This is a genomic window from Nocardia macrotermitis (genome assembly GCF_009604405.1).
GTDB classification, from domain to species: domain Bacteria; phylum Actinomycetota; class Actinomycetes; order Mycobacteriales; family Mycobacteriaceae; genus Nocardia; species Nocardia macrotermitis.
The window spans coordinates 460,357-518,027 of record NZ_WEGK01000005.1 but is presented as its reverse complement, the minus strand read 5'-3'; the positions used below and the strand labels follow the sequence as shown (position 1 = coordinate 518,027).

47 protein-coding genes (2 of these 47 only partly in view) are annotated in these 57,671 nt (G+C 68.9%); 22 read left to right on the top strand and 25 right to left on the bottom strand.

Annotated features, from left to right (window positions below; translation table 11 throughout):
* Window positions 1-491 carry the 5' portion of a response regulator gene (locus NRB20_RS15195; protein WP_153410701.1) on the bottom strand. The gene continues 202 nt to the left of window position 1, outside the view, so the window shows 491 of its 693 coding nt (coding positions 1-491); it begins with the start codon at window positions 489-491; the stop codon falls past the left edge of the window.
* A complete protein-coding gene (locus tag NRB20_RS15190) occupies window positions 488-2,014 on the bottom strand; it encodes a sensor histidine kinase (protein ID WP_153410850.1) in 1,527 nt (508 codons plus the stop codon). Before NRB20_RS15190 ends, NRB20_RS15195 begins: the two co-directional genes overlap by 4 nt.
* A gap of 168 nt (window positions 2,015-2,182) precedes the next feature.
* Here NRB20_RS15190 and NRB20_RS15185 point away from each other — a divergent pair, with 168 nt between their 5' ends.
* Window positions 2,183-3,562, top strand: coding sequence for a cation:dicarboxylate symporter family transporter (locus tag NRB20_RS15185; protein ID WP_153410700.1), 1,380 nt, complete (start codon window positions 2,183-2,185; stop codon window positions 3,560-3,562).
* Window positions 3,563-3,674: 112 nt separating this feature from the next.
* On the opposite strand, the gene NRB20_RS15180 is transcribed toward NRB20_RS15185, so the two are convergent.
* From NRB20_RS15180 to cofD, 3 genes are all read right to left on the bottom strand, one after another.
* Window positions 3,675-4,193: an NUDIX hydrolase gene (locus NRB20_RS15180; RefSeq protein ID WP_153410699.1), complete on the bottom strand. Its 519-nt coding sequence runs from the start codon at window positions 4,191-4,193 to the stop codon at window positions 3,675-3,677.
* A gap of 138 nt (window positions 4,194-4,331) precedes the next feature.
* Complete coding sequence (locus NRB20_RS15175) at window positions 4,332-5,684, bottom strand: coenzyme F420-0:L-glutamate ligase (RefSeq protein ID WP_319944965.1); 1,353 nt, start codon at window positions 5,682-5,684, stop codon at window positions 4,332-4,334.
* 26 nt (window positions 5,685-5,710) lie between these two features.
* Entirely contained in the window at window positions 5,711-6,724 is a 1,014-nt protein-coding gene (gene cofD / locus NRB20_RS15170; protein ID WP_319944940.1) for a 2-phospho-L-lactate transferase, read from the bottom strand.
* A 597-nt stretch (window positions 6,725-7,321) separates the two neighbouring features.
* Here cofD and NRB20_RS15165 point away from each other — a divergent pair.
* Window positions 7,322-7,555, top strand: coding sequence for a WhiB family transcriptional regulator (locus NRB20_RS15165; RefSeq protein WP_153410847.1), 234 nt, complete (start codon window positions 7,322-7,324; stop codon window positions 7,553-7,555).
* A gap of 191 nt (window positions 7,556-7,746) precedes the next feature.
* Here the strand turns inward: NRB20_RS15165 and NRB20_RS15160 are convergent, their stop codons facing one another.
* Window positions 7,747-8,223 (bottom strand): metallopeptidase family protein, encoded by a 477-nt coding sequence (locus NRB20_RS15160; protein WP_194289855.1) that lies wholly within the window; start codon window positions 8,221-8,223, stop codon window positions 7,747-7,749.
* A gap of 130 nt (window positions 8,224-8,353) precedes the next feature.
* On the opposite strand from NRB20_RS15160, the gene NRB20_RS15155 reads away from it, so the two are divergent.
* The 5 genes from NRB20_RS15155 to NRB20_RS15135 all read left to right on the top strand — a co-directional run bounded on the left by NRB20_RS15155 (window position 8,354) and on the right by NRB20_RS15135 (window position 13,709).
* Entirely contained in the window at window positions 8,354-8,746 is a 393-nt protein-coding gene (locus NRB20_RS15155; protein WP_153410845.1) for a DUF3499 domain-containing protein, read from the top strand.
* Between the two features lie 58 nt (window positions 8,747-8,804).
* Window positions 8,805-10,232, top strand: a complete 1,428-nt coding sequence (locus NRB20_RS15150) for a phosphomannomutase/phosphoglucomutase (RefSeq protein ID WP_153410698.1) — start codon at window positions 8,805-8,807, stop codon at window positions 10,230-10,232.
* 70 nt (window positions 10,233-10,302) lie between these two features.
* Window positions 10,303-11,481 carry a tobH protein gene (locus NRB20_RS15145; RefSeq protein WP_153410697.1) on the top strand — a complete coding sequence of 393 codons (1,179 nt, stop codon included), beginning with the start codon at window positions 10,303-10,305 and terminating at the stop codon, window positions 11,479-11,481.
* Window positions 11,481-12,695: a mannose-6-phosphate isomerase, class I gene (gene manA / locus NRB20_RS15140; protein WP_319944939.1), complete on the top strand. Its 1,215-nt coding sequence runs from the start codon at window positions 11,481-11,483 to the stop codon at window positions 12,693-12,695. Before NRB20_RS15145 ends, manA begins: the two co-directional genes overlap by 1 nt.
* 93 nt (window positions 12,696-12,788) lie before the next feature.
* Window positions 12,789-13,709 (top strand): cation diffusion facilitator family transporter, encoded by a 921-nt coding sequence (locus tag NRB20_RS15135; RefSeq protein WP_153410696.1) that lies wholly within the window; start codon window positions 12,789-12,791, stop codon window positions 13,707-13,709.
* A 355-nt stretch (window positions 13,710-14,064) separates the two neighbouring features.
* Here the strand turns inward: NRB20_RS15135 and NRB20_RS15130 are convergent, their stop codons facing one another.
* The 4 genes from NRB20_RS15130 to rfbD form a co-directional block, all read right to left on the bottom strand.
* Window positions 14,065-15,531, bottom strand: a complete 1,467-nt coding sequence (locus NRB20_RS15130) for a phytoene desaturase family protein (protein WP_227833498.1) — start codon at window positions 15,529-15,531, stop codon at window positions 14,065-14,067.
* 510 nt (window positions 15,532-16,041) lie between these two features.
* Window positions 16,042-17,154, bottom strand: a complete 1,113-nt coding sequence (locus NRB20_RS15125; RefSeq protein WP_153410694.1) for a mannose-1-phosphate guanylyltransferase — start codon at window positions 17,152-17,154, stop codon at window positions 16,042-16,044.
* 53 nt (window positions 17,155-17,207) lie between these two features.
* Window positions 17,208-18,125 carry a glycosyltransferase family 2 protein gene (locus NRB20_RS15120; RefSeq protein WP_319944938.1) on the bottom strand — a complete coding sequence of 306 codons (918 nt, stop codon included), beginning with the start codon at window positions 18,123-18,125 and terminating at the stop codon, window positions 17,208-17,210.
* 9 nt (window positions 18,126-18,134) lie between these two features.
* Window positions 18,135-19,001, bottom strand: a complete 867-nt coding sequence (rfbD, locus tag NRB20_RS15115; RefSeq protein ID WP_319944937.1) for a dTDP-4-dehydrorhamnose reductase — start codon at window positions 18,999-19,001, stop codon at window positions 18,135-18,137.
* 81 nt (window positions 19,002-19,082) lie between these two features.
* Here rfbD and NRB20_RS15110 point away from each other — a divergent pair, with 81 nt between their 5' ends.
* The 3 genes from NRB20_RS15110 (at window position 19,083) to NRB20_RS15100 (ending at window position 22,856) form a co-directional block, all read left to right on the top strand.
* Complete coding sequence (locus tag NRB20_RS15110; RefSeq protein WP_153410693.1) at window positions 19,083-20,594, top strand: LCP family protein; 1,512 nt, start codon at window positions 19,083-19,085, stop codon at window positions 20,592-20,594.
* Window positions 20,582-21,298 carry a TIGR03089 family protein gene (locus tag NRB20_RS15105; protein WP_153410692.1) on the top strand — a complete coding sequence of 239 codons (717 nt, stop codon included), beginning with the start codon at window positions 20,582-20,584 and terminating at the stop codon, window positions 21,296-21,298. Before NRB20_RS15110 ends, NRB20_RS15105 begins: the two co-directional genes overlap by 13 nt.
* Before the next feature lie 256 nt (window positions 21,299-21,554).
* Entirely contained in the window at window positions 21,555-22,856 is a 1,302-nt protein-coding gene (locus NRB20_RS15100; RefSeq protein WP_153410691.1) for a cytochrome P450, read from the top strand.
* Window positions 22,857-22,864: 8 nt separating this feature from the next.
* On the opposite strand, the gene NRB20_RS15095 is transcribed toward NRB20_RS15100, so the two are convergent.
* The 5 genes from NRB20_RS15095 to NRB20_RS15075 all read right to left on the bottom strand — a co-directional run bounded on the left by NRB20_RS15095 (window position 22,865) and on the right by NRB20_RS15075 (window position 28,523).
* Window positions 22,865-24,439 carry a carboxylesterase/lipase family protein gene (locus tag NRB20_RS15095; protein WP_153410690.1) on the bottom strand — a complete coding sequence of 525 codons (1,575 nt, stop codon included), beginning with the start codon at window positions 24,437-24,439 and terminating at the stop codon, window positions 22,865-22,867.
* Between the two features lie 148 nt (window positions 24,440-24,587).
* A complete protein-coding gene (locus NRB20_RS15090) occupies window positions 24,588-24,860 on the bottom strand; it encodes a SelT/SelW/SelH family protein (RefSeq protein WP_153410689.1) in 273 nt (90 codons plus the stop codon).
* A gap of 140 nt (window positions 24,861-25,000) precedes the next feature.
* Complete coding sequence (locus NRB20_RS15085; protein ID WP_153410688.1) at window positions 25,001-25,405, bottom strand: YchJ family protein; 405 nt, start codon at window positions 25,403-25,405, stop codon at window positions 25,001-25,003.
* Window positions 25,406-25,692: 287 nt separating this feature from the next.
* Entirely contained in the window at window positions 25,693-26,133 is a 441-nt protein-coding gene (locus NRB20_RS15080; protein WP_153410687.1) for a hypothetical protein, read from the bottom strand.
* Complete coding sequence (locus NRB20_RS15075; RefSeq protein WP_319944964.1) at window positions 26,118-28,523, bottom strand: AAA family ATPase; 2,406 nt, start codon at window positions 28,521-28,523, stop codon at window positions 26,118-26,120. Before NRB20_RS15075 ends, NRB20_RS15080 begins: the two co-directional genes overlap by 16 nt.
* Window positions 28,524-28,964: 441 nt before the next feature.
* On the opposite strand from NRB20_RS15075, the gene NRB20_RS15070 reads away from it, so the two are divergent.
* From NRB20_RS15070 to NRB20_RS15050, 5 genes are read left to right on the top strand one after another with little or no spacing between them, the layout of a single operon-like run.
* Window positions 28,965-31,811: an SWIM zinc finger family protein gene (locus tag NRB20_RS15070; RefSeq protein ID WP_153410686.1), complete on the top strand. Its 2,847-nt coding sequence runs from the start codon at window positions 28,965-28,967 to the stop codon at window positions 31,809-31,811.
* Complete coding sequence (locus NRB20_RS15065; protein ID WP_153410685.1) at window positions 31,808-32,920, top strand: ATP-binding protein; 1,113 nt, start codon at window positions 31,808-31,810, stop codon at window positions 32,918-32,920. The genes NRB20_RS15070 and NRB20_RS15065 overlap by 4 nt, the downstream gene beginning before the upstream one ends.
* Window positions 32,917-35,499, top strand: coding sequence for a DUF5682 family protein (locus tag NRB20_RS15060; protein ID WP_153410684.1), 2,583 nt, complete (start codon window positions 32,917-32,919; stop codon window positions 35,497-35,499). Before NRB20_RS15065 ends, NRB20_RS15060 begins: the two co-directional genes overlap by 4 nt.
* A gap of 50 nt (window positions 35,500-35,549) precedes the next feature.
* Entirely contained in the window at window positions 35,550-36,707 is a 1,158-nt protein-coding gene (locus NRB20_RS15055; protein WP_153410683.1) for a VWA domain-containing protein, read from the top strand.
* Window positions 36,708-36,754: 47 nt separating this feature from the next.
* Window positions 36,755-38,185 carry an ADP-ribosylglycohydrolase family protein gene (locus tag NRB20_RS15050; protein WP_153410682.1) on the top strand — a complete coding sequence of 477 codons (1,431 nt, stop codon included), beginning with the start codon at window positions 36,755-36,757 and terminating at the stop codon, window positions 38,183-38,185.
* Between the two features lie 46 nt (window positions 38,186-38,231).
* Here the strand turns inward: NRB20_RS15050 and NRB20_RS15045 are convergent, their stop codons facing one another.
* The 3 genes from NRB20_RS15045 to NRB20_RS15035 form a co-directional block, all read right to left on the bottom strand.
* Window positions 38,232-40,751, bottom strand: a complete 2,520-nt coding sequence (locus NRB20_RS15045) for an ABC transporter permease (protein ID WP_194289854.1) — start codon at window positions 40,749-40,751, stop codon at window positions 38,232-38,234.
* The gene (locus NRB20_RS15040) at window positions 40,751-41,518 is read right to left on the bottom strand and encodes an ABC transporter ATP-binding protein (protein ID WP_153410681.1); all 768 of its coding nucleotides are present in this window, start codon (window positions 41,516-41,518) and stop codon (window positions 40,751-40,753) included. Before NRB20_RS15040 ends, NRB20_RS15045 begins: the two co-directional genes overlap by 1 nt.
* Window positions 41,519-41,614: 96 nt before the next feature.
* On the bottom strand, window positions 41,615-42,877 hold the full coding sequence (locus NRB20_RS15035; RefSeq protein ID WP_153410680.1) for a serine/threonine-protein kinase: 1,263 nt from the start codon (window positions 42,875-42,877) through the stop codon (window positions 41,615-41,617).
* A gap of 221 nt (window positions 42,878-43,098) precedes the next feature.
* On the opposite strand from NRB20_RS15035, the gene NRB20_RS15030 reads away from it, so the two are divergent.
* The 3 genes from NRB20_RS15030 to NRB20_RS15020 all read left to right on the top strand — a co-directional run bounded on the left by NRB20_RS15030 (window position 43,099) and on the right by NRB20_RS15020 (window position 46,665).
* Entirely contained in the window at window positions 43,099-43,869 is a 771-nt protein-coding gene (locus NRB20_RS15030) for a deoxyribonuclease IV (RefSeq protein ID WP_153410679.1), read from the top strand.
* A gap of 147 nt (window positions 43,870-44,016) precedes the next feature.
* Entirely contained in the window at window positions 44,017-44,949 is a 933-nt protein-coding gene (locus tag NRB20_RS15025) for a TauD/TfdA dioxygenase family protein (RefSeq protein ID WP_153410678.1), read from the top strand.
* Between the two features lie 498 nt (window positions 44,950-45,447).
* Window positions 45,448-46,665, top strand: coding sequence for a CaiB/BaiF CoA transferase family protein (locus NRB20_RS15020; protein WP_153410677.1), 1,218 nt, complete (start codon window positions 45,448-45,450; stop codon window positions 46,663-46,665).
* Window positions 46,666-47,206: 541 nt separating this feature from the next.
* Here NRB20_RS15020 and NRB20_RS15015 read toward each other — a convergent pair.
* Entirely contained in the window at window positions 47,207-47,458 is a 252-nt protein-coding gene (locus NRB20_RS15015) for a hypothetical protein (protein WP_153410676.1), read from the bottom strand.
* A gap of 280 nt (window positions 47,459-47,738) precedes the next feature.
* On the opposite strand from NRB20_RS15015, the gene NRB20_RS15010 reads away from it, so the two are divergent.
* Window positions 47,739-48,263: a hypothetical protein gene (locus NRB20_RS15010; RefSeq protein WP_153410675.1), complete on the top strand. Its 525-nt coding sequence runs from the start codon at window positions 47,739-47,741 to the stop codon at window positions 48,261-48,263.
* A 28-nt stretch (window positions 48,264-48,291) separates the two neighbouring features.
* Here the strand turns inward: NRB20_RS15010 and NRB20_RS15005 are convergent, their stop codons facing one another.
* Window positions 48,292-49,413, bottom strand: coding sequence for an acyl-CoA dehydrogenase family protein (locus NRB20_RS15005; RefSeq protein WP_153410674.1), 1,122 nt, complete (start codon window positions 49,411-49,413; stop codon window positions 48,292-48,294).
* Between the two features lie 9 nt (window positions 49,414-49,422).
* Complete coding sequence (locus tag NRB20_RS15000) at window positions 49,423-50,595, bottom strand: acyl-CoA dehydrogenase family protein (RefSeq protein WP_153410673.1); 1,173 nt, start codon at window positions 50,593-50,595, stop codon at window positions 49,423-49,425.
* Window positions 50,596-50,817: 222 nt separating this feature from the next.
* On the opposite strand from NRB20_RS15000, the gene NRB20_RS14995 reads away from it, so the two are divergent.
* The gene (locus NRB20_RS14995) at window positions 50,818-51,549 is read left to right on the top strand and encodes a hypothetical protein (protein WP_319944936.1); all 732 of its coding nucleotides are present in this window, start codon (window positions 50,818-50,820) and stop codon (window positions 51,547-51,549) included.
* 460 nt (window positions 51,550-52,009) lie between these two features.
* On the opposite strand, the gene NRB20_RS14990 is transcribed toward NRB20_RS14995, so the two are convergent.
* On the bottom strand, window positions 52,010-53,797 hold the full coding sequence (locus NRB20_RS14990) for a DEAD/DEAH box helicase (protein ID WP_153410672.1): 1,788 nt from the start codon (window positions 53,795-53,797) through the stop codon (window positions 52,010-52,012).
* Between the two features lie 62 nt (window positions 53,798-53,859).
* Between NRB20_RS14990 and NRB20_RS14985 the strand changes: the two genes are divergently transcribed.
* Entirely contained in the window at window positions 53,860-54,759 is a 900-nt protein-coding gene (locus tag NRB20_RS14985; protein ID WP_153410671.1) for a carbon-nitrogen hydrolase family protein, read from the top strand.
* 8 nt (window positions 54,760-54,767) lie between these two features.
* Window positions 54,768-55,466: a phosphoribosyltransferase gene (locus NRB20_RS14980; RefSeq protein WP_153410670.1), complete on the top strand. Its 699-nt coding sequence runs from the start codon at window positions 54,768-54,770 to the stop codon at window positions 55,464-55,466.
* Here NRB20_RS14980 and NRB20_RS14975 read toward each other — a convergent pair.
* The 3 genes in view from NRB20_RS14975 to NRB20_RS14965 are tightly spaced (at most 42 nt apart) and all read right to left on the bottom strand, a layout consistent with a single transcriptional unit that may run on beyond the window.
* Window positions 55,410-56,168 (bottom strand): ESX secretion-associated protein EspG, encoded by a 759-nt coding sequence (locus NRB20_RS14975; protein ID WP_319944935.1) that lies wholly within the window; start codon window positions 56,166-56,168, stop codon window positions 55,410-55,412. The genes NRB20_RS14980 and NRB20_RS14975 overlap by 57 nt on opposite strands.
* 42 nt (window positions 56,169-56,210) lie before the next feature.
* Window positions 56,211-57,566: a WXG100 family type VII secretion target gene (locus tag NRB20_RS14970; RefSeq protein ID WP_153410669.1), complete on the bottom strand. Its 1,356-nt coding sequence runs from the start codon at window positions 57,564-57,566 to the stop codon at window positions 56,211-56,213.
* Window positions 57,559-57,671 carry the 3' end of a hypothetical protein gene (locus tag NRB20_RS14965; RefSeq protein ID WP_319944934.1) on the bottom strand. It continues 298 nt past the right edge of the window, so only the last 113 of its 411 coding nucleotides appear in the window; the start codon falls outside the window, past its right edge; it ends in the stop codon at window positions 57,559-57,561. The genes NRB20_RS14970 and NRB20_RS14965 overlap by 8 nt, the downstream gene beginning before the upstream one ends.

Genomic DNA, 57,671 nt, shown 5'->3' with positions numbered 1-57,671 from the left:
GGGGACATCCCCTTCGGCGCGGATGCCTTGGGATCCGTGGTGCGCAGCGCGCCGAACGCCCGATCGATATCGTGCTGGGTCAGCGCCGATTCCTGCGCGGGCAGCGCGGCCCGGAATTCCAGATAGCGCTCCAGCTTGTCCCGGAAGGCCGCGAACGGAAACGGTTTGAGCAGATACAGCGCCACCCCGTGCGCCACCGCGGCCCGCACCATCGCCAGATCGCGGGCCGAACTGATGGCGATGACGTCCGGGCGCGGATCCACCTCGGCCAGCGCGGCGGCCACCTCGAGCCCGCCGATATCGGGCAGACCGATGTCCAGCAGCACCAACTCGATCGGCTCGCCCGCCGAGATCGCGTGCGCCACCGCGCGAATCGCGTCCCCGCCGGTGTGCACGACACCGGCGGTCTCGAAACCGGACACCCGCTGCACATAGGAGCGGTGCGCCCGCGCGATCAGCGGATCGTCCTCGACGATCAACACCCGGATCATCGCGGAATCCGTACCACGACAGCCGATTCCGGCGTTCGCTCGGCGCGCAGTTCACCGTCGTGCCGGGCCACCAGCCGCCATACCAGCGCCAGCCCGAGCCCGTGGTGATCGGACTTGGTGGAATAGCCGCGCGCCATCGCGTCCGCGAACACCGCCTGCGACATGCCCGGACCACTGTCGGCGACCCGCACGTACAGTTCGGACTCCGCGGCGCGCACGGTGACTTCGACCCAGGCGTCGGCGTCGTGGGAGACCGCGTCCAGGGCGTTGTCGACGAGGTTGCCGACCAGGGTGATCATCTCCTGCGCACTCAGCGGCGCACTGGAATCAAGCGCGGTGTCCTGCGCGACGGTGAGTTCCACGCCGCGTTCGATCGCCTGATCCACCTTGCCCAGCAACAACGCGGCCAACGCGGGTTCGTGCACCGCCTCGGTCAGCCGATCGATGAGGGCCTGGGACAGCCGCAACTCGGTCGTCGCGAATTCCACGGCCTCCCCGACGTGCCCCAACTCCACCATCGTGATCACCGCGTGCAACCGGTTGGCGGCCTCGTGCGCCTGCGCGCGCAGCGACTCGGCCATGCCGCGCGCGGAATCCAATTCGCCCATGATGCCGCGTAATTCGGTGTGATCGCGGATGGTCAGCACGGTCCCCATCTGACGGCCGGACCAGGTCACCACGTCCTGATTCACCAGCAGCACCCGTTCGGCGGTCACATGCATCTCGTCGCGCACCTCGACGGTGTCCGCGCGCCGCAGCGATACCGGCAGATCCTCGCGACGCACCGGTCCGGGCGGCAGTTCGAGCAGCCGCCGGGCCTCGTCGTTCACCACCGCCGCCTCCTGCGCGTCCCGATCGAACACCACCAGGCCCTCGTGGATCGAATGCAGGACGGCGTCGTGATGCTCGTACAGGGTACGCAGTTCGGCCGGAGCCAGACCGTGGGTCTGACGCAGCAATCGACGACGCAGCGCCAGCGCGCCCAGCACCGCCAGCAGCAGACCCGCGCCCGCCGCGGCCAGGATCAGCGGCAACTGCGCGGTGACCTGATCGCCGATGCGGGACCGGGTCACCCCCGCCGAGACCAGGGCGATGACGCGGCCGTTCTCCTCGACCGGCGTCACCGAGCGGATGGACGGGCCCAGCGATCCGGTGTAGGTCTCGGTGAACGTCTCGCCGTTCAACGCGCGAGCTATGTTGCCGCTGAACGGTTTTCCGATCAGGGATACATCGGTGTGGGTGTACCGGGTGCGGTCCGGGGCCATCACGACGATGAAATCCACCCCGGTGCGCCGCCGGACGCGTTCGGTCATCGGTTGCAGCAGCACCTCCGGATCCGGGGTGTGCACCGCGTCCACCGTGGCGGGCGACTGCGCGATCGAGACGGCGATACCGATCACCCGCTGCCGGGTCGCGTCGTCCTGCTGACGCCGCACCTCCCACACCGCCAGCGCCGAACCGACCGCGATCACCACGACCAGTACCAGCAGTTGGACGACGAAGACCTGACCGGCCAGGGTCAGCCCCCGGCCACGCCACCACCCGGCCCGGTCCTTCGCCCGCACGACACCTCCTGTGAACCGCATCCGTGAACGAAATGTACGCAATGGTGACCGGCGTCACCACAGCCGCCAGGATTGGGCCACCAACGCGTGGGTGCTGCCCACGCCGGACCGGAGGCAATGATCGCCATGAACAACCCGACCGGGTCGCACCGTCGCGACCGAACCCACTGGCTCTACCTGGCCGTCATCGTGGCCGTGGTCGCCGGAATCCTGACCGGCTGGCTGGCGCCGGGATTCGGCAAATCGGTGGGTGAGTTGGGCACCATGTTCGTCAACCTGATCAAGATGATGATCTCGCCGGTCATCTTCTGCACGATCGTGCTGGGCATCGGCTCGGTGCGGGCGGCCGCGCGGGTCGGCCGGATCGGCGGCATGTCGATCGCCTACTTCCTGGTGACCTCGACGGTGGCCCTGGCGATCGGGCTCGGAGTCGGCAACCTGCTGCATCCCGGCACCGGGCTGAACATCCACGAACATGCCGCCGCGGCCGCGAAATACGCGCATCAGGCCGAGGGCGCCGGGGGCACCTGGCATTTCCTGGAGAGCATCATCCCGACCTCGCTGCTGTCCTCGCTCACCGCGGGCAGCGTGCTGCAAACCCTGTTCGTGGCGCTGCTGGTCGGCTTCGCGATCCAGGCGCTGGGCAGTTCGGGTGAGCCGATCCTGCGCGGGGTGTCGCTGATCCAGAAGCTGGTGTTCCGGATCCTGTCGATGATCCTGTGGCTGGCGCCGATCGGCGCGTTCGGCGCGATCGCCAACGTGGTCGCCGACACCGGGATCGGTGCGGTGAAACAGCTTGCGGCCCTGATGCTCGCGTTCTATCTGACCTGCCTGATCTTCGTGTTCGGCGTGCTGGGCGTGACGATGCGACTGGTCGCGGGGGTGTCGATCTTCCGGCTGGTGCGCTACCTGGCGCGGGAGTACCTGCTGATCTTCTCGACCTCGTCCTCGGAGTCCGCGCTGCCGCGGCTGATCGCGAAGATGGAACATCTGGGCGTCGAGCGGTCCACGGTGGGCATCGTGGTGCCGACCGGATATTCGTTCAACCTGGACGGCACGGCGATCTATCTGACCATGTCCTCGCTGTTCATCGCCGACGCGATGGGTAAGCCGATGTCGCTGGGCGCGCAGGTCGGCCTGCTGGCGTTCATGATCATCGCGTCCAAGGGCGCGGCGGGGGTGACCGGTGCGGGGCTGGCCACGCTGGCCGGCGGCTTGCAGAGCCATCGCCCGGATCTGATCAACGGGGTCGGGCTGATCGTGGGTATCGACCGGTTCATGTCCGAGGCCCGGGCGATCACCAACTTCTCCGGTAACGCCGTCGCCACGGTGCTGGTCGCCACCTGGACCCGCACCATCGATCCGGAGCGCGTCCGCGCGGTGCTGAACCGCGAGTTGCCCTTCGACGAATCGGCGCTCACCGACGACCACGGGACCGCGCCCGCCGCGACGTCGCCCGAGAATCCCCCGGAGATCCCGGAGAAGAAGGACCTGATCCCGGCCTGAGCGACCGGATCCCCGACCGGGATCAGCGCGCCGACGCACCCCTCTCACCCTGGGGAGTGCGTCGGCGCTTCCATCTGCGTTGCCGGGGAACAGGTTCCGCGCCGCTGCACGATCAGGGCAGCAGCAGATCCGATTCGGGCGGCAGGGCGTTCACCGGCCACCAGCGCAGATCGGTGGATTCCGAACTGCGCACCGGGACAGCGCCTTTCGGGGCCCGGATCTTGAACAGCAGATCCAGGTGCCGGGTGGGCCGCCCGAGCGAGCAGGTGATGGGGTGGGCCTGCGCACCGTAGAGACCGGGTTCGAGCACCAGATCCGGGATGCCCGATTCCTCCGTCGCCTCGCGCAGCGCCGCGCCCGCCACGGTGTCGTCGGATTCCTCACAGTGGCCGCCGAGCTGGATCCACAGGCCCACGCGCGGATGCAGCGTCAGCAGCACCTCGCGCTCGTCGTGCGAGAAGACCATCGCCGAGGCGGTGATGTGCCCGGCGGCATGCTCACGCAGACACCCGCGCGGAGCCGAGCCCAGGAACGCGAGCATGGCCTGTCGCAGCGACTGCTCCGAACCCGTTGCCGCAGGCCAATTTTCGAGCAACTCCGTAGCCGAATCGTGCAGCGAACCTGCGCTCATCACAACCTTTCTCGTACCGAGATTCGTCCCGCCCCGGGATATACCTCCGAACGGGACGATGCCGACGGCCATCCGCTCTGACGGGCGCGTTCACTCCCACTGTCGTCCGGCCGCCGGTCGTCGTCGGATCCACCTGTCTTACAGCTCGATCAGACCGAGGCCCGGATCGCGCGGTTCACGCGGGGCGAGTTCCTCGTCCGGATAGCCGATCGCGATCGCTCCCAACGGATTCCACTCGGTACTCAACCCGAGCACCTCGCGGGTGGTCTCCGGGGCGAAGATGGTCGAGCCGATCCAGCAGCTGCCGACACCCTCGGTGGCCAGCGCGACCAGCAGCCCCTGCACCGCCGCGCCGACGGCCACGGTGAACATGGTGGATTCGGCGGCCCGGCGACGTTCGTCCGGATAGTCGTGCGCACCGTCGGGCAGGCAGAACGGGATGATCACCTCGGGCGCGTCGAACAGGAGCTGCCCGCGCGCGACCCGCCGCTCCACACTCTCGGCACTGCGGCCGTCGCCGGTGAGATCCGCGCGCCACGCGTCGGCCATTGTCCCGAGCAGCCGCGCCCGCAACGCGCGATCACGCACCCAGACGAACCGCACCGGCCGGGTGTGGTGCGGCGCGGGCGCGGTCAACGCCACCGCGACCGCGGACCGGATCAACTCGGGATCGACCGGGGTGTCGGCGAATCGGCGCACCGAACGACGCAGCAGCAGCGCCTCGCGCCGTCCGCGCTCGATCGCCTCGGCGGTGCCGAGCCAGAACAGATCGTCCTCGCCGCCACGCAACAGATCCGCGGCGCGCGAACCGTCGTCGTGGGGCGTGAGCCCGCGCACCACCGCGACCGGGACGCCGCCAAGTTTGCCCTTGGCCAGATCGGCCGCGGCGGCCAGTTCGTCGGCGACCGCGACCTGGGTGACCTGGAGTTCGTTGCCCTGCCCGTCGACCGAACCCGCGTAGTCGTGCAGCACCCGCAGCCCGGCCGCGCCGATCGCCGCGTCGGTCTGGCCGTTGCGCCAGGCCCGGCCCATCGTGTCGGTGACGACCACCGCGACGTCCACGCCCAGCCGCTGCGCCAGCGCACCGCGCAACGCCGCCGCGCTGGCATCGGGATCGCTGGGCAGCAGCACCAATTCGCCCTGTTCGACATTCGAACCGTCCACACCGGACGCGGCCTGCACGATGCCGAGCTTGTTCTCGGTGATCAGCGTGCGGCCCTTCTGCGCCAGCACCCGCACCGCCTCCGAACGCACCAGCTCCCGGCGGACCGCGTCGCGTTCCTCGGGATCGGCTGGGGCGGCGACGATCCGGCCCTCCACCTTCGCGACGATCTTGCTGGTCACCACCAGCACATCGCCGTCGGCGAGCCAGGGAGCCTGTGCGGCAAGGTGTTCGGCGAGATCGTCGCCGGGACGGAACTCCGGCAGTCCGGGCACGGGGATGATCCGCAGCTCGCCGCCGGGCGCGTGATCACCGGTCTCGGAGAACACCGGCCCGCGCTGTGTCGATACGTCGCTCACGGCTTCACCCCAGCGATATCCAGTGCCTCGCGGGCCATTTCGGCGGTCGCGGCCGGATCGGTCATCAGCAGCGGCACACTGCGCACCTCGACCCCGGGCACCTCGGCGGTATCGGTGGAGTGCACCAGCCAGCCGTCCAGGATGCCGGTGTCCGAGCGCGCCCCGAAGTGCCTGCCGATGGCCTCGGCCGTGGTCTCCACACCCAGCACCGCGAGGCATTCGTCCGCCATGCCGCGCAACGGCTTTCCGTCGATCACCGGCGACAGGCCGACCACCTTGGCCGACGTGGTGCGCAGCGCACCGCGAATACCGGGAACCGCGAGGATGGCGCCGATGCTCACCACGGGGTTCGACGGCGCCAGCAACACCGCGTCGGCCCGCTCTATGATATCGGTCACACCCGGGGCAGGAGTGGCTTGATCCGCCCCGATTGTGACGAATCCATGGGTGTCGACGTTCGCGCGATAGCGTACCCACCACTCCTGGAAATGAATCGCGCGACGTTCGCCAGCGTTCTCCGGCTCACTGATGACGACATGGGTTTCACATCGGTCGTCGCTCGCGGGAAGAAGTTTCACACCGGGTTGCCATCGGTTGCACAGCGCCTCGGTCACCGCCGAGAGCGGGTATCCGGCACGCAACATTTCACTGCGAACCAGATGGGTCGCAATATCGCGATCGCCCAGTCCGAACCAATCGGGTTGCGCGTGATATTTCGCCAACTCCTCCTTGGCATGCCAGGTTTCCCCGACCCGGCCCCAGCCACGTTCGGTATCGATACCGCCACCGAGCGTATACATGCAGGTGTCCAGGTCCGGGCAGATGCGCAGACCGTGCATCCAGACGTCGTCGCCGACGTTCACGATCGCCGAGATATCGGCATCGGGCAGTAGTTCTCGCACGCCTTGTAGGAACCGCGCACCGCCGACTCCGCCGACCAGAACGGCAACACTGGTTCGGGGACCGGCTTGCTCGGCAGCGGGCGCGATATCCGCTTGTTCTCCAGTCACATCCGCACAGCCTATGCGTTGTCTCCGACAGGTCGTCGAGTAGCGTAATAGCTGGTCATTTGCTACTCGACGGTCACCGAAGCGCCTCGAACCCGGTCGCGGATAGTAACGGAATTGTGTCGGCAGCTTGACCATCGCGCCGTCCGGCGTGTCTAATCACAGGCATGTCATTCCGGGCATGCGCGAGAGTGCAAGGCGCAGACCACATTTCGAACGAATGTTCGAACAGGGATGACGAGCTCGGGGATGTCCGCGGGACAACATCGCGGAGTTGGGCCGTCGGTTTGCAGATCGGGTCCGACGGATAAATCTTTCTGCGCTAACACACAGTGAGGAGGCGGAGCGATGGCCGAGGAGCTGGCCCCGTCGGGCATTCCGGGTGGTGTATCGCAAACCGATTCCACGGCAGGCGCAGTTCCAGGCGTCTGCACCGACCGCTGGATCGACGAAGGAGAGGGGGGAAGCACGGTGACCGAATTCGATTCCGACGCACCGGCACAGCTCGACGGCTACACGCCGCAGGGCGGACAGTGGCCGCGGGCGCAACGCAAGCCGGAACCACCGCAGCTGAGCCTCATCGTCACCGACTTCGATGCGATGTTCGACACCATCGAGGAACAGTGGCAGGAACGGGCGTTGTGCGCCCAGACCGATCCGGAGGCGTTCTTCCCCGAGAAGGGCGGCTCGACGCGCGAGGCGAAGCGGATCTGCCTGGGCTGCGAGGTCCGGGACGAATGCCTGGAATACGCGCTCGCACACGATGAGCGTTTCGGCATCTGGGGCGGCCTGTCCGAACGCGAACGCCGTCGCCTCAAGCGCGGCATCGGTTAAACGGGGGTCGAGGACTCCCCCGCCTCTCCGCGACTTCAGCGTGTCGTGGGTGCCGAAAATTCGAGCTTCGGGCCGGCGGTTGGGAGCGTCTTCAGTTCTGGGCGTTCCCGGTGAGTTACCCATGTACGTACGAAATCAGTTGTTGCGTTTCACTCGCCGCGTGGTGACGCGGCGAGTTCAGCACCACAAGTTCAGTTCTCCGGGTCGATGACGTCGGGTTCCACGCCGAGATAGGTCGCGATCTGCTGGACCAGGACCTCCCGCAGGAGATCCACCAGGTCATCGGGGTCGTTGGCCCGCAATTCCAGGGGCTTGCGGAAGATCACCACGCGGGCGCGGGTCGGCTCACCGCGCGAATCCACTCCGGCCGGAATCAGCCGGGACAGCGGCACCGCGCCGTCGGCCACCACCTCGTCCGGCCAGGTCACCGAATCCGGGTGCAGCGCACGGATTTTCGGCACATCGTCGACCGCGATATCCAATTTGGTGAGGCGATCGTGCCAGCGACTGTCCAACGGCGCGAACGCTTCCAGCACGAGCCGGTCGAACTGCTGCCCGCGAGTGCGCCAGGCAGGCACCGTCGGCGGCAGCATCGGGCCGCGCACCCCCCGCCCGCGACGGATCACCGACCGTGCCGTCGGCGGCCGCCGCTTCCGTGAACGCGTCATAACCACGAGATTAGTCACCCCGCCCGGCACCGAGGGCGGGGAGGTGAACGCGACAAACTGGTACGGCGCATTCGCGCGTGTCTAGCGGCGCGCGGGCCCCGGGAGGGTTACTCTCCTTTGCGTGATCCCCATGCGTCGTTGCTGCCGACCAGGCTGTAAGAATCCGGCCGTCGCGACGCTGACCTACGTCTACTCGGACTCCACGGCCGTCGTCGGCCCGCTGGCCACCGTCGCCGAACCGCACTCCTGGGATCTGTGCGAGACCCACGCCTCCCGGATCACCGCCCCCAAGGGCTGGGACATGATGCGGCACGAGGGCGGCTTCTCCACGACCAGTCCCGACGACGACGATCTGACCGCGTTGGCCGAGGCCGTGCGCGAGGCCGGGATGCGCCGCCGCCCGAGCGAACCCGAACAGCGCGGCTACTCCGCCGACTACCAGCCCGCACCGCAGCGCCCGGCCCGTCCGGCGCGCACCGGTCGTCGCGGGCACCTCCGGGTGCTGCCCGACCCGCCGAACTGAGTAGGGCGTTCCGGGACGGAATATGTTCCCCGCGGTGGGCCCTACTAGGGTGTTGCGTATGTCAGCATCGCGAAGCGATTCGATCAGGGGCGGTGGTCGGGCGACGGGTGGGCCAGTCGTCCGGTCTGCCGATTCGGTTCAAGCAGTTGTCAAGGCTTACGACGTGCGGGGTGTTGTCGGGGAGCAGATCGATGAAGAATTCGTGCGTGATGTCGGCGCGGCCTTCGCTCGTCTGATGCGGGGGGAAGCGGCGACCCGGGTCGTCATCGGGCACGATATGCGCGACTCCTCCCCCACCCTGTCCGCCGCCTTCGCCGCCGGAGTCCTCGCGCAGGGCCTGGACGTGGTGCAGATCGGGCTGGCCTCCACCGACGAGTTGTATTTCGCCTCAGGACATCTGGGCTGCCCCGGCGCGATGTTCACCGCCAGCCACAACCCCGCCCGCTACAACGGCATCAAGCTGTGCCGCGCCAACGCGCTGCCCGTCGGGCAGGACACCGGCCTGGCGACGATCGCGAACGAACTGATCGAGGGCGTCCCGGCGCACGACGGCGCATCCGGCACCGCCGGCGAACGGCAGCTGCTCGACGCGTACGCCGAATTCCTGCGCGGGCTGGTCGATCTCGGCGGTATCCGCCCGCTGAAGGTCGCGGTCGACGCGGGCAACGGCATGGGTGGCTACACCGTGCCCGCGGTACTGGGCGCGGTCGACGCGCTGAACATCGTTCCGCTGTACTTCGAACTCGACGGCTCGTTCCCCAATCACGAAGCCAATCCACTGGATCCGAAGAATCTGGTCGATCTGCAACAGCTGGTCCGCGACTCGGGTGCGGATATCGGCCTGGCCTTCGACGGCGACGCCGACCGCTGCTTCGTGGTGGACGAGCGGGGCGAACCGGTGTCGCCGTCGGCGATCACCGCGCTGGTGGCCGAGCGCGAACTGGCCAAGGAGCCCGGCGCGACCGTCATCCACAATCTGATCACCTCGCAGTCGGTGCCGAAGCTGGTCACCGAACTCGGCGGCACCCCCGTACGCACCCGCGTCGGGCATTCGTTCATCAAGCAGCAGATGGCCGCGACCGGTGCGATCTTCGGTGGCGAGCACTCCGCGCACTACTACTTCCGCGACTTCTGGGGTGCGGATTCGGGTATGCTCGCCGCCCTGCACGTGCTGGCCGCCCTCGGCGGCGGGGACCGGCCGATGTCGGAGCTGGGCTCGTCCTACGCGACGTACGCGGCCTCGGGCGAGATCAATTCGACGGTGGCCGACGCGAAGGAGCGGACGATGGCGGTGCTCGCGGCATTCCAGGACCGGGCCGTCGCGGTGGACCGGCTGGACGGGGTGACCGTGCAGCTGCCCGAGGACGCGTGGTTCAACCTCCGCGCCTCCAATACCGAACCGCTGCTGCGCCTGAACGTCGAGGCCCGATCGACCGAGGAAGTAGACGCACTCGTAACCGAGATCCTGAGCATCGTGCGCGGCTGACTGGAATAGTGGAATCACAGGACAGGTTCTCCCGGCCTGGTGACTCGATGAGGGGAGGTGGCAACGTCCGATGATCGCAGGGACACCGGTTCTCGACCTCGATGACGTCGCCTCACTGGAGGCCGCCGATACCGGGGGGACATTGCGGTCGGCCGCGTCCGGCGGTGCGCAGGTGCGCGCCACCGCGGCGGCCGTCGCCGAAGGCGTGCTCACCCGGCTGCGGGATATGCGTCCGCGCAGTCTGGTCATCGTCACCGGGGCGGGGCGTGCCGCGCGCGCGGCCGCGATCCTGGTGGCCGCGCTGGGTGATCGGGCCGCGCTGCCGATCGTGGCGGTCACCGCGATCCCGCAGTGGGTCGGCCCGCTGGACGTGGTGCTCGTCGCCGGGGACGACGCGGGCGATCCGCGCGTGATCGGCGCGATCGATCGGGCGCTGCACCGCGGCGCGGAGGTCGTCGTCGCCGCACCCGAGGAGGGTCCGCTGCGCACCGCCGCCGCCGGACGCGCGGTGGTGCTGCCGCCCCGGGTGCCGGTGCTGGACCACAATCGCCTGCTGCGTTATCTGGCCATCGGCATCGCCGTGCTGCAGGCGGTCGATCCGGCCCATATCGAGCCGCTCACACCGGATCTGGACGTGCTGGCCGACGCCCTGGACGCCGAGGCCCTGCGCGACGGACCCACCAACGAGGTCTTCCACAATCCGGCCAAGACGCTGGCTGTGCGGATGCAGCAGCGCAGTGTCGTGCTGTCCGGGGACGCCCCCGCCGCCGCCCAGGTCGCCGGGCACATCGCCGAGGTGCTGCTGTCCGCGGCCGGACAGATCTGCGCGGCCGCCGAGCTGGCGCAGGTGGCCGCGGCGCACGGCCTGCTCTCCGCGACCGCGGGTGCGGCCGCACCGGGTTTCGATCCGCTGTTCCACGACGAGGAGCTCGACGGCCCAGCCCCGGTACGCCGGGTGGGCCTGTTCGTGCTGAGTGCCGACGCCGATCAGCTCGCCGCGCATCGTCGGCTGGGCATCTTCGCGGGTGGGTCCGGCCTGATCGATGCCGAGGTGGCGAACGTGGACACCGAACTGATCGCCGGGCAACCCGGTGCGCCGGGTCCGGGAACCTCGCGGCCGGCCAGCGAACTCGAACAGCTCGCGGTGCTCGCGCTGCGGTTCGAGACGGCCGCGGCCTATCTGCGTCTGCTCGGTGGTCCCGCGACACCGGCCGATCGTTCTGCCCACTACGACGGGGGCCATTTCTAGTGCACGAACTCGTTGGTGCGTTGCGTTCCTATGCCTGGGGTTCGCGCACCGTCCTGGCTCAGCTGTGCGGACGTCCGGTGCCGTCGGCGCATCCCGAGGCCGAACTGTGGTTCGGCGCGCATCCGGCCGACCCGGCGCGGGTGCGCATCGACGGCCACACCGAATCGCTGCTCGAACTCGTCGCGGCGGATCCGCAACGTCAATTGGGCGCGGTCGCACCGGAATTCGGCGGACGGCTGCCGTTCCTGCTGAAGATTCTCGCGGCCGAGGAGCCGCTCTCGTTGCAGGCGCATCCCAGCGCCGATCAGGCCCGTGCCGGATTCGAACGGGAGAATCTGCAACGGGTGCCGCTGGATTCGCCGATGCGCAACTACCGCGACGACAGCCACAAACCCGAATTGGTGGTGGCGCTCAACCGATTCGAGGCGTTGGCCGGATTCCGCGATCCGCACCGCACCGTCGCGCTGCTCACCGCGCTGGCCGTCCCGGAGCTGAAGCAGTACACCGAACTGCTTGCCGCGCAACCGGATTCCTCCGGTCTGCGGACGGTGTTCACCACCTGGATCACGCTGCCGCAGGCCATCCTGGACACGCTGCTGCCCAAGGTACTCGACGGCTGTGTGAGCTATCTGGCCGCGAGCTGCGAGGAGTTCGTCTCCGAGGTGCGCACGGTGCTCGAACTGGCCGAGGCGTATCCGGGCGATGCCGGGGTGCTGGCGGCGCTGCTGATCAACCGGATCACCCTCGAACCCGGACAGGGCCTGTTCCTGGCGGCCGGGAATCTGCACGCCTACCTCAACGGGGTCGGCGTGGAGATCATGGCCAACTCCGACAACGTGCTGCGCGGCGGGCTCACCCCCAAACACGTCGACGTGCCCGAACTGCTGCGGGTGCTGGACTTCGAACCGCTCGCGCTGCCCATCGTGACCCCCGAACCGGTCGACGAGCACTCGTTCCGATACCGCACGCCCGCACCGGAATTCGCGTTGCGGCGCTTCGAGCTCGCGGACGGAGCCGACCCGACGCCGATTCCCCGCACCGGCCCCGGCATCATGCTGTGTACGGCCGGGACGGTGCGGATGCTGCAAGGGGGCGACAGCCTGCTGATTCCGCAGGGCGGGGCGGCGTGGATCTCCGCGGCGGACACCGATATCCGCGCCCAGGCGGTCGACGGGGCGGCCCAGCTGTTCTGTGCCTGCGTGGGTGGCGAGTAGTGCTCCCCGACGGGATGTCGGAGGGTTCCGCTAGGGTTGCGGGCAAATCGGACATCGATCGAGCAGGGCGACGAAAGGGCAAGGGCGAGAAGTATGTCTGCGAGTGGCGGTAAGAAGGCGATCTTCGCGGCACTCAGTGCGAACGCGGGCATCGCAGTCGCCAAGTTCGTCGGTGCGCTGATCACCGGATCCGGATCGATGCTGGCCGAGGCCGTGCACTCGCTGGCCGACACCGGTAATCAGGGGCTGCTTCTGCTCGGCCAGAAACGCGCCCAGCAGGAGGCCGACGAGCTGCATCAGTTCGGCTACGGGCGCAACCGCTACTTCTACTCGTTCGTCGTGGCGCTGGTGCTGTTCACCCTCGGCTCGATGTACGCGATCTGGGAGGGGATCCACAAGATCCAGCATCCGGAGGAGTTGAGCTCGCCGATCGTCGCGGTCGTCATCCTGGTCATCGCCGCCATGCTGGAGGGCTACAGTTTCGCGACGGCCATGAAGGAGTCCGCCGCGCTGCGCGACGGTGTCGGCTGGTGGCGGTTCATCCGCAATTCCCGCAATCCGGAACTGCCGGTGGTGATCCTGGAGGACTCCGGGGCCCTGGTCGGCCTGCTGATCGCACTACTGGCCGTGGTGCTGACCATGCTCACCGACAACCCGGTCTGGGACGGTATCGGCACCCTCGGCATCGGCGTGCTGCTGGGCTTCATCGCGGTCGTGCTGATCGTGGAGATGAAGAGCCTGCTGATCGGCGAGGGCGCGACACCCGAGCAGATCCGCGCGATCGAGGCGAATCTCACCGACGGCACCCACATCGACCGCGTCATCCACCTGCGCACCGAATACCTCGGCCCCGAGGAACTCCTGATCGCCGCCAAGGTGGCCATCGTGCCCGGCCTGGAGATCGGCGACATCGCCACCGCCATCGACGCCGCCGAGGAACGCGTCCGCGCCGCGGTCCCCATCGCCCGCCTCATGTACATCGAACCCGACCTCTACCGCACCCAGCCCGCATAGGCCACGACAGACCGCACCCACAGGGCCGCTGCTCGAATCCCTTGTCGCTCGAATTCCCTCGTCGCACAGCACAGGTGGGTGCGCCGAATCCCCGCGCGCATCAGATCATCGGACTCGAATTCCCTCATCGCTCGAATTCCCTTGTCACACAGCACAGGTGGGTGCGCCGAATCCCCGCGCGCATCAGATTACCGGAAAGGCATCCCTTACAAGGTGCCGTCCACGGTGATCGACGTCGCGCCGGAGGCGGGGGCTTGTTCTCGCTGCTGCTGGGCGGACGAAACAGCGATTATGACTGGTTCTCGCATTCGTCGAGGCGATCGGATCGTGGTGCGGCCGAGTCGGTCGGTGGGGATCAGCTGCGGATCGCGGGGGTTCCGGCGGCGAGGGTGAGGGGGTTGGTGTGGATGTCGAAGCGGGTGCGCAGGGCGTGGGAGGCCGCGTGCAGGCCGGACATGCCGTGGACGCCGGGGCCGGGTGGGGTGGAGGCCGAGCAGAGATAGACGCCGGGGAGGGGGGTGGAGTACGGGTTCCAGCGGGGGGTGGGGCGTAAGAGGGTCTGGCGCAACGTCATTGCGCCGGCGGAGATGTCACCGCCGATGTAGTTCGCGTTGTAGGCGGGCATCTGTGCGGCGGTGCGGACGTGCCGGTCCAGGATCAGGTCGCGGAAGCCGGGAGCGAAACGTTCGACCTGGGCGATCACCTCGGCGCTGACGTCGCGGGTGGAGCCGTTGGGGACGTGGGCGTAGGTGTAGAGCGTGTGTTTGCCCTGCGGTGCGCGGGAATTGTCGACGACGCCGGGCTGGATGGCCAGGACGTACGGCTTGTCGGCATGACGTCCGGCGGCGACGTCACGTTCGACGGCGAGCGCCTCGGCGCGGGTACCGACCAGATGTAGCGTCCCGGCCAGCGCACAGTCGCGTGTCCGCCACGGCACCGGGCCCGACAAGGCGAAATCCACCTTGCAGGCCGCACCGCCGTAGCGCACCCGGGAGAGTTGCGCCGCGTACCGCGCGGGCAGGCGATCACCGCCCAATCGCAGCAGTTCCGCGGGCGCGGTGTCGAGCAGAACTGTTCGCGCACCGCGTAATTCGTCGAGGGAGTCGACGCGACGACCGGTCGTGATGCGCCCGCCCGCCGCTTCGAGTGCGCGAACCAGCGCCTCGATGATGGCACTGCTGCCGCCGCGCGGAATCGCCCAGCCGTCCACGTGCGCGAGGGTGCCGAGCAACAGTCCGACGCCCGCGGCCGAGAACGCGCGCGGCGGGACGATCGCGTGCGCGGACACCCCGGTGAACAGCGCGGCGGCGGCATCCTCGCGAAAACGCAGATTCCACAGCGGCGACGACTGTTCCAGCAGCCGCCTGCCGAACCGCACACCGGCGAACACGTCCAGCGGCGGATGGCGAGTGTCGGACATCGCCAGATCCACGAGTTCGCGCCAGTTCCGCACCAGCGGGCCGAACAACCTCCGCCACGCCGCACCGTCGCGCCCCAGCCCGGCCACCGTGCGATCCAGATCGCGCCAGGCCAGCCCGGCCGCGCCACCGTCGAGCGGGTGCGCGTAGGAGATCTCGGGGGTGAGCAGCTCGACCCCCTGCGCGGGCAGGTCGAACGCGCGGAAGAACGGAGATGCCACCGCCATCGGATGCGCGCCCGCGCACTCGTCGTGTCGGAAACCCGGCAGGGTGGTCTCGGCGGTACGGCAGCCGCCACCCGGAGTATCGGCCGCCTCGAACACCTGCACATCGAGCCCCGCGCGGGCGCAGATCACCGCCGCGGCAAGACCATTCGGCCCGGATCCGACAACGGCGACGTCCATGATCACCATGGTAGGTGCGAGCGGACCGGGCACACCACCGCCCGACTCGTCGACATGGTCACTCGAGCCGATCGGCGTGCGACGGAGTCACCACACCGCAACAGCCGCGATCGGCGCACGGTCGGAATCACCGCGAACGACGAACCGGTATCCGCGACCGCGACGCCGGTCACGGTGCGATAGCCGACGTCCGTGCGCTGTCTGCGCCGTGCACGAATCCATGGTCGAGGTCGACATGGTCACTCGAACCGATCGGCGTGCGACGGAGTCGCCACACCGCAACAGCCGCGATCGGCGCACGGTCGGAATCGCCGCGAACGACGAACCGGTGTCCGCAGCCGCGACGCCGGTCACGGTGCGATGGCCGACGTCCGTGCGCTGTCTGCGCCGTGCACGAATCCATGGTCGAGTCGGACGCCTGACCACGGGACATCACCACCTGCCCCGAGGCATCGCCGCCTACCCTGGGATATCGCCGCTTGACATCCAAGCTCCAGGGATGTCTGACCCCTAGACGTCCGTGGAGAAGCGGATGCCGCCGTCGGGGAGGTCGACGCCGGGCCAGATGCGGGCGCCGCGCAGGAGTTCGCAGCGGGCGCCGACGTTCGCGCCGTCACCGATCACCGCGTCGCGGACCAGGGCACGCGGGCCGATGCGGGCGCCGAAGCCGATGATCGAACGTTCCACTGTCGCACCGGCTTCCACGCGCGCGCCGTCGAACAGCACCGCACCGTCCAGCCGCGCGCCCGCGCCGACCTCCGCACCGCGACCGACGACCGTGCCGCCGATCAGCAGCGCGCCGGGAGCGACTCCGGCACCGGGATGCACCAGCGCCTCACCGCGTTGTCCGGGCAGAGCGGGCGAGGGCGCGATACCGCGCACCAGATCCGCCGAACCGCGCACGAAATCCTCGGGGGTGCCCATATCGCGCCAGTACGAGACGTCGACGTGGCCCTGGATGTGCGCGCCCTCGGCCAGCAGCGACGGGAACACCTCGCGCTCCACCGACACCGGACGCCCGGTCGGGATCTTCTCGATGTACTCGCGGCGGAACACGTAGCATCCGGCGTTGATCTGATCGGTCGGCGGATCCTGCGTCTTCTCCAGGAACGCGGTCACCCGGCCCGAATCGTCGGTCGGCACACAGCCGAACGCGCGCGGATCGCTCACCCGCACCAGATGCAGCGTCACATCGGCGTTGGTCGCGACGTGCGTATCGAGCACCGCGCCCAGATCCGCGCCACCGAGCACGTCACCGTTGAACACCAGCACGGTGTCCGCGCGCAGTTTGGGCAGCACGTTGCGGATGCCGCCGCCGGTGCCCAGCGGTTCGGTCTCGGTCACGTACTCCAGATCCAGCCCCAGCTCGGACCCGTCGCCGAAGTGTTCCTCGAACACCTCGGCCTTGAACGAGGTGCCCAGCACCACGTGCGTGATGCCGGCGTCGGCGATCCGGGCCAGCAGATGGTGCAGGAACGGCAGACCCGCGACGGGCAGCATCGGTTTGGGCGCGGAGAGCGTCAACGGGCGCAGCCGGGTGCCCTGACCTCCCACCAGGATCACCGCGTCGGCCACGGTACCGGGCTCGGACCCGGTGCTGCGGCCGTCAGTGTTGTCCGCCATCAATCTCCCCTTGTCAGGTTCGGTCCACGCGGGCGTGGCTGGTAGTCGTCGCGTCAGCTCTGGGCGTCACGCTCACGCAGCGCAGATCGAACCGCAAGCCGGCAGCGAATCGCAAGTCCGGCCTTGAGCGCCACCCGCAACGGCGCCTGCCACCAGTGCGGATGCCGATCGGCCTGGAAACGGTAGGCCGAGGCGTGATGGGCGGGCAACATCGTTTCCGGATGACGTCCGGCCGCGTGCCCCTTGGCGTGGGTGACCTCGGCCGCGGGCACGAAGACGTTGTGCCAGCCCGCGCGGCCCATCCGATCGCCGAAGTCGACGTCCTCCATGTACATGAAGTACCGGGAGTCGAAGCCCTCGATGCTGTCGAACGCGGCGCGGCGCACCAGCAGACACGAGCCCGAGAGCCAGCCGACGGTGCGTTCGGCGACGGCCTCGTTGTCCTGCCGATAACGCTGTGTCCAGGGGTTACCCGGCCAGACGCTGCCGAGCAAGGCGTGTCCGGCGCCGTCCAGGATGCCGGGCACCGACCGCGCCGACGGGTACACGCTGCCGTCGGGTTCGCGCACCATCGGACCGATCGCCCCGGCGCGCGGCCAGCGCTGCGCGGCCTCGAGCAGGATGTCGATCGCATCGGTGCCCCAGCGGATGTCCGGGTTCGAGATGACGATGAACTCGATGTCCGGGTCGATCTCCGCCACCGCGCGGTTGATCGCGCCGCCGTAGCCGATGTTGCCGCCGGTGCGCAGCAGCCGCACATGCTCGTTGGCCTCGGCCGCGAGTTCGGGAGTGCCGTCGTCGGAACCGTTGTCGGCCAGGATGACCTGCGGTTTCTCGCCGGTCGCGGTGGTCAGCGTGCTGATGAAGTGCTCTAGATGCTCGCCCGGCGAATAGGTCACGGTGACGACGACCAGTCGGGGTGTGGCGGTCGTTTCACCGTCTTGCCGTTCTACTGCATCCGAAGAGTTCACCGGTGCAGCCTACTGGTCGAGACGGGTCAGCGCGTCGTCGAGTGCGGACCGCCAATCGCGCAGCGGAGTCAGTCCGGACGCGGTCCAGGCACGGTTCGACAACACCGAATATGCCGGGCGCGGTGTGGAACTCGGATATTCCGCGCTGCTGCACGGACGCACCCGTTCCGGATCCGCGCCCACTCCCGCGAACACCGCGCGGGCCAGGTCGAACCAGCTGGCCTGTCCGGCGTTGGTGGCGTGCAGGATCGGCGCGATACCGTCCGCACCGGAGTCGATCGATCGCGCCAGCTCGAGCAGACCCGCGGCCAGATCCGGGGCGAAGGTGGGGGAACCGATCTGGTCGTTCACCACCGACACGGTGTCGCGTTCGCGTTCCAGCCGACGCATGGTCGCGACGAAATCGCGCTGATCACCGGTGTACACCCAGGCCGTGCGCACGACGTGCGCGTCGGGCGCGCAGCGCAGCACCGCCTGTTCACCGGCCAGTTTGGAGCGGCCGTAGACGGTGGTCGGCCCGGTCGCGTCGCTGGGCTCGTACGGGCTGGTCCCGGTCCCGTCGAAGACGTAGTCGGTGGAGACGTGAATCAGGGTGGCGCGCACCGCGGTACAGGCCGCGGCCAGCACCGCCGGGCCGGTCTCGTTGCGGGCGAACGCGCCCGCGACATCGGATTCGGCGGCGTCGACGGCGGTGTAGGCGGCGCAGTTGAGCACCACGTCACCGGGTTCGAGGACCGCGCGCACGGCCGCGTCGTCGGTGATGTCGAGATCCTCGCGTCGCAGCGCCACGGCATCAGGAGCCTGGGCGCGCACTGCCCGGCCGAGCTGTCCACCCGCGCCGGTCACCACCACACGCCGGGAAATTTCTGGGCACACGCGGGTCAGTCTGGCACGCCACGCCCGCCGCGCCTCAGGGGTGCCCGCGACTGTGTTGGTTAGCCTCGGATCACGGGGTCGATGCGTGAAAAGAGTTCTCTTCAAGGCGTGGCCGAAAGGATCAGAGCATTGCCGCAGCAGCTGTCTTCCGCCCGGCCCGGCCGATCGCCTCGACGCCGTCCGGGCCGATTGCTGGTCGCGGCCCTGGCGGCCCTGATCTTCGTCGTCACCGGCTTCGGCTGGCACAGCATCGACGGACTGATCTCCGGAATCGAGCGGATCGGCGATCTGGGCCTGGGCGGCGGCAGCGACGGCGCGACCGACATCCTCATGGTCGGTATCGACAGCCGCACCGACGCGCACGGCAATCCACTCAGCTCGGCCGAACGCGCGATGCTGCACGCCGGGGACGAGGTCGGCACCAACACCGACACCATCATCCTGATCCGCATCCCCAACAACGGCCGCTCGGCCACGGCCATCTCGATCCCCCGCGACTCCTACGTGGACATTCCGGGTATCGGCAAGGGCAAGATCAATTCGGCGTACGGGTCGACCAAGGAACTGGCCCGGCAGAAACTCGCCGCGAAGGGCGTCTCGGACGCCGAGGCGGACAAGCAGTCCACCCAGGCCGGGCGCGAGGCGTTGATCAAGACGGTGGCCGAGCTGACCGGTATCACGGTCGACCACTACGCCGAGGTCGGGCTGCTGGGATTCGTGCTGCTCACCGATGCCGTGGGCGGGGTGCAGGTCTGTTTGAACAACGCGGTCGACGAGCCGATGTCGGGTGCGGACTTCCCTGCGGGGGTGCAGCGGCTCAACGGCGCGCAGGCGCTGAGCTTCGTGCGTCAGCGGCACGAGTTGCCGCGCGGGGATCTGGACCGGATCGTGCGTCAGCAGGTGTACATGGCCTCTCTGGTGCATCAGGCGCTCAGCGCGCAGATCCTCGCGAATCCGACCAAGCTGGACGCGCTCAGCAAGGCGGTCGGGCGCACCATCGTGCTGGACGACAAGTGGAACGTCATCGATTTCATGAAGCAGTTGCAGGATCTCACCGGCGGTCAGGTGCGTTTCGAGACGATTCCGGTGGCCGATCTCAACGGCACCACCGACGACGGCGAATCGGTGGTGCGGGTGGACACCTCCGCGGTCCGCACCTATGTCGCCTCGCTGGTCGGCCGATCCGGTTCGGGCGGCGTCACCCCCGCGCAGGTCACCGCGGATGTCTACAACGCGAGCGACACCTCGGGACTGGCCGGGCAGGTGGCACAGGCGTTGACGGGCAAGGGTTTCCGCACCGGCACGGTGGACAACTGGGCGGGCGCGCCGGTGTCGACGAGCCGGGTGCTGGCGGCGAAGACCACCGACGCCAAGGCCGCGGCGGTGGCCAAGGCGCTGGGCGGGCTGCCGGTGCTGGCGGTGCCGGGGATGGCGGAGGGGGCCGTGCGGGTGGTGCTGGCCGGTGACTACTCTGGTCCGGGCTCGGCGGCGGGCGAACTGTTCGATACGTCGGGGAGTTCGACCACGGCGACTCCGGTCCCGCCCGCGGCTCCCATCGACGCAGGCCAGAACGGACCGAAATGCGTGAACTGAACCAGACCCTGACCGATGCGCTGCTGGAGCCGATCCTGGCCCGGGATCCGGCCGGGCCGCGGATCACCTATTACGACGACGCGACGGGCGCCCGCATCGAACTGTCCGCGCTGACCCTGGCCAACTGGGCGGCCAAGACCGCCAACCTGATTCGCGACGAATTCGGTCTCACCCCGGGCGCGCGGGTCGCGGTGCTGCTGCCCGCGCACTGGCAGACCGCCGCGGTGCTGCTGGGGTGCTGGTGGGCGGGGGTGGAGGTGGTGTTGCGGGCCGACGACGACGCCGAACTCGCACTGACCACGCCGGGACGGTTCGACGAGGTGGCCGATATCGCCGAGGTGCTGGCGTTGTCGCTGGACGCGATGGGTGGGCCGGTGCGTGATCTACCGCTCGGGATCACCGATTTCGCGACGTCGGTGCGGGCGCACGGCGATCAGTTCCATCCGCGGGGGGCGGGGGCGGCGCTGGACGGCGAATCGGTGGCGGAGGTATTGGCCGCCGCTCGCAAATCGGCTGCGCGGCAAGGGTTCTCGGAGCAGGATCGGGTGCTGTCGGAGGGGTCGTGGGAGACCGCCGCCGAGGTGATCGACGGGTTGGTCGCGGTGTATGTCGCCGGTGCGTCGCTGGTGCAGGTCGACCATGCCGATCCGGCGAAGCGGGAGCACCGCGTCGGCGTCGAGCGGGTCACCGTCACGCGGTCCTGATCGGTCTGTGCGGCGGGCCGATTGCCGCACCATTTTCATGGATCCGCACCCGCTTCGTGGGCTGTTCCGGGTGCCTTTCCCGGTAGCGGGTGCGGCTGGGAAAGAAGTGTGTACGCCCTGGTATCGCGCTCGTAGCATGGGTCGGGACAGTCCTACCGCGGTAGGGGTTCGAGTCCGACCGTAGGACGTTTCCGCGAGTAGTACGCGTGCGTACCGTGGATGTCCAACCGGATGAAACGACGATTTGGGGGTTGTGATGGGACCGCAGTACTGGTTGCGTTGGATGTCGGTGCACGGCGTGCCGCGGATGGCGCTCAAGACGTACGCCCGGCGGGGCGATCCGCTCGCGCAGCTGTTCGGCGATCCCGCGATCACCCACGATCCGTATCCGTTGCTCGAATCGATCCGCGCGCGGGGGCGGCTGGTCCGCACCCCCTTCGCCCGGGTCACCGTCGAACACGATCTGTGCCGGAACATCCTGCGCGACAACGCGATGGGCACCCGCGCCGCGGAGAGTTTCGACATCCCCCGGCCGCTGCGCGGACTGACCAGGCTGGCCCCGCTGCCGCCGAATCCGGTCGAACCGCCGTCCATGCTCGTCATCGACCCGCCCGAGCACACCCGGATGCGGCGGTCGGTGTCGGCGGCGTTCACCCCGCGCGCCATCCGCCGTCTGCAGGACCGCGTCGAATCGGTCACCGAGGAGCTGCTGGACGCCATGCCCGGCGACGGCTCGGCCGATCTGGTGGCCGACTTCGCCGCGCAGGTGCCGATCGCGATCATCTCCGACATGCTCGGTTTCCCGCGCAGCGCCAAGGAGCAGTTCCTCGGCTGGGGCGACGCGATCAGCCCGCTGCTGGATATCGGCATCCCGTGGCACTCCTATCGCGGTGCCGTGGCCGCCATCCGGGAGATGGACGAATACGCCGACGGGCACCTTGCGCAGTTGCGCCGCTCCCCCGGCGAGGACATCCTGTCCAGCCTGCTCACCGCGGGCGATCTGGACGAGCAGGATCTCAAGGCCACCGCGAGCCTGCTGATGGGCGCGGGCTTCGAGACGACGGTCAACCTCATCGGCAATGCCATCGTGCAGTTGCTCGCCCACCCCGACCAGCTCGCCCGGCTGCGCGCGGAGCCCGAACTGTGGCCCAACGCCGTCGAGGAGGTGCTGCGTTTCGACGCACCCGTGCAGAACACCGGCCGGGTGACCCTGGAAGAGGTCGAGTACGAGGGCGTCCGGCTGCGCAAGGGCACGACCGTCGTGCTGTCACTGGCCGGCGCCAATCGCGATCCGAACGTCTTCGAGCAGCCGAACCGTTTCGACATCACCCGCGCCAACGCCAAGGAGCACCTGACCTTCTCCTCCGGCATCCACGCCTGCCTCGGCGCCAGCCTGGCCCGCATGGAAGCCACCCACGCCCTGCGCGCGCTGTTCGACCGCTTCCCCGACCTGCGACTGGACGGCCCGCCGCAGCGACGCCCCCTGTTCACCCTGCACGGCTACAGCCATATGCGCGCGAACCTGGGCCGCAGGGCCGAGCACACCACGCCGGTCTGAGGTAGAGGTCAGCTGAAGCCGACGACCTGATCGCCCCAGGCGGTGTAGAGGTCGTGGTCCGGGTCGTCGACTACGCGGTCGACGGCATCGATGACCAGGGTCGCGCGGGTGGACTCGCGGTACGGCGGCCAGTGTTTGGATCCGTCCAGTGCCGCGGGGACACCGTGTTCGGCGAAGGCCAGCCAGCGCCGCATCATCCGGCCGGAGATCTCCATGGCCGCCTTGCGGCCGCCGAGCCAGAACGTCGGATCGTGGTTCAGGGTGCCGAAATTGCCGAAGACGTAGGGCAATTCGGTGGCATGTCCGGCTCCGACCCGGGCCGCCTTCAGCATCGGGGTGGCCTGGTCGAACCGGTACATCCAGGTTCGGGTGTGCCGAGAGTGCGCGTCGGCGACCCAGTGCGCGGGCATCCGGAACGCGGCGTCGGTCGACATCGCCAGTGCGCCACGGGGTTTGCTCAGATCCGGATAGGCCGAGGTGATCTCGGCGATCCGCTCGGGCGAGAGCTCGGGATGATCGGCGGCGACGCCCTTGAGCATGGCGTTCACCGCGTCCGGGGTGACCGGCATGATCGGCGAGCGGAACAGCCGGAAAAGCGACGCCTCGTCCCGGTTGGTGCCGATCATCAGGGGCACGCGATGCGAACGTCCCTGCTGGAAACGATCGGTGGGATAGGTGGGGAGCAGCTCACCGTCCACCACGGGCGCGGCGGCCAGCCTGCCCGGCGATTGCAGCGGCACCTCGTCCAGCAGGATTCCGGCCGCCTCCACGATCCGATCGATCGGGCATTCGAGCAGTTCCTTGACCCGCTGCCGCGGCAGATCCACCAGTTCCAGGAATCTGGTCGCCACACCCGCGGCCCGTTCGGGTCCGAAAACCGAAGTGGCGGGCGGACTCTGGGCGATGGCCCGATGGAACAACCCGGCCGCCGGAGGGGAGGTGAGCAGCGCGGTCACACAGCCCGCACCCGAGGATTCACCGAACAGCGTCACATTGCCGGGGTCGCCACCGAACGCGGCGATATTGTCGCGCACCCATTCCAGTGCAGCGATCTGATCGTGCAGTCCCAGATTCGGCACGAAGTCGTGCCCGAGTGAGGAGAGGTCCAGAAAACCCAGCGCACCCAGCCGATAGTTGACCCCGACCACGACGACATCGCCGGTCTCGGCGAGCTTGCGCCCGTCGTAGATGCCCTGGGCGGCGGTCCCGAGACAGTACGCACCGCCGTGCAACCAGACCAGCACCGGACGCGGTTCGGAATGCGCCGTGGCGGGAGCCCACACGTTCACCCACAGGCAGTCCTCGCCCATCCGCAATCCGGAATCGACCGGGACCATGGTGCCCATCGTCTGCGGCGCGATCTCGCCGAATTCGGTGCAGTCCCGTTCCCCCTCCCACGGCACCGGCGGTTGCGGCCGCCGGAACCGCTTGCGACCGGCCGGAGCCGCCGCGTACGGAATACTGCGCCAGACGTGCACGGATCCGTCGTGGAATCCGCGCACCGCGCCCGCGGCGGTCAGGGCTACGGGTTCGGGTCCACGGGTGTCCACACCCGGGGCCTCCTGGAAGAATTGAGTGCTCATCCCCGTGCCTCGCTCCGGCTCGACTCCGGTATGACAACCGCGGTAGCTGCGCTCGAAACTCGCTCGCTCATGGCGGCACCTCCTCAACTCTCTGTTACGAGAGTACGTCCGAGATCATGTCCGACGGCGAGGCGCGAACGCTCGCACGTCAGTCGCGATCGATATGACCGAGATCGCGACCGGGATCGATCCGGTCGCGAACGCGCTGTTTGAGCAGCGCGATATCGGGGAAACCGCCGTCGGACCGGCGTTCCCAGATCTGGTCCCCGTCGAGTGTGATGCGGAAGACACCCCCGTCCCCCGGGATCAACGCCACCTCCGACAGTTGGGTGGCGAAGGTACTCAACAGCTCCTGAGCCATCCACCCCGCCCGCAGTAGCCAGCGGCATTGGGTGCAGTACTCGATCGCGACTCGTGGCATACCCGCACCCTACGTGGGCGGCGGATCTGCCCTGGAAAAAACTTCTGGCAACTCCTCCGCTTCCTCGGTGCATCTGTACCGGGAACGGTATGAGCGTCTCCGACACCGGGCAACAACTCGACAAAGACGCACCCGAATCGTTATATCTCCACGTCTCCGTCCAGGTAGCGCCATGCGCCGTCGACTCTGGCAAATCTGCTGCATTCGTGCAGCGAACTCCGGCCGCCCGCAGCCCGGTAGTGCGCGCGGAACTCCACCACACCGGTGTCGTCGAACGGCCCACCCGCCTGTGTGCGCAGAATCTCCAGGAACATCCAACGCTGTCCCGGATCCAGTTCGAGCCGACGCGGCCGGGTCCGGGGATGCCAGGACGTGAGCAGATAGGCGGTGTCGCCGACGGCGAACGCGGTGTACCGCGACCGCATGAGTGTTTCGGCAGTGGGTGCGGGCCGGGTGCCGTCCAAGCGCGGCCCGCAGCACTGCTCGAACGATTCACCACTGCGGCACGGGCACCGATCGGCGCCGGCCGGAGATTCGCTGTGCATCGTTCGATTATCGGATCACAACATACTGAGCAGGTTGATGACGTTGGTCAGCGCCGAATTGACGTCACCGACCAGGGCCGAACCGGTATTGAGCAGGTTGAGCGTATCCATGATGCAGCTCTCTTTCATCGACGTGGATGAAACCCGACCGTGTAACAACCGCATTCATGCCGCAAACCGCGCAGCAAGCACACAGTACTGTTCATAGATCATCCGCATCGCCGAAATCCCCATGTCGATAGCGAAATTGGGGCGTCCGGCAGCGAATCGCCGGACAATACGGGCCGCTACGACCGGCCAGTATGTAGTTGCTTTCCCGTAGCCGTGGCGTCGGCCTCGGCCAACATCGCCAATTCCCCGGTGAGCCGGGCGGTTTCGTCGAACCAGCGGCGCAACTCCACCACGGTCGGGGCCAGCTCGTAGTCCTGGTGATGCCCCACCCGCGACAACGTCGCCCACAGCGCCGAGATCCGCGCCGAGGTCTCCTGGCCGACATAGGAATCCAGCGCCAGCAGCTGCGCCCGCATACTGCACCGCGCCAACGGCGGCGCGAGCACCAGCCACAGCCGGTCGATGGACTGTTCGAGCGCCAGCCGCAGAATCCATACTGTCGCCCGGGACCACAGCCCGCCCGCGTCGGTCACCGTGCCGCGCAACAACTCGTCGGCCGCGGCCAGCCGCTCGGCGACCGTCGGCGGTTGCGAAGGCTCCGCTACGGATTCAGCCATTTGACGAATTTCCTGGTCCCGCTGATCAATTCGCGGGTGCCGCGATCGATCCGGATGTGCGCCCCGGCGGCCGCGTCCCGCAGTACCGCCCGCGCCCATGCCGCCTCCCGATCGAGTAGTTCGTTCAGATCGTCGACCCGGTCCGGATCGCCGAATACGGCCAGCGACACCTTCTCCCAGGTGGTGCGCGCGGCATCCACCCGGCGCTGCACCTCCCGGTGATCCACGCCCTCGCCCAGCAGCGTGCGCCGGGAGCGGGCCAGGGCGGCGGCCTCGATGGCCGAACGACAACAGGTCACCACCAGTTCGGCGGCGATGGCGCGCGGCAGCTGTTTGGTGCGCACCAGGGCGTTGGCGTCGCTGAGATAGCGGCGCACCGGATCCTCCGCGACCCGCACCTCGACGGCCGAACGCTCCCGCCGCTGCACATCCAGAACCGTTGCGTCCAAACGCAATCGGCGCACCGCCTCGGCCAGCCGCTCGTCGTGGGTGAACACCACGACCTGCCGTCCGCTGCGCGCGGCCGCGGCGAGCACCTTGGCCAGACCGTCGACCTTGGCCGGATCCATCGCCTGCACCGGATCGTCGATGACGACGAAGCCGAACGGACTCTCCGACACCGTCGCACGTGGCAGGAACAGCGCCAGGCCCAGCGCGTGCAGCTCGCCCTGACTCATCACGCCCAGTGCGTTGCTCCCGGCATCGTCGACGGTGACGTCCAGCAGTACCTTGCGGCTGGCTCCGGCGTTGCCCTGCAACCGGATCACGCCCAGATCCACATTGCTCTGCTGCCGCAGACCGCGCCAGATGCCGCGGGCGTGCTCGGCCAGCGGGGCCATCCGCTCCTCGCGCAGTCCGGCGGCGGCGGATTTGAGCCAATCCTCGGCGCGCCGGACGGTGTGCAGTTCGGATTCGGCGGCGGTGACCGTCCGCGCGCCCTGCAACCAGGCGGCGATCCGCGGCACCAACGGCATCCAGACCGCGTCGAGCCGGTCCAATTCCTTACGCGCCGAACCACGCAGCGCGTTCAGCAGCCGGGACAGGTCCGCGTGCGCGGCGCGCAGCCGCTCCGGGAACTCCGCGTCGGGTTCGGCCTGCGCCAGCGTCGCCCATGCAGACCAGGCGCGGCGGGCCGGTGCGGTGTCGACATTGGGTGCCTGCGGTGGCAGCGGATCCAGTTCGGCGGGGACCGGAGTGACCAGAGCGCGGGCCCGGCCGGCCGCTGCCAGCAGTGCGTCGCGGGCGGTGGTGACCGCGGCCGCGCGCTCGGTCAGGCGGGCGATCTGGGTGTCGGTCTCGCGCAACCACTCCGCGTCCAGCGTGCCCGCGCCGCATACCGGACACGCGCAGGCGCCCGCCGCGGCCGCATGGGTGCGGGCGCGATCGAGCAGATCCAGCACCCGCAGTTCGGCCTCGGTGTCGCCGGTGGTGAGTTCGCTCAGCCGCCGCGCACCCGCCTGCACCGCCGCGGCCGCGCCGTCCACCGCCCCGGCATCGGGTAGCCGCAGCCGCAGGATGGCTTGCAGGGCAGCGGTACCGGTGGGGTCGTGCCGCGCGCCGGACACCTCGCGGCCGATCGCGGCCAGGTCCGGATCGGCGGCCCGCAGCAACTGCGCGACCCGGGCCGCGCGGTCGTCCACGACGGTTTCGAGAGCGGTGCGCAGCTCGTTGCGTTCGTCGCGGGATTGTCTTGCGGCACGCTCCAATTCGAGGCGGCGCGCGCGGGTGCGTTCCTGCGCCGCGGTGAGATCGTCCAGGCCCAGCAGCCGGTGCAGTGCGTCGAACAGATCGCTGGGACGGCCGTCGACCAGCGCGCCGAGTTCGCTGTAGGACAGGAACGGCCGGTACAGCTCGAGCGCGCGGGACCAGCGTTCGACGCGAAATTCGGTGGGATCGGCGGCATTTCGCGCTTGCGTCCAGGTGCCACCGGCGAGATCCGCGCCCTCGGGCCACTCCCGCGCGACGCTCAGCGCGCCGTCCCGACCGGCCGCGGTCAATTCCACTTCGACCCGGGATGTGCTGCCGTCGTGGAGATTTCGCCAACCCTCACGCCAGACCGACGCCCGGCCCGCCCAGCGCCGGGTGTCGCCGGTCAGGGCCAGTTCGGCGGCCTCGGCGAAACTCGACTTACCGGATCCGTTGCGCCCCACCACCAGTGTGAGTCCGGGGCCGGGATCCAGTAGCAGTGACGCCTCGGGCCCGATACCGCGAAAGCCGCGAACCCTGATGGCGCGCAGGAAGATTCCGCTCATCCCCAGGCTCGGCGACCGATCCGGTTCGGCGTCCAGCGCGGCCAGCACCGCGGCCGAGACCTCCGGGGTGATCGCCGGATCGGCATCCAGGCGGTGCCGCACCAGATCGGACAGGCGTTGCGCGACGCCGGTGGACACGTCCCCCAACTGCCACTCCCTCCGCAAACGCGGTGACGCGTTCGGACTACAGATACGGCGACGCTACCGGATCCGCCGCGCGTTCGCGTATGCCGGAGGCCGCGAACCGTCCCGGACGGGGTGTGCTCATGGACATCGAGCGGTGATCCGCCCGATGTCCACCCCTCGGCCGTCCCCGGCCGGGCAGTTCCACGGGTCTCACCCGAAATCGGGTGGTTCGGATCAACCGAACAGAACAGAATGACAGAGTTCGATATCCGGCACAAGACCGCACGGGAGTTTCAATCACGCACCGCCCCAGCATCATTGGTCTCGCTAACCCTCCGCGAACTCGCTCCGGAGCCGCTCGGACGATTTCTGTCGGTGGGGTGGGGTAGAAATCCGATGAACCGAACGAAACGGGGGACGACAGTGCCGACGACACCAGTGGGAACCGAATCGATGACATGGACCGCGCAACAGGTCACCGCGCTCGCACCCGATGCCGCGTCCCTCGCCGCCGCGCGAAAGCTGCACGGGCGGTGGAGTTCTACCGGCTGGTGCGAGACCGCGCTGTGGGGGTTGTGCAAGGGCAGCGGGGCCAAGCCGTACCAGACGATCGTGGACCTGTCCGGGCCCGCGTACAAATGTTCCTGTCCGAGCCGGAAATTCCCCTGCAAGCACGCCTTGTCCCTGCTGCTGATCTGGTCCGACGGCATGGTGTCCGAGGTCGGTGCGCCCGCCGATTACGCCGAGCAGTGGCTCGCATCTCGCGCCCAGCGGGAGGCCGGATCGGTTGCCGCACAACAGAAGACCCCGTCCGCGGCGACGGTGACGCAGCGCCGCGAGCGGGTCGCGGGCGGACTCGCGGACCTGGACGTGTGGCTGTGCGATCAGGTGCGTACGGGGCTGGCCCAGGCGGATCGCTCGTTCGACGCCTTCGAAGCGGTGGCCGCGCGGATGGTCGACGCACAGGTTCCCGGCGTCGCGGCGGCGCTGCGGCAACTTCCACGCAATATTGTCGGCCGGGAGGACTGGCCCGCGGTGCTGCTGTGTGAATACGCCCGGCTGCATCTGCTCGCGGCGGCACATCGCCGCCTGGACGAGCTGGACCCGGCGCTCGCGGCGAGTGCGCGCACGCATATCGGTTACCCGGTCGGCACCGAATCGGTCCGCGCGGAGCCCATCGTCCGGGATCACTGGATGGTGCTGGGCATACGCATCACCGAGGAGGAGCAGCTGCACACGCGTCGCGCCTGGATGCGCGGGCGGACCAGCGGGCGCTGGGCGCTGATCCTGGACCATTCACACGGCTCGCCCGCCTTTCCGCCGGATATGCCGGTACCGGGCACGATGATCGATGCCGAGCTGCACTTCTATCCGGGGGCCGCGCCGCTGCGGGCGCTGTGGGGTGAACGGCACGGTGTGCCGGAGCCGATCCCGCGGCCGCTCGTCACGACGCCGGATGCCACGGGTGCACGGCCGGGCGGAATCGCCGCCGCGTTGACCGAACATGCCCGCGCGCTCGGCGCGGATCCGTGGCTTCGGTCGTGGCCGATGCTGCTGACCGAGGTGATCCCGGTGGTGTCCGGTGGCGCCTGGTCCGTGGCAGATCACGACGGCGCAGCGCTGCCGATCGCGCGACTCGCCGCGCAGCCCTGGCAGCTGCTGAGCCTGTCGGGCGGTCGGCCGGTGACGGTCATGGGCGAATGGACCGCCGACGGGCTGGTCCCGACCTCGGCGTGGGCGGGCGAGGAGCTGGCCACCGTCGACGCGGCGGCGATCGGCGGGTCCCGGGCCGGGAACAGCGCGCTGGGTTCGGTGGCGCTGTTGGGCACGGCGCGGCGCGGACTGGATCCGGCCACGTTGTCCGGGCCGGTGGCCGAGGCGGTCGGGCGGCTGCACGGCGATCCGGCCCTGGTATTACTCGAGGCCGCCGCCCTGCAGGACGTCTTCGCGCGTGGCGCGGTGCGGCCCGGTACCGCCGAGCCACCCGAGCCCGCCGCGATCGACCCCCGTCCGGTCCTGCCCGCCGCGGCCGCGACCAGGCTGGTCCGCCTGCTGCGCGAGGGATCGCCGTTCCTCACCGAATGGTTCGAACTCGCCGAACCGCACGGGTTCCGCGCACCCGACGGGATCTGCACCCTGCTGCTGGATCAGGCGAAAACCCGTGTCCCCCTGCGTGAATCGCTGCTACGACTGGCCGGTGAACGCGGCCGCTGGCTGTCCGCGCACCACACGCCCTGGCATACGCTGACGCGCGCGAAACCCGACGACACGGATGTCTGGTCGCACGGTCGCCCCGCCGAGCGGCTCGCCTGGCTGACCGAGTTGCGGGCCCACGATCCACAGGCCGCCCGCGAAACCCTCACCGGCACCTGGCATTCCGAGCCCGGCCCGGCGCGCGCGGATCTGCTGGCGGTACTCGCCGAGGGACTCACCCTCGCCGACGAGCCGCTGCTGGAATCCGCGCTCGACGATTCGCGCGCGCAGGTCCGCAGGGTCGCCGCGGACCTGCTCGCCCGCCTGCCGGATTCGGCCTTCGCCGGGCGGATGACCGAACGCGCCGCGCGGTGGATCGGCTTCGACGGCGCGCAACTGGTGGCCGATCTGCCGCAGCGGCTGGAGGATTCGGCCCGTCGCGACGGTATCGCCGACCGCACCTCGAAGACCGCCTACCGGTTGGACGGGGCGCCGCACGTCGCGGCGGAGTGGCTGCGTCGCGTGATCGCCGCGACCCCGCTGCGGCATTGGGACGCCCTGCTGGGCGCACCCGGCTCGGCGGCGCGGGTCGGTATGCGTGACGATCTGCTCGGCCCGGTCACCGCCGGGTGGGCTGATGCCGCCCTCGCGCAGCGCGACAGTCGTTGGGCGGCAACGTTGTTCGAGGTACTGACCGGTACGCCCACGCTCGGCGCCGATCCCGATGTGCGGCGGCAACTGTTCGCACTGCTGCCCCTCGACCAGCGCGTGCAGTATCTGCGCTCACTGGACAGCAGTTGGCTGGCCGAGATCGAACTGCTGGTGCAGGCGGTGCCGCGACCGTGGCCGATCCCGCTGGCCAAACACCTGATCCGGCTGCTGCTGGACCGCGCCGAACTCGCCGCGCCCCGGCCCGGCGTGCCGAGCCTGTCCCCGGCCGCCTACCGCAGCCTGTTCCACACCGCCGCAACACATTTCCCGATCGAGGCGACCGCCGCCGTGGAGGTGGCCGCCCGCCGCTGCCGGGACAGCTACTGGGAATTCTGTTTCAAGGAATTGACCAGCGACCTTATCCAGCGCACGACCATGCTCGAGGAGCTGCAATGACCACCGAGACCACCACCGCCACGACCGACAGCAGCCTGCTGCGCCCGCACGCCGAACAGGCGTTCGCCGACGAGCTGCGCGCACTGGCCGCGGTCGACGACCGCCCCCGCCCGCCCTCGTGGCGGCTCTCGCCCTGGGCCGTGGTCACCTATCTGCTCGGCGGCACCCTGTCCGACGGCACCGTGGTGAGCCCCAAATACGTCGGGCCGCGCCGGCTGATGGAGGTCTCGGTCGCCACTCTCGCGACCGATCGCGCCCTGCTGCTGCTCGGCGTGCCGGGCACCGCGAAAACCTGGGTGTCCGAACACCTTTCGGCCGCGGTGTGCGGCGAGTCGACGCTGCTGGTGCAGGGCACCTCCGGCACCGCCGAGGAGGCGATCCGGTACGGCTGGAACTACGCGCGGCTGCTGGCCGAGGGGCCCAGCGACGGCGCGCTGGTGCCCTCCCCGGTGATGACGGCCATGCGCCTGGGTTCCATCGCGCGCGTCGAGGAACTCACCCGCATCCCGTCGGATGTGCAGGACGCGCTGATCACGGTGCTGTCGGAGAAGACGCTGCCGGTTCCCGAACTGGGCACCGAGGTGCAGGCCGCCAAGGGCTTCAACGTCATCGCCACCGCCAACGACCGCGACCGCGGGGTCAACGAGCTGTCCTCCGCGCTGCGACGACGCTTCAACACCGTCGTGCTGCCGCTGCCCGCCAGTGAGGACGAGGAGGTCGCGATCGTGACCCGCCGCGTCGAACAGCTCGGTGCCGCACTGGAATTGCCCGCCGTCCCCGCCGCCGCGCAGGAGGTGCGCCGGGTGGTCCAGGTCTTCCGCGAACTGCGGTCCGGCATCACCGCCGACGGGCGGACCAAACTGAAATCCCCGTCCGGCACGCTGTCCACCGCCGAGGCGATCTCGGTGATCACCAACGGCCTCGCGCTGTCCGCGCATTTCGGCGACGGCGTGCTGCGGGCCGCCGATATCGCGGGCGCGGTGCTGGGCGCGGTCGTGAAGGATCCGGTGGCCGACGGCGTGGTGTGGACCGAATATCTGGAGGCGGTCGTCCGCGAACGCGCGGACTGGGCCGATTTCTACCGAGCCTGCCGCGAGGTCCACGCATGAGTCCACACACCACCGACTCACCGCCGGACTCCGCAGCGGCCGTAGCATCGCAGACCCGAGTGTTCGGCATCCGCCATCACGGGCCGGGTTCGGCACGCTCACTTCGCCTGGCGCTGGAGCGATTCCGGCCCGACGTCATCCTCATCGAGGGCCCGGCCGACGCCGACCCGCTGCTCACCCATATCGCCGCCGAGGGCATGGCACCGCCGGTCGCGCTGCTGGCCTACGTCCCCGATACCCCCGCACAAGCGGCGTTCTGGCCGTTCGCGGTCTTCTCCCCCGAATGGCAGGCGCTGAGCTACGCCCACGAACACGACGTAACCGTCGGCTTCTGCGATCTCCCCGCCACCCACACCCTGGCCGCGAGGGACGAACCCGCCGACCGCACCGACCCCCTCGCGCTGCTCGCCACCACCGCCGGTTACGACGACCCGGAACGCTGGTGGGACGCGATCATCGAATCCACCGCCGACGCCGACATTTTCGACGCCGTCACCGAGGCCATGGCCGTCCTGCGCGAAACTCCCACCGCAGCGGCAGCTACCGCAACCACCCGGGTCGACCCCGATGCGGCAGCCGCGACCGGGTCCCCTGCCGACGAGACGACCGTCGGCTCGCAGGGCAACGCGACATCCGGATTCATTGCCGCACAGAATGATTCCGATTCTGCGATTACCGATCGGCCGCTCGGGAACAGCACTGCCGTCGAATCCACAGCTCCACGCTCGAGCAGCCCCGACGACGCCACTATCGAATCTGCCGGAACAGCGGATGGCATCCCTGAATACGATGCCGCACAGGGCGATTGCCGTGCGGCGGGATTCGCGCCGGACAAGGCAGGGATGCCGCAGGGTCCGGCGGATGATGCCGAGGAACTGCTCGGATCGCCGGTGGATCCGCATACGTTGCAGCGCGAGGCGTACATGCGGCAGACGATGCGTAAGGCGCTGAAGGGCGGGGCGCGGCGACTTGCCGTGGTGTGCGGGGCATTTCATGCTCCCGCGCTGGTGGGGAAGCTCGGACCGGCGACGGCGGACGCCCAGTTGCTCAAGGGGTTGCCGAAGGTCAAGGCGACGCTGACGTGGGTGCCCTGGACGCATTCCCGGCTGGCCGGTGCTTCCGGCTACGGCGCGGGGGTCACCTCGCCGGGCTGGTACCACCACCTGTTCACCGAGACCGAACAGCCGATCGCGCGCTGGCTCACCAGGGTCGCCGGAACCTTGCGGGCGCACGACCTGCCGGTATCCAGTGCGCACATCATCGAATCGGTGCGCCTGGCGAACACCCTCGCCGCCCTGCGGGAACGACCGCTGCCCGGATTGTCGGAGGTCACCGAGGCCACCCGCGCGGTGCTGTGCGAGGGCGACGAGACCATGCTGCGCCTGGTCACCCGGGCACTGGTGGTCGGCGAGGCACTCGGCGCGGTCCCCGAGGACACGCCCGCGGTCCCGCTCGAAACGGATCTGCGCGCCCAGGCGCGGACGCTGCGGCTGACGCGGCAGGCACTGTCCCGGCAACTCGACCTGGACCTGCGCAAGGATCGCGACGTCGCGCGCTCGCGACTGCTGCACCAGCTGCGACTGCTCGGAATCGGTTGGGGCACACCGACATCGAGCGAGGTCCGCAATACCGGCACCTTCCGCGAGACGTGGACGCTGGTCTGGGAACCCGAACTCGCCATCGCCGTCATCGAGGCGTCCCGCTGGGGCACCACCCTGCTGGCCGCCGCCGAGGCGAAGATCCTGGACTCCGCCGCCGCGCCGGAGGCCACCATCGCCGACCTGAGCCGGGCCCTCGAACAGGCCCTGCTCGCCGACCTCGGCGGGGCGATACCGGGACTGGTGGCCCGCCTGGAATCCGCGGCCGCGGTGGATCACGACGTCACCCGGCTGCTCGGCGCACTGCCGGGCCTGATCCGCACGCTGCGCTACGGCGATGTGCGCGGCACCGACGTCACCGCGCTCACCCGCGTGGCCGACGGGATGCTGGTGCGCATCTGCGCCGGACTGCCCGGCGCGGTCACCGGTCTGGACGCCGACGCCGCGGCCGCCCTGCGCGCCCTGATCGATGACGCGCATCTGGCCCTGGCCACCCGCGACGACGAGTGGGCGACGCGCGAATGGCACACCGCCCTGGGCAAACTCGCCGACCGCGCCGATGTGCACGGCAGCCTGGTCGGCCGCGCGGTCCGGCTGCTGTGCGACGCGGGCATCCTGGACGACGCCGAATCCGCCCGCCGCCTGTCCGCGGCACTCTCGGTCGGCCACGATCCGACCGAGAAGGCCGCGTGGATCGACGGCTTCCTCGGCGGCCGCGGCCTGTTCCTGGTGCACGACCGAAATCTGTTGCACCGCATCGACACCTGGCTCCGCGGCCTGGACGAGGACCAGTTCACCGCCACCCTGCCGCTGCTCCGCCGCACCTTCGGCGCCTTCGAATCCGGTGAGCGCCAGGCGATCGCCCAGGCCGTGCGCGACGGCGGCCCCGCCACCACCACTCCGACCGGCACCGACGACTTCGACCTCGACCGCGGCCTGCTCGCCCTGCACGCCGCCACCCGAATCCTGGCGGTCACCTGATGCCGCACCGAGATCACACCCGCGACCTCACGGAGAGGCGGTAGCCACCGATGACCGATATCGACCGAACACAGTCCCGCCGTTGGCGTCTGGTGCTGGGCGCGCCCGCGGAATCCTGCCTGGGCGGGCTGGCGGCCGGGGACGATGCGGCGATGGACCGGGCGTTGTCCGCGCTGTACAACGCCGAGGAGATGACCCCGTCGGAGAAGCGCTCGGGCGGGCTGGGCGGATCCGCGCCCAAGGTGGCGCGGTGGCTGGGCGACATCCGCAGCTACTTCCCGTCCACCGTGGTGGAGGTGATGCAGCGCGACGCGGTCGAGCGGCTCGATCTGACCCGGCTGCTGCTCGAACCGGAACTGCTCGAGGCCGTCGAACCCGATGTGCACCTGGTCGGCACCCTGCTGAGCCTGAACCGGGTGATGCCCGAGACGACCCGATCCACCGCGCGCATGGTGGTGGAGAAGGTGGTGCGCGAGATCGAACAGCGCATCGCCTCGCGTACCGTCGCCGCGGTCTCCGGCGCGTTGAACCGCGCCGCGCGCACCACCCGACCGCGACTGCGCGATATCGACTGGGACCGCACCATCCGCCGCAACCTCGCGCACTACCTGCCCGAACATCGCACCGTGGTACCCGAGACGCTGATCGGCTACGGCCGCAAATCGCAGGCGGTGCGGCGCGATGTGGTGCTGGCGATCGACCAGTCCGGATCGATGGCCTCGAGCGTCGTGTACGCCTCGGTGTTCGGCGCGGTGCTGGCCTCGATGCGGTCGCTGAAGACCTCGCTGGTCGTCTTCGACACGGCCGTGGTCGATCTCACCGATCAGCTGTCGGATCCGGTCGACGTCCTGTTCGGCACGCAGCTGGGCGGCGGCACCGATATCAACCGCGCCATCGCCTACAGCCAACAGTTGATCACGCGTCCGGCCGATACGTTGTTCGTCCTGATCTCCGACCTCTACGAGGGCGGCATCCGCGACGAGATGCTGCGCCGGGTCGCCGCGATGCGTGAGTCCGGCGTGCAGGTGGTGGTCCTGCTGGCCCTGTCCGACGACGGCGCGCCCGCCTACGACCACGCGAACGCCGCCGCCCTCGCGGGCCTCGATGTTCCCGCCTTCGCCTGCACTCCGGACAAATTCCCGGATCTGCTGGCGGTGGCCCTGGACCGCGGCGACGTGGGCGCCTGGGCGAACACCCATGCGGGCTGAGTCACACGGCACCGGCGACCCGAGCGACCACCGGCTACCTTTGTCTGATGTCCGCCCCCGGCCCGATGCGGGTTCTCCAGCCTCCAGAACCCGCGCTGTATCGCTCGTCGACGGGCGGGTATCCGATCGCCGGGTACGTCCCCAGCCGGTCCCGGTCGTCGGACTGGTGGTATTCCACACCGGCGGAAGGCATTTCGACCACCGGACCGTCGACAGAGATCAATCTCCCCGACCACCCGGCAACGTATCACCCACCGACACAGGACAATCCGTCCACCGAGGTCTCGCCCGTGCCCGATTTCTCCGCGACTCCGTCCCCATGCCTGCCGATCGTGTACGGCTGCCTGCTCGGCGGCGCGATCGGTGATGCGGTCGGCGTGCCCCTGGAATCGTTGTCGCTCGGACAGATTCGGCAGAAGCACGGATCACCGGGCGTGCCCTACCGCACCCTCCAGGTCCCGTACGCCCTGGTCCCCGGTACGCCCCAGTTCGGTAGGGACTTCGACGGACGCATCTCCGAGGAGACCCAACTGGCGCTGCTGACCACCGAGGCGCTGTTACGCGTGATGACGGGATTCCCGCCCCGCGACATCACCGCCGCGGTGCCGCGGAAGGCGACCGGGATAGCGCAGGAGACCTACATCGCTTGGCTTGCGGCCCAAGGCGAAACGATGCCCGGCGAACCCGTCGCATCCGGCTTCCTGGCGGGCCGCGCACCCTTCACCGACCGCCGCGGCACCTCGCGCACGGTGATCGAGGCCATGCACCGCGCGGCGAGCCGGCAGCGACCCGATCAGCCGCTGGGCACCACGACCCAACCGGTGAACAACTCCAAGGGGTCCGCGGCCGTGGTCCGGGTGGCCGCGTGCGGATTCACCGATCGAGTCGAAACCGCATTCCACTCCGGTTGCGAGATAGCGGCTCTGACGCACGGACACCCCAGCGCGTGGCTGGCCGCCGGCACCTTCGCGGCGGTGATCCACGGTCTGTACTCCCGGCTGAATCTCCGCGAGTCGCTGTACCAGGCCCAACTCGAGCTGAACCGCCGGGCCGGACACGAAGAGGTCGCCGCGGCCTTGGCCGCCGCGATCGCGTTGGCGGGCAGGGGATCACCGACCGCGGAGGCCGTGGAATCCCTCGGCCGCGGCTGGACCGCGCCGGAGGCCCTGGCCATCGCCGTCTACGCCGCGTTGAGCGCGGAGGCGATCGGCCGCGGGCCCTCGACCGAAATCCTGGAGTTCGGCTTGCGGCTGGCGGTGAATCACTCCGGTGATTCCGATGCCACCGGCGCACTGTGCGGTTCGCTGCTGGGAGCGCGGTTCGGCGTGCAGTGCGTACCCGACGTCTGGGCGTTCAACAGCGAGGTCAACGACCTGGTCTACACACTGTCCCGGGACTTCTGCATCCAGCAGTCCCTTTTCCGGCCACTCGATTACGGTGCGTCCCTGGAGTACTGGTACACGAGGTATCCCGGCTGAGAGCACCCGGTCCGGTCACCGCGTCGGCGACCGGACCGGGCCACTCTCACAGATCCGCGATGGCGGCCAACGGCGGTGTACGCGCCGCACGAATGCCCGGCCACAGCGCGGCCAGCACACCCACCACGCCCGACCCGACGAGCATCAGCACGATCTGCCCCCACGGCACGCTGATGGTGCTGATCCCCAGATCGCTCAGCGTCCGCAGGAATCCGACACCGAGCCCGAGCCCGAGAATCACACCCACCAGCGCACCGAATACCGCGATCAGCATCGACTCCAGATAGATGCTCCGGCGAACCTGCGGCCGCTGCATGCCGACCGCCCGCAACATCCCGATCTCGCGACGCCGTTCGACCACCGACAACGCCAGCGTATTGACGATGCCGAGTACCGCGATCACCACCGCCAGCGCCAACAGCCCGTACAGGATCGCGAGCATGGTGTCGATCTGCTGCCCCTGCGTACCCTTGAACTCCTGCCGGTCCTCGACCTGCACCACAACGTCTTTCGCGGTCGCCTTGACCAGGTTCTCCCGCAGCAGCGTCAGATCCGTACCCGGCGCCGCGACGATCAGCACCACCACATCGGCGCGGAACTGCACGGGCATCACCTGGTCGTACAGCGCCGGGGGCACCACCATGGCCCCGAGCAACTGGGTGTCCTTGTAGATCCCGGACACCGTGACGGTGTACTTCTTCTCGTCCATACCGGCCAACTGCACCTGCTGCCCGGCGTGCCAATCGTGTTTCCCGGCTTCGGTTTCCGAGACCTGGATATCGTTGTCGCCGAGTGTGTAACCGCCACTGCGGATCTCGTAGTTCAGCACCGGACTCATCTGCGCGTCCGGCGAGACGCCGTACACCGGCTGGTCGCCGATCTTCATCTGCACGCCCCGGAACGCGACCACATCCCGCACTCCCGCAACGGCTCTCGCGGCCGGTCCGGCATCCACGGGCACCCCGGTCAGCTGCGGACCGGTCAGTATGTAATCGGCCTTGACGCCCCGGTCGACCACATCGCTCACGCTCGCCTTCGCCGAGGCCCCGAGCATCCCGATCGCCGAGACCAGCATCAGCCCGAGCGTCAACGCGAACGCGGTCGCGGCGGTGCGGCGCGGATTGCGGACCGCGTTATTGCGCGCCATGTGCCCGATCGGCCCGAACGGCCGCACCAGCACGCCGAGCACCGACAGCACCGGCCGCGACAACGACGGCGAGGCGAACAACACCGCGAAAATCAGTGCCGCAGCGCCGATTCCGACGGTCAACGCGGCATTCCCGCCGGTGTGCCGCGCCCCGAGCACGACCAGGACGACACCGACGACCGCCAGCGCGATCCCGATTCCGGTGCGCATCCGCAGCGATTCACCCGTCGAGGCGAACTCCTCGCGCATGGCCTCCACCGGCGGAATCTTGGCCGCCCGGCGCGCGGGTGCGTACGCGCTGCCCACCGTCACCACCAGACCGATGCCCAGCGCCGCCAGCACGGTGCGCGGCTGCACCTGCATGGACCCGGTCGGCAGCCCCAGATCGAAGGCGTTGAGCAGCCCGGACAGTCCGAACGCCAACCCGATACCACCGGCCAGACCCAATGCGCTGCCGATCAATCCGATGATCGCCGCCTCGGCGACCACCGACAGACCCACCTGCCGTCTACTCGCACCCACCGCCCGCAGCAGGGCCAACTCCCGCAGTCGCTGCGCCACGATCATCGAGAACGTGTTGTAGATGATGAACGTGCCCACCAGCAGCGCGATCGCCCCGAACGCGAGCAGGAAGTAGTTCACGAATTTGAGCGCGTTCCCGACCTGCGCCTTCAGATCCGCGCGCACCTGATCGCCGTCGTGCACCTTGTAGTCGGGCAGGATCCGGGACAGCCTGTCGCGCACCGTATCCGCCGCCACGCCAGATGACGCGGCCACGTCGACGTAGCCCACATGCTGTCCGTCGGTGAACAGCTCACGAGCCTGCGCGTCGTCGAACAGGATTCCGACGAATCCGCCGGAATCCGATGCCATGGTGTAGATCCCGGTGACCGTCACCACGATATTGCCCTTGGACGGGATCAGGATCTCGGTGCGATCCCCGACCGCCAGCCCGGCACGTTGCGCCCCACCGGAATTGATCGCGATCTGGCCGGGCTGGGTCGGCGCGACGCCCGCGACGATCTTCTGCGACTCGGCCACGGCCTTGTCCGGCGGCAGATACGACTGCCCCAGGCTCGGCGCACCGCCGGTCTGCACCGCGCGCCCGTCCTTCAACAGCACGACCGGCCCCTGCACCGCGGGTGCGACCGCGCGCACGCCCGGAGTCGCGGCGACCTTCTGGACCACGTCGAGCGGAACCCCCAGCGACAGCCGGTCCTTCGGCTCCACCCGCACGTCGACGCCCTTGGCCTGATCGGCGAAGATCCCGTCGAACGTGCTCTGCAGCGTATCGGTGAACACGAAAGACCCTGCGATGAAAGCGGTTCCGAGAATCACCGACAGCACGGTCAGGGCCAGACGCAATTTGTGCGCGGCGAGATTGCGCAAGGCCACCTTGCGCATCGGGCTCCCGGCCATCAGGCGTTCTCCAGCTTTTTCATCCGGTCCAGCACGGATTCGGCGGTGGGATCCCGCAATTCGTCCACGATGCGGCCGTCGGCGAGGAAGATCACTCGGTCCGCATAGGAGGCGGCGTGCGGTTCGTGGGTGACGATGACGACCGTCTGCCCGAATTCGTCGACCGCCGCGCGCAGGATCGAGAGCACCTCCCCCGACGCCCGCGAATCCAGATTGCCGGTGGGTTCGTCACCGAAGATGATCTCGGGTTTTCCGGCCAGGGCGCGGGCGCACGCCACCCGCTGCTGCTGGCCGCCGGACAGTTCGCTGGGCCGGTGGGTGAGCCGATCCCGCAGGCCCAGGCGCTCGATCACGGTGTCGAGCCAGTCCTGGTCGGGGCGACGGCCCGCGATGTCCAACGGCAACGTGATGTTCTCCAGCGCGGTCAGCGTCGGCACCAGGTTGAACGCCTGGAACACGAACCCGATCCGGTCGCGGCGCAGTGCGGTCATCGCCTTGTCCGACAGGCCGGTCAGATCGGTGCCCCCGATGTGCACCGCGCCGGTGGTGGCCTCGTCCAGCCCGGCCAGGCAGTGCATCAGCGTGGATTTACCCGAGCCCGACGGGCCCATGATCGCGGTGAACTCACCCGTGGCGAAGTCGGCGCTCACCCCGTCCAGGGCGCGGACCTGGGTGTCTCCCGTTCCGTACAGCTTGACCAGATCGGTGGCGCGGGCCGCGATCGCGGTGGCGGCAGTGGTTTCGGTGCCCAGGGCATCGGCAGTCATGCTCTCCAGTGTTCCGTGGCCCGCACGTCCGCGCCATCAGGAATGCCCCCCAATACTTCGGGGGTATACCGGACCGGCCGCAACCGCCGGATCGGCTCAGCCCACCGAACCGATGATCGCCAGCACGATCAGCAGGATGACCACCGCGCCGACGATGATGCCGATGATCAGGCCGGTGTTGGACTTGCGCTGCGGCGGCAGCTGCGCGGGCCGGTAGCCGTACCCGGTCTGCTGCCCGTACGGCGAATTCTGCGGATACATCGGCTGCTGCATCGGCTGCGGTGTCGCCGCGCGCACCGACATCGGCATGGGGGTCTGGCCGATGGTCGGCATGGGTCCGGCGTTCGGCACCCCGGTACCGGTGCGCGGCGGCGCGATCGGGTTGCCGGGGCCGGTTCCGGTCATGCCCATCTGGGGGCCGACGGTCTGCGGGCCGACCGTCTGCGGCCCCACGGTCTGCGGGCCGACCGTCTGCATCCCGGGGCCGGTGTACTGCCGCGGGGCCACCGGTTGCGCCGGGGAACTGGGCGAGGCCAGGGCGCGACGGGCCGCGACGGCGAATTCCGCGCACGAGGCGAACCGCTCGTCCGGACGTTTGGCCATGGCCTTGGCCAGTACGGCGTCCATGGTCGGCGGCAGGCCGGGCCGGATCTTGCTCAGCAGCGGCGGCGGTTCCTGCAGATGTCCCCGGATCACCGCGGCCGGATTCGACGCCGCGAACGGCCCGGTCCCGGTGAACAACCAGAACAGGCTGCACGCCAGCGAGTACTGATCCGCGCGGCCGTCCAGGCTCGCGCCGGTGAGCTGTTCGGGCGAGGCGTAGGCCAGCGTCGCGGTGAAGGTGCCGGTCTGGGTGAGGTGGCCGCCGTCGTCGCGCAGCCGGGCGATGCCGAAGTCGGTGAGGTAGACGCGCTCGCCCTTACCGCCGGTCGAGCGGGCCAGCAGCATGTTCGCGGGTTTCACGTCGCGGTGCATGACGCCGTTGCCGTGCGCGTAGTCCAACGCCTCGGCGACCTCGCCGATGATCTGCACCGCGCGTTCGGGCGGAAGTTTGGTCGGGTCCACACTGGCCGCGTCGATACCGTCGATGAACTGCATCTCGATCCACAGCTGACCGTCCTCGAGACCGCGGTCGTAGACGGTCACGATATTCGGGTGGTCCAGCTGGGCGACCAGATCGGCCTCGCGCTCGAACCGGGCGCGGATCTCCTGATCGGACACCATCTCACGGTTGAGCAGTTTGATCGCCGACATGCGCGGCAGCCGCGGGTGTTTGGCCAGATAGACCGAGCCCATGCCGCCGCGACCGAGCTGTCGCTCGATGAGATATCCGGCGAAGACCTCACCGTTGGCCACCATGATGTCCGCTCCCACTTCCCGTGCCGCGCACCGGGACCCGCCAGCGCACGGCCGTGTACCGCATGAACTCCGTCGCCGTCTCGCGTCGGCCACGGGAAACACCGAAACCATAGCAGCCCGGACGAATCCACACGCCCCGGCGGCGCGAACCCCGCAGCGGCCGCGAGAGCCCGTTCCGCGTCCCGGCGAAACCTGTCGGTGGGTAGCGATACGCTCGCCCCATGCGCATTGGAGCCCACGTCAGGCAGGACAGCGATCCGATCGGCTTCGGCGAGGAGTTGGGGGCCGAGGTCATCCAGATGTTCGTGGTGGATCCGCAGAGTTGGGACAAACCCCAACCGCATCCGCGTACCGAGCAGATCAAGGCCAGCCCGATCGAGGTGGTGGTGCACTCCTCGTATCAGATCAATGTGGCCAGCACCAACAATCGCCTGCGCATGCCCTCACGTCAGGCGGTGGCCCTGCAGGCGCAGGCCGCGGCGGATCTGGGCGCGTTCGGTCTGGTCGTGCACGGCGGGCATGTGCGGTCGGATGCGGAGATCGAGGCCGGAATCACCAACTGGGGCAAGCTGTTCGAGCGCCAGCAGGACAAGGGCGGTTTCGCGGTGCCCATCCTGATCGAGAACACCGCGGGCGGAAATCACGCCATGGCACGGTATTTCGATTCCATCGCCAAGCTGTGGGATGTCGTCGGCGAGCACGGCGCGGGTTTCTGTCTGGACACCTGCCACGCCTGGGCCGGCGGTGAGGAGTTGATCGGCGTCGTGGATCGCATCAAGGCCATCACCGGCCGGATCGACCTGGTCCACCTGAATTCCTCGCGCGACGAATTCGATTCGGGCGCGGACCGGCACGCGAACTTCGCCGAGGGCACCATCGATCCGCAGTTGCTCGCCGAGGTCTGCCGCACGGCCGGTGCGCCGGTCGTATTGGAAACCCCGGCCGAGGGTGTCGCCGACGATCTGGCGTATTTGCGCGAGCATCTCAGCTGAGCCATCCGCGTCCGAGCCATCCGACGTCCGCACCCCGGATCGAGAAGGCTTGCGACCGTTTCGATCCAGCTGACCGCAAATCTGGTTCGGCCGCCCCGCCGGTGATGTGCTGCTCATGCACTACAGATCCGAGCGAAAGGCCTACTCATGTCCGTCGATCACGCAGTAGAAACCAGTACCGCCGTGCAGGTGGTCCAGCTCGGCACCCACATCGGCGCACGTATCGACGGCGTGCGGCTCGGTGGCGACCTGTCCGCACCGGTCGTCGAGGCGATCCGCGCGGCGCTCAACGAGCACAAGGTGATCTTCTTCCGCGGTCAGGACCATCTCACCGAGGACGGCCAGTACGAGTTCGCGGAACTGCTGGGCACCCCGACCACCCCGCACCCGACGGTCACCTCGCGCGGGGTCCGTTCGCTGGCCATCGATTCCGACACCGGCCGGGCCAACAGCTGGCACACCGATGTGACATTCGTGGACCGGGTGCCGAAGGCTTCGATCCTGCGCGCGGTCACCCTGCCCAGCTACGGCGGCTCGACCACCTGGGCCTCCACCGTGGCCGCCTACGAGTCGCTGCCCGACCCGCTCAAGCGGCTGGCGGAGAGCCTGCGCGCGGTGCACACCAACACCTACGACTACGCCGCCGGTCACGGCAAGGAGTCGGATCCGAAGTATCAGTCCTACCGCGACGAATTCGTCTCCACCTACTACGAGACCGAGCACCCGGTGGTGCGCGTGCACCCCGAAACCGGTGAACGCGCGCTGCTGCTGGGACATTTCGTGAAGTACTTCGCGGGCCTGAACTCCGCCGAATCGCAGGCCCTGTTCCGCCTGTTCCAGGACCGGGTGACCCGCCTCGAGCACACCACCCGCTGGAACTGGTCCCTCGGTGACGTCGCCATCTGGGACAACCGTGCCACCCAGCACTACGCCATCGACGACTACTCCGCCGCCGAACACCGCAAGCTCACCCGCATCACCCTCGCGGGCGACATCCCGGTCGGCGTCGACGGCCGCTCCAGCACGGTGATCGCGGGCAACGCCGAGCACTACTCGGTCGTCGAAAAGGTCGCCGCCTGATCCCACCGCCCCGAAAGCCGCAGCCGCGAATCCCCCTCCGCGGCTGCGGCTTTCACCTTCATCGCACGCATCGTGTCGACCTGCCACCGCCCGATGACAGCGCACCTGAGAATTACGACCGCGAATTACCTTCGGCAGCCGCGATTTCCGGTCGATTCACCAACCGCTCGACCCCCTGTTGGAACCGCACTGCGGGATCCCCGCCGATACCGTCCATTCCAGCCGCCACGATCGTGCCGATCCGGCCGATGCGAGACCCGGCGTGGTCGTGGCCGATCGCCTCGTGGAGCGCCGCGGCGTGGACACGCCCAATGTCGCGTCGGGGTGCCCGCGCCGGACGGCACCACGCGCGAGGTCGAGGTGTTCTCACACAGAGCATGGGCAGAGTGCTCGTGGGCGCACCGCGGTCTGTGCTGCTGCCGCCGACAGTACTGCGCTCGATTCCGGATCGGCAGCGCGAGCGAGGGGGTTCGCACCCGGACTGGTTGAATCGGTTTCATGGAGATTCGGCCGCTGGACGGAGTGCGGGTTCTGGAGCTGGGCAATTACATCGCGGCGCCGACCGCGGGGCGGATCCTCGGGGATTTCGGGGCCGAGGTGATCAAGGTCGAGCGGCCGAAAACCGGTGACGAGCTACGTAATTGGCGGTTGTACGGCGGGGACACCTCGATGCTGTACCGGACGGTGAACCGGAACAAGAAGTCCATCACGCTGGATCTGCGGTCCGAGGCGGGCCGGGCGATCGTGCTGGATCTGGTCTCCCGCTGCGATGTGCTGCTGGAGAATTTCCGTCCCGGCATGCTGGAGAAGTGGGGGTTGGGGCCGCGGGAGTTGAACGCGGCCAATCCGGATCTGATCATCACCCGCATCTCCGCCTACGGTCAGACCGGGCCGATGTCCCAGCGCCCCGGTTTCGCGGCGGTCGCCGAGGCCGTCGGCGGGCTGCGCGAACTGGTCGGCGATCCGGACCGGCCGCCGGTGCGGGTGGGTGTGTCCATCGGCGATTCGATCGCTGGCATCTACGCGGCCTTCGGCACCGTGATGGCGTTGTTCCAGCGCGAACGCTCGACCGGCGCGACGCCGATTCCGTTGCCGCACCGCATGATCGACGTCGCGCTGAACGAATCCATCCTGTCGGTGATGGAATCCCTCGTCCCGGACTACTACGCCTACGGCATCGCCCGCGAACGCGTCGGCGGCCGGATGGAGGGCATCGCCCCCAGCAACGCCTACCCCTGCTCGGACGGCTTCAGCATCATCATCGGCGGCAACGGCGACGCCATCTTCCAGCGCTACATGCAGGTCATCGACCGCCCCGACCTGGCCGCCGATCCGGAACTGGCCGACAACGCCGGTCGCTGGCAGCACCGCGAACGCCTCGACGCCGCCATCGCCGACTGGACCCGCACCCACACCCGCGACGAGGCACTGGCCATCCTGGAGAACGCCGGCATCCCGTCCGGCCCGATCTACACCGCAGCCGACATCACCACCGACGCACAGTACCTGTCCCGCAACATGATTCAGCATTTCCCGGTGGATGTCGGCGAACCCGAGCCGAAGCAGGTGGGCTTCCCCGGCATCGTCCCCGTCATCGGCGACACCTCGCTCCCCATCCGCAACGTCGGCCCCGACCTGGGCGAACACACCCACGAGGTGCTGTCCGACCTACTCGGCATGTCCGACGAGCAGATCCGCACCTTGACGACGGACTGACCCCCGCTCGTCCCGGACGGGCGGCAGGCCTGTCCGGACAGTTCGACCCGCTCGGGGCGCATAAGCCCACTCGGGCATATCGTCTCGCTCCAGACGAACGGCCCACTCCGGCAAGGCGACTCGCGCCAAGCGAACGGTCCACTCGGACAAGCTAACTCGCCTCAGGCGAACGGCGTACTCAGGCAGGCTGAGCCGCACAGTGAGGCCGTCGAGGATGCAGCCGAGGGGCCATTCCACCGGTTCAGCGGGACGCACGCCGGTGCGCCCCTGGAACCAGCGGGCGAAGGCCGGGTAACGCCCCTCGGCGAGCACGGGTTCCACGATAGGTCGGGCGGCAGACTACGAATCCACGACCGAGGCACCGAACATCCCGCTCACCACGGGAATCACCGTGTGCCGCAACGAATCACCGAGGGCACCGGACAGGACCGCCGGACCCGCACGAGGCCCGCGGCCCACTCGAATCACACCCCGACCGGAGCCGGGCGCGTAATTCCTTACCGCCCAGCGGATTTCCGCGGGCGTCGGGGGATCTGCGCGTTCAGGCCGTGCCGTGCGCGTCGGCCCGGAGCTTCAACAGCACCAAACCTGCGGTGCTGGCGAGGATCAGGCCCGCGACGGTGACCAGGACGCGTAGATCGACAATGCCCATCACGGCTCCCACCATGCCGCCTGCGAAGATCACCCAGGCCACGAGGCGAGAAACGATTGCCCAGACGGGGCGCACGGATTCGGCTGCGGCCGAATCGCTCTGGGTCGCCGCGCCCAGGGGGGTCGTCGAGAAAGCTCCCATCACCACTCCTCGATGACGCCGCCGGAGCCGTGAATCTCACGGCTTCCCCCGGCATATTGAAGGCGTCTGACGTGTAACTTTGCCCACACGCTACGGCTCCGTTGCCAAATCTCCACCCGACACGCGCGTGACACGCCGAAGTTATCAATTCGTTATCTGAACCAAAGCTGTTTGACAAAACGGGTCGGTATCTTGTCGACCGGCACACTCATCTGGTCCCACCCCCTGCGCTCGGATAATGTGAGGCCGACTCGGGAAAAGTTTGAGGAGCTAGTCACCAATGCACGGCAGCAAGGCGGAGTCGGGGGATAACGCCGAGGACATCCCACACCGCCTGACCGCCAAGGTGGCAGGCCCGGCAATCGCGGCGGGCGCAATCTCGTTGGGGCTGGTGCTGATCGGGGCCTGCGGCCTCGGCCAGCACGACGTGTACGTCGCCCCGCCGCCGATCAGCGCGGACGGACACGTCGCCACCGGCACCCGCGCGGCGAATTCGGCCTCCCCGACCTACGTCGTGGTGATCCCACCCTCGCCGTCCTGGCACATCGCGGCCAAGACCACGCCCCGGCACACCTCCACCACCTCGCCGTTCCCGTCCCATCCGGGCGACACCCCGACCTCGGACCCGTTCGCGACGACGACCACGGACCCGTTCGACGAGCAGAGTTTCGACACCCCCACCTACACCACGCCGCCGACGAGCACCACCGACCCGTTCGACGAGCAGGACACCACGACCACCGAGGTGACGACCGAACCGCGTTCCCCCCACCACCGGCTGCCGTCCGAGGAGGGCGACAACTGAGGCGCGGGCGGCCGTCACCGCGGTCGTATTACAGCTCGACCAGGTCGTATTCGCCGAGACGATCGGTCAGCACCCGCAGATGTTCGAAGCCGCCGCCGAAGGTGTGCTCGATGGCGGTGAGCCGCGCGGTGTAGTGGCTGACCGGGTATTCGGTGGTGATGCCGATGCCGCCGTGCATCTGGATCGCCTCCTGCCCGATGTGCCGGGCCGAGCGGCCGACCTGCAAACGTGCCCGCGAGGCCACGGCCGGATCGGGTTCGCACTCGGTGAGCGAGGCGGTCGCGTACACGCTCATGCTGCGCGCCAGTTCCAGCGAGACGTACATGTTCGCCGCGCGCTGGGTGAGCGTCTGGAACTTCGACAGCGTGACCCCGAACTGCTTGCGGGTCTTCAGATATTCGGTGGTCAACCGCAACGCCTCGGCCATCGCCCCGACCGACTCCGCGCATAGGCTCGCCTGCGCCTCGGCGATCTGCGCCGCGATCGCCCCCGACACGTCGGCGGCCTCGCCGAGCAATTCGGCTGCCGCACCGTCGAATTCGATCTGCGCGCCACGCTGCCCGTCGAAGGTGCGGTACGGCGTGCGGGTCACGACATCGGCGCTGACCAGGAACAACCCGACACCGCCACCCGGCAGCGTCGCGCTGACGACCAGCAGATCGGCGCAATCACCGTGCGGCACCGGATTCTTCACACCCGTGATCCGGTAGCCGTCCCCGTCGGTGGTCGCGGTGACCGCCGAACCGGTTGCGGGCCAGCGGGTTCCGGGCTCGTCGTGGGCGAAGGCGAGCAGTGTCGAGCCGGAGACGACCTCGGGCAACACCCGGGCACGCTGCTGCGCGGTACCCACCCGGGCGATCAACCCGCCGGGCAGCAGCACCGCGTCCAGCAGCGGTTCGGGCGCGAGCCGACGGCCGATCTCCTCCATGACCACCATGGTCTCCACCGGACCGGCGCCGACGCCGCCGTCCTCCTCGCTGAAACTCAGTCCCAGCACACCCAATTCGGCCAGCTGACCCCACACGTCGCGGTTCCAGCCCAGTTCGGTGTCGATCACCTTCAACCGGGACTCCGGGTCGTAGCTGCGGGCCAGCAGATCGCGGACGGTGTCGCGCAGCATGCCCTGTTCATCGGTGAGTTCGAAATCCATGGCTGCGCCTCACAATCCGAGGATGGTGGAGGCGATGATGGTGCGTTGCACCTCGCTCGATCCTCCGTAGATGGTGGTCTTGCGGAAGTTCAGGTATCCGGGACCGCTGCGCTGCGCCCAATCGGGCGAGGCGATGGCCTCGGCGTTCACCGGCAGGGCGTCCGGGCCCGCGATGTCCAGCAGCAGCTCGGTCGCGGCCTGCTGCAATTCCGAACCACGCAGTTTCAGGACCGAGGACACCGGATTCGGTTTGCCCTCGGCGGAATTGGCCACCACGCGCAACAGCGTGAGTTCCAGGGCCAGCAGTTCGTTCTCCAACTCGGCCACCCGCGCGCCGAACACCGGATCCTGCAGCAGCGTGCCCGCACCGAGCTTCGTCTGCGCCGCGTACTCCTTAGCGACCGCCAGCTTGACCTTGGTGCGGCCGACGCCGGTGATACCGGTGCGCTCGTTGCCGAGCAGGAACTTCGCGTAGGTCCAGCCCATGTTCTCCTCGCCGACCAGCTGATCGGCGGGCACCCGGACGTTCTCGAAGAAGACCTCGTTGACCTCGTGATGGCCGTCGATCAGCTTGATCGGGCGGATCGTCACGCCGGGGGTGTTCACGTCGAACAGCAGCATCGAGATACCGGCCTGCTTCTTGGGCGCATCGGGATTCGTGCGCACCAGACAGAAGATCCAGTCGGCGTACTGGGCCAGCGTGGTCCAGATCTTCTGGCCGTTGACGATGTAGGAATCGCCGTCGCGCACCGCGGTGGTGCGCAGCGAGGCCAGGTCCGAACCGGCGTCGGGCTCGGAGAAGCCCTGGCACCACCAGATGTCGAGGGCCGCGGTCGGCGGCAGGAAGCGCTCCTTGAGTTCGGGCGAACCGAACTGGGCGATCACCGGGCCGATCATGTTGGCGTTGAAGGTCAGCGGCTCGGGCACGCAGGCCAGCTGCATCTCGTCTTCCCAGATGTGACGCTGCAGCGGCGTCCAGTCCTTGCCACCCCATTCGGCGGGCCAGTTCGGCACCGCGAGACCGTTCGCGTGCAGGGTCTTGTGCGCGGTCACGATGTCGTCGCGGGAGAGTTCCCGGCCGTATTTCACCTTGTCCCGGATCTCGGCCGGAATCTCGGACCGGTAGAACTTACGCAGTTCGTCCCGGAAGGCCACCGCATCGGGTGCCAGAGCAAGTTTCATGGGCGTCTCCCACCATGTCGGATTTCCGGACTCAAACCTACTCCCCGGTAAACCGGAGCTGTCGGATGGATCACACCAGCGTATTCGCCATGACCGGCCGGGCGTGTCCGGTCCACCGCACTCGACCGGCCGTCAGCTGGTAGGTTGCCCCGGAAGAGGATGCGGCCGCCCGTCGGCGGCCGGTCCCGTCGAGGTCGGGATGCACGACAAGGAGTACGACGAGTGAACGGCAGGATCTTCGCGCGTCTGGCCGCGCTGGCGGCATGCGTCGGTATCGGGACGGCGACCGTATTCGGTACCGCCGCCGCCGCGCCGAGCGCGACCGACACCGCGATCGATCACCTCACCGCGACCGCAGGCAAGGACGCCGCGGCGAAGAACGCGGTGAGCAAGCTGGCCAAGTCCGCACACCTGCTGACCGCCGCCAAACTCGATCACATCGCGGGCGCGTTCCAGCCGTTCTGGTTCTCCTCCCCCACCTTCGGCTGCCCCGGCAACCCGGTCACCATGACGGTGAGTTCGGGCGTCGCGGGATCCAACGGCGTCGACAACGGCCTGCACGGCGGCTACGGCACGCTGCGTTTCCAGGCCACCACCGCCACCCCCGGCTACGCGACCAGTTCGGGCCTGAACGTCGCGTGGCTCAACACCGGCAACGGCCGCAGCGGCGTCGCCCCGCTGAACGATATGACCCAGTACCGCCTGCCCGGCCTGTCCAAGACGGTCACCACCGGCCCGGGCACCGTGGTCGCCGCCATCTGGGGCACCATCGGCTACCCCGGCGGCACCTGCGTCATCGCCCCCACCGTCGGCGCGTTCACCGTCTACAACGCCCCGGCCCCCAACTTCAACGCGCCCATCCCGGACCCCGCCACCCCAGCGAGCCCGGCTCCGAAGGCCCCGAGCCAGGCCGTCCCCGGCGGCATCCCCTCGGGCCCCCACAGCGCCCGCTAGTCTGCGGCACCCCCACCAGCAACCACGCTCCACAACCGCCGCCCGAGGCACAAAACCTCGGGCGGCGCGACGGCATATTTCGCAAGCACAACAAAGCGACGGCTTTTCACGAACACAACAAGCCGACGGCCGATTTCACGAACACAACAAGCCGACGGCCGATTTCGCGAGCACAACAAAGCGACGGCTGATTTCGTGAGCACGACAAGCCAACGGCTGATTTCGTGAGCACGACAAGCCAACGGCTGATTTCGCGAGCACGACAAGCCAACGGCTGATTTCGTGAGCACGACAAGCCAACGGCTGGTTTCGTGAGCACGACAAGGCGACGGCTGATTTCGCGAGTACATGGGTAACTTCTGGGGCACGCCCGGAAGCCGACCCACTACTCACCGTCGGCCCGAAGCCCAACTCTCGCGGCACTCACGACACGCTGAGGCGCGGGGAGGCGGTCAAGCGCTCAAGCGCGCGGCTTGCGGCGGTCGAAACGCTTGGGTTCGCGACGCGGGCCGCGGGTCAGCGGACGCTGTCCGGGCGGGCCCTGATCGAGCTGGAGCTGGATGAGCACACCGCTGATCCTGGTGCGGCGCAACGCTTCCAGGGTCTCGGGCGGCAGATCGGCCGGGAGCTCGACGAGGCTGTGATCAGGCCGGATGCTGATATGCCCGAAGTCGCTGCGGCGCAGGCCGCCCTCGTTGGCGATGGCCCCGACGATCGCTCCGGGCACCACGCGATGCCGCTTACCGACGGCGATCCGGTACGTCACCATGTCCGCGCCGGTGGCGCGATTCTTGCTCGGCCCGGCCGGACGACGCTCCTCGCGTTCGTCGAACTTGCGCGGAACCCGTTCGCGCCGTTGCTTTTCCGGCTCCGGCTCGGGCTCCATGAAGAAGTTGTCGCCGTCGTTCGAACCGACCGCGAGCGCTGCGGCGATATCGACCAGCGGGATGTTGTGCTCGGCCTCGTAATCCTCGATCAGCTTGCGGAACAGCGCCAGATTGTCCGCGGACAGATTCTCGGTGATGGCGTCGTGGAATTTCACCACCCGCTGCGCGTTCACATCGTCCACGCTGGGCAGCTGCATCTCGGTCAGCGGCTGGCGGGTGGCGCGCTCGATCGCGTCGAGCAGGCGGCGTTCGCGCGGCGCGACGAACAGCAGCGCCTCACCGGTACGACCGGCGCGGCCGGTACGGCCGATGCGGTGCACATAGGACTCGGTGTCGTGCGGGATGTCGTAGTTGAGCACGTGCGAGATGCGATCCACGTCCAGCCCGCGCGCGGCCACATCGGTGGCGACCAGGATGTCCACCGCACCGGATTTGAGCTGTCCGATGGTGCGTTCGCGCTGGTTCTGCGCGATATCGCCGTTGATCGCGGCCGCGGAGTAACCCCGCGAACGCAACTTCTCGGCCAGCTCCTCGGTGGCCTGCTTGGTGCGCACGAAGATGATCATCGCCTCGAAGGACTCGACCTCGAGGATCCGCGTCAACGCATCGAGTTTGCGCTGGTAGGACACGTGCACCCAGCGCTGGGTGATATTGCTGGCCGTCGCGGTCTTGGCCTTGACGGTGATCTCGACCGGATCGTGCAGGTACTGCTTGGAGATCTTGCGGATCACCGACGGCATGGTCGCGGAGAACAGCGCGACCTGCTTCTCGGCGGGCGTATCGCGCAGGATGCGCTCCACGTCCTCCTGGAAGCCCATCTTCAGCATCTCGTCGGCCTCGTCGAGCACCAGATACTGCAACTGCGACAGATCCAGCGTGCCGCGTTCGAGGTGATCGATGACCCGGCCCGGCGTGCCGACGACGACCTGCGCGCCCCGCCGCAGCCCCGACAGCTGCACCGCGTAGTTCTGACCGCCGTAGATCGGCAGCACGTGCACACCCGGCAGATGCGCGGAGTACTTACCGAACGCCTCCGCCACCTGGATCGCCAGCTCACGGGTCGGCGCGAGCACCAGCGCGCGCGGGCTCTTGGACGGACGACCCTCCGCGTTGGCCAGACCCATCAGGATCGGGATCGCGAAGGCTGCGGTCTTACCGGTACCCGTCTGCGCCAGGCCCACCACATCGGCCCCCGCGATCAGCGGGGGAATCGTGGCGGCCTGGATCGGCGACGGCGACTCGTAGCCGACATCGGCGATGGCCGTCAGAATGCGGTCATCGATACCGAGATCGGCGAAGGACGGGTCGGCGGCGTCCCTCTCGTCGGACCGGGAATCGCTGTCGACCTCTGAGGTATTCATTGACCAGCAGTTTACTGCGTGCTGGTGGTCACCCCGACCATCGGCCCAATACGGTGAGACGTATGCAACCGCAGCAGCCGTCCGCGCCGCCCGTCACCGTGACCGCCGAAGCGTCCGCCGCGCGACCGACCAGCAGCTCCGATGCCTCGCCACCGGCGCGGGCACTCGACGTCGCGGTGGTGCAGTTCGACCCGTACACCGACAAGGACGCCAATCTGGACATGCTGCGCGAACACGTGCGCGCGGCCGCCGCGCGCGGTGCGCGGGTCGTGGTCGCCCCGGAGTATTCGATGTACGCGGTGACGCGGCTGGATCAGCGCGTCATCGAGGCCGCCGAACCGCTCACCGGACGCTACGTCACCGGACTGCGCGGGCTGGCCGCCGAATTCGGGGTGCATCTGGTCGCGGGCGTGGTCGAGGCAGACGTAGCGTCCGGCCGGGTCTACAACACCCTGGTCACCGCCGGCCCCGACGCCGAGTTCGCGGCCGTCTACCGCAAGGTGCACCTCTACGACGCGTTCGGCTTCCGTGAATCGGACATCGTGCTGCCGGGCCCGATCACCGAACCCGCGACCTTCACCGCCGACGGTGTGGTCTTCGGCCTGCAAACCTGTTTCGATCTGCGTTTCCCGGAGGGTTTCCGACGCCTGGCCGCGGCCGGTGCGCAGGTGTTACTCCTTCCCGCGCAATGGATTCCGGGCCCGGACAAGGTCGAGCAGTGGTCCACGCTGCTGCGGGCGCGCGCCATCGAGAACACCGCCTACGTCGCGGCCGCCGACCATGCCGCGCCACGGGGTGCGGGCTGGTCGATGATCGTCGATCCGACCGGCATGGTGCTCGCCGAACTCGGCGAGAGTCCCGGCATCGCCACCGCCCGTGTCGAACCCGAGCACCTGGCGCGGGTGCGCACCACGAACCCCAGCCTGAACCTGCGGCGATTCGGCGTCGGCGAACTAGACTGACGTACACCATGATCTATCCCGATCGGATCGCCGCCGGTCGCTCGCTGGGTGGGTCGCTGATGCACCTGCGAGCGGCGGATCCGCTGGTGCTGGGACTGCCCCGGGGCGGGGTCCCGGTCGCTGCGGGCGTCTGCGCGGTGATCGGTGGCCGGATCGATATTCTGCTGGTCCGCAAGCTCGGGGTGCCGTGGCAGCCGGAGCTGGCGATGGGCGCGATCGGGGAGGGCGGGGCTCGGGTCGTCAACGAGGACGTCATCCGCCAGACCGGCGTCACCCCCGCCGAACTGGCCGCCGTCGAGGATCACGAACGCACGGAACTCGCACGGCGACAACAGGTCCTGCGCGGCGGAGCGCCGCGCGTCCCGCTCACCGACCGCTGCGTGGTGATCGTGGACGACGGGATGGCCACGGGCGCCACGGTCGCGGTGGCCTGTCAGGTCGCCGAGATCTGCGCGCCGCGCCGGCTCACCGTCGCGGTGCCGGTCTCCTCGGTCGAGGCGCTGCGCCGGGTGGACGCGCTGGCCGACGAACTCGTGTGCCCGCTGGTCCCGCGGGTGCTGGGCGGCGTCGGCGGGGCGTACCGGGACTTCCACCAGCTCTCCGACGACGAGGTCGTCGAACTGCTGCGCACCTCCGCTGCGCCGGGCGGATCACCAGGCGGCGGCCTCGGCGACGATCCGTTCGGCCGCGGTGAGCATCGGGCGTAGCGCGGCGGTGAACGCCTCCGCGGTCACCGGGGTGATGTCGACCTCTTTGCGGGTGTGCACGGTGTAGCGGCCGTCCCCGGCGACGTCGATCCAGCACAGCACGCCCAGCGGACGCATCTCACCGTTGCCGCGCAGCGCCGAGACGATGATCTGCCCGATCCCGTCGCGCGGCTGTTTGAGCAGACGCCGCATGCGGGCCGGGGCGGACGGGCCCGAGATCGGCACGGTGACCAGATCGCGGCTGTCCTCCCGGACGCGGCCCACCGGGGCGCTGTACTGCGGCCCACGGCCCGGGGCACACTCGGGGAGCATCGAGATCAGCCGGGGCGCAAGGGATTTCGCATTACCGACGAACAGTCGCACATCCGAGCCGCGATCGGGCGTGACACCGGCGCGCTGGGCGGCGACCACGGTGATGTGCCCCGAACCCGCACCGAGTACCCGCACCGGTGGCGCGTCCGCACCCGGTCCCTGCCGACCGAAGACCTCCACCCGCACGGTGGGGCGGGCCAGCACCCGCAACGCCGCTTCCAGATCGGGATCCAGTGTGCGCGAACACCATTCGTTCAACTCGGGGAGTTGGGCGGCACGTTCGTCGCTGTCGCGTGCGGACAGACGGACGGCGAGCGGATACGGGATCCGGTCGCCGTCGGTGCGCTCCCAGGCCAGCGCGAACTGGTCGGGGGTGAGCGTCCATTTCACCGCAGACGGCCCACCACACGCTCGAAGGTCATCCCCACCGGCTCACTCCTCGTCGTCATCGTCACCCACCCATTCGCCCACGACCGGCGGCGTCGTCGGATCCAGCTTTCCGACCAGCTGAGTTTCGGGCTCAGCGGGCTCGAGGAAGGTCGGATCGTCGAAGTCGGGGTCGTAGTCCTGATCCTCTTCGTATTCCTCGTACTCGTCCTCCGCCGGACGTCGCGGCGGCAGCGGCACGGTATTGGCCGGCCGGGTCGCATCGCCCACGGCGAAGGCGCCGCCCGCGAGTCCGCCGACGATTCCCGCACCCATTCCGGAGGAGACGTCCGCGCCACCATTGCCACTGGACGCGTCGGCCTGATCCTTGTGCTTGCCGTCGCCGTCGGTGCTCTGCGTCTTCGTCGACGTGTCCTGCGGTTTCGCCGAGGCGCTCGACGGCTTCACCGCCGCCACCACGGGCGTCGCCGGAGCCACCGGGACGGCCCGATCGACCTGCGGCGCAACGGTATTCACCGGAGCCGCGGCGGCCGCGGACTGCACCGACGCGGGCGCGGTCGAGGTGACCGACGCGGGCGTCGTCGCCGCGACCGGCGGCGCGGACGTGGAACTGGTCACCGACGCCGGAGTCACCGGGGCGGCGGCATCGGCGCGGGACTGATCCGGCTTCGCGGTCTGCGGCTGGGTCGGCTGGTGGATGCTGGTATCCGACGGTGTGTCGGCGAGTTTCGAGCTCGGCGCGTGCGTCGTGCTGGGGCTCGCGGTGTCCACGCTGGTGCCCGGGGCGGCCACACCGGGCTGCACCGTGGGCTGCTGCTGAGTCGGGTACATGCCGCCGACCGGGAAGCCCGGCACGTTCTGGCCGGTCGGGATGAAGGCCCCGACGTAGACCGAATTCATCACCCGCACGATGTCCAGGCGGAGGTTCTCGGCCGTCTTCTGCGTTTCGGCGTTGACCGCGGCGTGTTTGGGATCCAGCAGTGCCGCATCGAGATCCGGGGTGATCGACACCGGATGCGAGACCGAGGCCCGCAGCGTCTCGGCTGCGTCATTGGCCTGTCCGAGACGTCGCCCCACATCGGACATCACGTCGGCCAGATTCTGTCCCAGTGATTCGAACGCCTGCACGGCGTTCGCGGCCAGCTGTGCCGCACTGCCGCGCCAGCCGTCGGCGATGGCGCCGCGGATCTCCGCGTGCGCCTGCTGCACCGCGTCGCTCAGCGCGCTGCCCGACTGCTGCCAGGTCTGGTGGCCCGAGGTGAGCACCTCCGGCTTCAGCGCCATCACGCCGCGGTAGATCTCGTCGTAGGTGAGGTGGTCGAAGACCTCGACGTTCGGCGCGTAATCCGGGTCGGGGTGGGTGGTTTCGATCGTGGTGCCGTTGCCGCTGAGCTTATGCATGTCCGGCCACCACCGCGCCGTTGTCGACCTTGCCCAGGGCGGCGGCGATATCGGCGTCGTGCTGGGTGTACGCCTTGCCCGCGATGCGCAGCGTCTGCGCGAGCT

What these genes read in the sequence shown, in the direction of transcription:
- NRB20_RS14985 (WP_153410671.1), top strand. Translation starts at nt 53,860, where the DNA reads ATGCAACCGCAGCAGCCGTCCGCGCCGCCCGTCACCGTGACCGCCGAA.
- NRB20_RS15145 (WP_153410697.1), top strand. Translation starts at nt 10,303, where the DNA reads ATGATCGCAGGGACACCGGTTCTCGACCTCGATGACGTCGCCTCACTG.
- NRB20_RS15005 (WP_153410674.1), bottom strand. Translation starts at nt 49,413, where the DNA reads ATGGATTTCGAACTCACCGATGAACAGGGCATGCTGCGCGACACCGTC.
- NRB20_RS15180 (WP_153410699.1), bottom strand. Translation starts at nt 4,193, where the DNA reads ATGAGCGCAGGTTCGCTGCACGATTCGGCTACGGAGTTGCTCGAAAAT.
- NRB20_RS15105 (WP_153410692.1), top strand. Translation starts at nt 20,582, where the DNA reads ATGCGTGAACTGAACCAGACCCTGACCGATGCGCTGCTGGAGCCGATC.
- NRB20_RS15135 (WP_153410696.1), top strand. Translation starts at nt 12,789, where the DNA reads ATGTCTGCGAGTGGCGGTAAGAAGGCGATCTTCGCGGCACTCAGTGCG.
- NRB20_RS15160 (WP_194289855.1), bottom strand. Translation starts at nt 8,223, where the DNA reads ATGACGCGTTCACGGAAGCGGCGGCCGCCGACGGCACGGTCGGTGATC.
- NRB20_RS14970 (WP_153410669.1), bottom strand. Translation starts at nt 57,566, where the DNA reads ATGCATAAGCTCAGCGGCAACGGCACCACGATCGAAACCACCCACCCC.
- NRB20_RS15110 (WP_153410693.1), top strand. Translation starts at nt 19,083, where the DNA reads ATGCGTGAAAAGAGTTCTCTTCAAGGCGTGGCCGAAAGGATCAGAGCA.
- NRB20_RS15010 (WP_153410675.1), top strand. Translation starts at nt 47,739, where the DNA reads ATGCACGGCAGCAAGGCGGAGTCGGGGGATAACGCCGAGGACATCCCA.
- NRB20_RS15060 (WP_153410684.1), top strand. Translation starts at nt 32,917, where the DNA reads ATGAGTCCACACACCACCGACTCACCGCCGGACTCCGCAGCGGCCGTA.
- NRB20_RS15050 (WP_153410682.1), top strand. Translation starts at nt 36,755, where the DNA reads ATGTCCGCCCCCGGCCCGATGCGGGTTCTCCAGCCTCCAGAACCCGCG.
- NRB20_RS15020 (WP_153410677.1), top strand. Translation starts at nt 45,448, where the DNA reads ATGGAGATTCGGCCGCTGGACGGAGTGCGGGTTCTGGAGCTGGGCAAT.
- NRB20_RS15065 (WP_153410685.1), top strand. Translation starts at nt 31,808, where the DNA reads ATGACCACCGAGACCACCACCGCCACGACCGACAGCAGCCTGCTGCGC.
- NRB20_RS15015 (WP_153410676.1), bottom strand. Translation starts at nt 47,458, where the DNA reads ATGGGAGCTTTCTCGACGACCCCCCTGGGCGCGGCGACCCAGAGCGAT.
- NRB20_RS15055 (WP_153410683.1), top strand. Translation starts at nt 35,550, where the DNA reads ATGACCGATATCGACCGAACACAGTCCCGCCGTTGGCGTCTGGTGCTG.
- NRB20_RS15090 (WP_153410689.1), bottom strand. Translation starts at nt 24,860, where the DNA reads ATGCCACGAGTCGCGATCGAGTACTGCACCCAATGCCGCTGGCTACTG.
- NRB20_RS15000 (WP_153410673.1), bottom strand. Translation starts at nt 50,595, where the DNA reads ATGAAACTTGCTCTGGCACCCGATGCGGTGGCCTTCCGGGACGAACTG.
- NRB20_RS15070 (WP_153410686.1), top strand. Translation starts at nt 28,965, where the DNA reads ATGACATGGACCGCGCAACAGGTCACCGCGCTCGCACCCGATGCCGCG.
- NRB20_RS15030 (WP_153410679.1), top strand. Translation starts at nt 43,099, where the DNA reads ATGCGCATTGGAGCCCACGTCAGGCAGGACAGCGATCCGATCGGCTTC.
- NRB20_RS15100 (WP_153410691.1), top strand. Translation starts at nt 21,555, where the DNA reads ATGGGACCGCAGTACTGGTTGCGTTGGATGTCGGTGCACGGCGTGCCG.
- NRB20_RS15095 (WP_153410690.1), bottom strand. Translation starts at nt 24,439, where the DNA reads ATGAGCACTCAATTCTTCCAGGAGGCCCCGGGTGTGGACACCCGTGGA.
- NRB20_RS15130 (WP_227833498.1), bottom strand. Translation starts at nt 15,531, where the DNA reads ATGGACGTCGCCGTTGTCGGATCCGGGCCGAATGGTCTTGCCGCGGCG.
- NRB20_RS15125 (WP_153410694.1), bottom strand. Translation starts at nt 17,154, where the DNA reads ATGGCGGACAACACTGACGGCCGCAGCACCGGGTCCGAGCCCGGTACC.
- NRB20_RS15040 (WP_153410681.1), bottom strand. Translation starts at nt 41,518, where the DNA reads ATGACTGCCGATGCCCTGGGCACCGAAACCACTGCCGCCACCGCGATC.
- NRB20_RS15165 (WP_153410847.1), top strand. Translation starts at nt 7,322, where the DNA reads ATGTTCGACACCATCGAGGAACAGTGGCAGGAACGGGCGTTGTGCGCC.
- NRB20_RS14990 (WP_153410672.1), bottom strand. Translation starts at nt 53,797, where the DNA reads ATGAATACCTCAGAGGTCGACAGCGATTCCCGGTCCGACGAGAGGGAC.
- NRB20_RS15085 (WP_153410688.1), bottom strand. Translation starts at nt 25,405, where the DNA reads ATGCACAGCGAATCTCCGGCCGGCGCCGATCGGTGCCCGTGCCGCAGT.
- NRB20_RS15045 (WP_194289854.1), bottom strand. Translation starts at nt 40,751, where the DNA reads ATGGCCGGGAGCCCGATGCGCAAGGTGGCCTTGCGCAATCTCGCCGCG.
- NRB20_RS15150 (WP_153410698.1), top strand. Translation starts at nt 8,805, where the DNA reads ATGTCAGCATCGCGAAGCGATTCGATCAGGGGCGGTGGTCGGGCGACG.
- NRB20_RS15185 (WP_153410700.1), top strand. Translation starts at nt 2,183, where the DNA reads ATGAACAACCCGACCGGGTCGCACCGTCGCGACCGAACCCACTGGCTC.
- NRB20_RS15155 (WP_153410845.1), top strand. Translation starts at nt 8,354, where the DNA reads ATGCGTCGTTGCTGCCGACCAGGCTGTAAGAATCCGGCCGTCGCGACG.
- NRB20_RS15035 (WP_153410680.1), bottom strand. Translation starts at nt 42,877, where the DNA reads ATGGTGGCCAACGGTGAGGTCTTCGCCGGATATCTCATCGAGCGACAG.
- NRB20_RS15025 (WP_153410678.1), top strand. Translation starts at nt 44,017, where the DNA reads ATGTCCGTCGATCACGCAGTAGAAACCAGTACCGCCGTGCAGGTGGTC.
- NRB20_RS14980 (WP_153410670.1), top strand. Translation starts at nt 54,768, where the DNA reads ATGATCTATCCCGATCGGATCGCCGCCGGTCGCTCGCTGGGTGGGTCG.
- NRB20_RS15080 (WP_153410687.1), bottom strand. Translation starts at nt 26,133, where the DNA reads ATGGCTGAATCCGTAGCGGAGCCTTCGCAACCGCCGACGGTCGCCGAG.